Source organism: Streptomyces sp. NPDC051214, assembly GCF_040682375.1.
Classification (GTDB): domain Bacteria; phylum Actinomycetota; class Actinomycetes; order Streptomycetales; family Streptomycetaceae; genus Streptomyces.
Genome location: NZ_JBFBAT010000002.1, coordinates 220,158 through 276,303 on the forward strand (window position 1 = coordinate 220,158; position 56,146 = coordinate 276,303).

Annotated in this window: 52 protein-coding genes and 3 tRNA genes (1 of these 55 running past the window's edge); 29 read left to right on the forward strand and 26 right to left on the reverse strand. The window is 70.9% G+C overall.

The features are described 5' to 3' along the window. Positions 1-243: 243 nt before the first annotated feature. The 10 genes from AB0M70_RS05455 (at position 244) to AB0M70_RS05500 (ending at position 9,083) form a co-directional block, all read left to right on the forward strand. On the forward strand, positions 244-1,062 hold the full coding sequence (locus tag AB0M70_RS05455; protein WP_365816629.1) for a GntR family transcriptional regulator: 819 nt from the start codon (positions 244-246) through the stop codon (positions 1,060-1,062). A gap of 137 nt (positions 1,063-1,199) precedes the next feature. Then, on the forward strand, positions 1,200-2,324 hold the full coding sequence (locus tag AB0M70_RS05460; RefSeq protein ID WP_365816631.1) for a TIGR03364 family FAD-dependent oxidoreductase: 1,125 nt from the start codon (positions 1,200-1,202) through the stop codon (positions 2,322-2,324). Beyond that, positions 2,318-3,094 carry a phosphonatase-like hydrolase gene (locus AB0M70_RS05465; protein ID WP_365816633.1) on the forward strand — a complete coding sequence of 259 codons (777 nt, stop codon included), beginning with the start codon at positions 2,318-2,320 and terminating at the stop codon, positions 3,092-3,094. Before AB0M70_RS05460 ends, AB0M70_RS05465 begins: the two co-directional genes overlap by 7 nt. Beyond that, on the forward strand, positions 3,091-4,143 hold the full coding sequence (locus tag AB0M70_RS05470; RefSeq protein ID WP_365816635.1) for an ABC transporter ATP-binding protein: 1,053 nt from the start codon (positions 3,091-3,093) through the stop codon (positions 4,141-4,143). Before AB0M70_RS05465 ends, AB0M70_RS05470 begins: the two co-directional genes overlap by 4 nt. Further along, complete coding sequence (locus AB0M70_RS05475) at positions 4,136-5,008, forward strand: 2-aminoethylphosphonate ABC transporter permease subunit (protein ID WP_365816637.1); 873 nt, start codon at positions 4,136-4,138, stop codon at positions 5,006-5,008. Before AB0M70_RS05470 ends, AB0M70_RS05475 begins: the two co-directional genes overlap by 8 nt. Next, positions 4,995-5,792 carry an ABC transporter permease subunit gene (locus AB0M70_RS05480; RefSeq protein ID WP_365816639.1) on the forward strand — a complete coding sequence of 266 codons (798 nt, stop codon included), beginning with the start codon at positions 4,995-4,997 and terminating at the stop codon, positions 5,790-5,792. The genes AB0M70_RS05475 and AB0M70_RS05480 overlap by 14 nt, the downstream gene beginning before the upstream one ends. 32 nt (positions 5,793-5,824) lie before the next feature. Beyond that, positions 5,825-6,904 carry a 2-aminoethylphosphonate ABC transporter substrate-binding protein gene (locus AB0M70_RS05485; protein WP_365816641.1) on the forward strand — a complete coding sequence of 360 codons (1,080 nt, stop codon included), beginning with the start codon at positions 5,825-5,827 and terminating at the stop codon, positions 6,902-6,904. Positions 6,905-7,011: 107 nt separating this feature from the next. Then, positions 7,012-7,791, forward strand: a complete 780-nt coding sequence (locus AB0M70_RS05490; RefSeq protein WP_363211389.1) for an HAD-IIA family hydrolase — start codon at positions 7,012-7,014, stop codon at positions 7,789-7,791. 71 nt (positions 7,792-7,862) lie between these two features. Next, entirely contained in the window at positions 7,863-8,402 is a 540-nt protein-coding gene (locus tag AB0M70_RS05495) for a hypothetical protein (RefSeq protein ID WP_365816644.1), read from the forward strand. A 15-nt stretch (positions 8,403-8,417) separates the two neighbouring features. Then, entirely contained in the window at positions 8,418-9,083 is a 666-nt protein-coding gene (locus tag AB0M70_RS05500; protein WP_365816646.1) for a class F sortase, read from the forward strand. 371 nt (positions 9,084-9,454) lie between these two features. Here AB0M70_RS05500 and AB0M70_RS05505 read toward each other — a convergent pair whose 3' ends face one another. Continuing rightward, positions 9,455-10,213 carry a GAF and ANTAR domain-containing protein gene (locus AB0M70_RS05505; RefSeq protein ID WP_365816648.1) on the reverse strand — a complete coding sequence of 253 codons (759 nt, stop codon included), beginning with the start codon at positions 10,211-10,213 and terminating at the stop codon, positions 9,455-9,457. Between the two features lie 161 nt (positions 10,214-10,374). Here AB0M70_RS05505 and AB0M70_RS05510 point away from each other — a divergent pair, with 161 nt between their 5' ends. Continuing rightward, positions 10,375-11,409 (forward strand): glycoside hydrolase family 6 protein, encoded by a 1,035-nt coding sequence (locus tag AB0M70_RS05510; protein ID WP_365816650.1) that lies wholly within the window; start codon positions 10,375-10,377, stop codon positions 11,407-11,409. A 73-nt stretch (positions 11,410-11,482) separates the two neighbouring features. Here AB0M70_RS05510 and AB0M70_RS05515 read toward each other — a convergent pair whose 3' ends face one another. The 4 genes from AB0M70_RS05515 to AB0M70_RS05530 all read right to left on the reverse strand — a co-directional run bounded on the left by AB0M70_RS05515 (position 11,483) and on the right by AB0M70_RS05530 (position 16,591). Then, positions 11,483-13,423: a kelch motif-containing protein gene (locus tag AB0M70_RS05515; protein ID WP_365816652.1), complete on the reverse strand. Its 1,941-nt coding sequence runs from the start codon at positions 13,421-13,423 to the stop codon at positions 11,483-11,485. Then, positions 13,420-15,405: a glycosyltransferase family 2 protein gene (locus AB0M70_RS05520; RefSeq protein WP_365816655.1), complete on the reverse strand. Its 1,986-nt coding sequence runs from the start codon at positions 15,403-15,405 to the stop codon at positions 13,420-13,422. The genes AB0M70_RS05515 and AB0M70_RS05520 overlap by 4 nt, the downstream gene beginning before the upstream one ends. A 302-nt stretch (positions 15,406-15,707) precedes the next feature. Continuing rightward, the gene (locus AB0M70_RS05525; protein WP_365816658.1) at positions 15,708-16,439 is read right to left on the reverse strand and encodes a FadR/GntR family transcriptional regulator; all 732 of its coding nucleotides are present in this window, start codon (positions 16,437-16,439) and stop codon (positions 15,708-15,710) included. A 78-nt stretch (positions 16,440-16,517) separates the two neighbouring features. Further along, positions 16,518-16,591, reverse strand: a tRNA-Lys gene (locus AB0M70_RS05530). 233 nt (positions 16,592-16,824) lie between these two features. Between AB0M70_RS05530 and AB0M70_RS05535 the strand changes: the two genes are divergently transcribed. The 9 genes from AB0M70_RS05535 (at position 16,825) to AB0M70_RS05575 (ending at position 25,548) form a co-directional block, all read left to right on the forward strand. Beyond that, positions 16,825-18,174, forward strand: coding sequence for a peptidoglycan-binding protein (locus tag AB0M70_RS05535; RefSeq protein ID WP_365816660.1), 1,350 nt, complete (start codon positions 16,825-16,827; stop codon positions 18,172-18,174). 109 nt (positions 18,175-18,283) lie between these two features. Beyond that, positions 18,284-19,504: an SPFH domain-containing protein gene (locus tag AB0M70_RS05540; RefSeq protein WP_365816662.1), complete on the forward strand. Its 1,221-nt coding sequence runs from the start codon at positions 18,284-18,286 to the stop codon at positions 19,502-19,504. Then, positions 19,491-20,186 (forward strand): nucleoside/nucleotide kinase family protein, encoded by a 696-nt coding sequence (locus AB0M70_RS05545; RefSeq protein ID WP_365816664.1) that lies wholly within the window; start codon positions 19,491-19,493, stop codon positions 20,184-20,186. Before AB0M70_RS05540 ends, AB0M70_RS05545 begins: the two co-directional genes overlap by 14 nt. A gap of 120 nt (positions 20,187-20,306) precedes the next feature. After that, a complete protein-coding gene (locus tag AB0M70_RS05550) occupies positions 20,307-20,909 on the forward strand; it encodes a lytic polysaccharide monooxygenase (protein WP_365816666.1) in 603 nt (200 codons plus the stop codon). Positions 20,910-20,964: 55 nt separating this feature from the next. Beyond that, a complete protein-coding gene (locus AB0M70_RS05555; RefSeq protein ID WP_365816668.1) occupies positions 20,965-21,525 on the forward strand; it encodes a DUF3592 domain-containing protein in 561 nt (186 codons plus the stop codon). 42 nt (positions 21,526-21,567) lie between these two features. Then, entirely contained in the window at positions 21,568-23,232 is a 1,665-nt protein-coding gene (locus AB0M70_RS05560) for a long-chain-fatty-acid--CoA ligase (protein WP_365816670.1), read from the forward strand. Positions 23,233-23,255: 23 nt separating this feature from the next. Beyond that, a complete protein-coding gene (locus AB0M70_RS05565) occupies positions 23,256-24,551 on the forward strand; it encodes a sensor domain-containing protein (RefSeq protein ID WP_365816672.1) in 1,296 nt (431 codons plus the stop codon). Continuing rightward, complete coding sequence (locus AB0M70_RS05570; RefSeq protein ID WP_365816674.1) at positions 24,515-25,189, forward strand: response regulator transcription factor; 675 nt, start codon at positions 24,515-24,517, stop codon at positions 25,187-25,189. Before AB0M70_RS05565 ends, AB0M70_RS05570 begins: the two co-directional genes overlap by 37 nt. Positions 25,190-25,257: 68 nt before the next feature. Continuing rightward, complete coding sequence (locus AB0M70_RS05575; protein ID WP_365816676.1) at positions 25,258-25,548, forward strand: hypothetical protein; 291 nt, start codon at positions 25,258-25,260, stop codon at positions 25,546-25,548. Here AB0M70_RS05575 and AB0M70_RS05580 read toward each other — a convergent pair. The 9 genes from AB0M70_RS05580 to ehuB all read right to left on the reverse strand — a co-directional run bounded on the left by AB0M70_RS05580 (position 25,523) and on the right by ehuB (position 34,344). After that, positions 25,523-27,688 carry an MMPL family transporter gene (locus AB0M70_RS05580; protein WP_365816678.1) on the reverse strand — a complete coding sequence of 722 codons (2,166 nt, stop codon included), beginning with the start codon at positions 27,686-27,688 and terminating at the stop codon, positions 25,523-25,525. The genes AB0M70_RS05575 and AB0M70_RS05580 overlap by 26 nt on opposite strands. Positions 27,689-28,157: 469 nt before the next feature. Then, a complete protein-coding gene (locus tag AB0M70_RS05585; protein ID WP_365816680.1) occupies positions 28,158-28,829 on the reverse strand; it encodes a response regulator transcription factor in 672 nt (223 codons plus the stop codon). Beyond that, positions 28,762-30,015 carry a sensor histidine kinase gene (locus AB0M70_RS05590; protein WP_365816682.1) on the reverse strand — a complete coding sequence of 418 codons (1,254 nt, stop codon included), beginning with the start codon at positions 30,013-30,015 and terminating at the stop codon, positions 28,762-28,764. Before AB0M70_RS05590 ends, AB0M70_RS05585 begins: the two co-directional genes overlap by 68 nt. A gap of 181 nt (positions 30,016-30,196) precedes the next feature. After that, positions 30,197-30,270, reverse strand: a tRNA-Lys gene (locus tag AB0M70_RS05595). A gap of 72 nt (positions 30,271-30,342) precedes the next feature. Continuing rightward, entirely contained in the window at positions 30,343-31,101 is a 759-nt protein-coding gene (locus AB0M70_RS05600; RefSeq protein ID WP_365816684.1) for an IclR family transcriptional regulator C-terminal domain-containing protein, read from the reverse strand. A 187-nt stretch (positions 31,102-31,288) separates the two neighbouring features. Next, complete coding sequence (gene ehuA / locus AB0M70_RS05605) at positions 31,289-32,101, reverse strand: ectoine/hydroxyectoine ABC transporter ATP-binding protein EhuA (protein WP_365816686.1); 813 nt, start codon at positions 32,099-32,101, stop codon at positions 31,289-31,291. Further along, complete coding sequence (gene ehuD, locus AB0M70_RS05610) at positions 32,091-32,756, reverse strand: ectoine/hydroxyectoine ABC transporter permease subunit EhuD (protein WP_363211368.1); 666 nt, start codon at positions 32,754-32,756, stop codon at positions 32,091-32,093. The genes ehuA and ehuD overlap by 11 nt, the downstream gene beginning before the upstream one ends. Beyond that, positions 32,753-33,493: an ectoine/hydroxyectoine ABC transporter permease subunit EhuC gene (gene ehuC / locus AB0M70_RS05615; protein ID WP_365816688.1), complete on the reverse strand. Its 741-nt coding sequence runs from the start codon at positions 33,491-33,493 to the stop codon at positions 32,753-32,755. Before ehuC ends, ehuD begins: the two co-directional genes overlap by 4 nt. Further along, entirely contained in the window at positions 33,490-34,344 is an 855-nt protein-coding gene (ehuB, locus tag AB0M70_RS05620) for an ectoine/hydroxyectoine ABC transporter substrate-binding protein EhuB (RefSeq protein ID WP_365817554.1), read from the reverse strand. Before ehuB ends, ehuC begins: the two co-directional genes overlap by 4 nt. A gap of 193 nt (positions 34,345-34,537) precedes the next feature. Between ehuB and AB0M70_RS05625 the strand changes: the two genes are divergently transcribed. Beyond that, complete coding sequence (locus AB0M70_RS05625; RefSeq protein WP_365816690.1) at positions 34,538-35,038, forward strand: DUF3830 family protein; 501 nt, start codon at positions 34,538-34,540, stop codon at positions 35,036-35,038. Positions 35,039-35,055: 17 nt separating this feature from the next. Here AB0M70_RS05625 and AB0M70_RS05630 read toward each other — a convergent pair whose 3' ends face one another. Both AB0M70_RS05630 and AB0M70_RS05635 read right to left on the reverse strand, forming a co-directional pair. Continuing rightward, positions 35,056-36,459 carry an amidase gene (locus AB0M70_RS05630; protein WP_365816692.1) on the reverse strand — a complete coding sequence of 468 codons (1,404 nt, stop codon included), beginning with the start codon at positions 36,457-36,459 and terminating at the stop codon, positions 35,056-35,058. A 19-nt stretch (positions 36,460-36,478) separates the two neighbouring features. Beyond that, positions 36,479-37,435, reverse strand: coding sequence for a D-2-hydroxyacid dehydrogenase (locus tag AB0M70_RS05635; RefSeq protein ID WP_365816694.1), 957 nt, complete (start codon positions 37,433-37,435; stop codon positions 36,479-36,481). Positions 37,436-37,764: 329 nt separating this feature from the next. Between AB0M70_RS05635 and AB0M70_RS05640 the strand changes: the two genes are divergently transcribed. The 3 genes from AB0M70_RS05640 (at position 37,765) to AB0M70_RS05650 (ending at position 40,555) form a co-directional block, all read left to right on the forward strand. Further along, positions 37,765-38,601, forward strand: coding sequence for a decarboxylase (locus tag AB0M70_RS05640; protein ID WP_365816696.1), 837 nt, complete (start codon positions 37,765-37,767; stop codon positions 38,599-38,601). 12 nt (positions 38,602-38,613) lie between these two features. After that, positions 38,614-39,351, forward strand: a complete 738-nt coding sequence (locus tag AB0M70_RS05645) for a decarboxylase (protein WP_365816698.1) — start codon at positions 38,614-38,616, stop codon at positions 39,349-39,351. Between the two features lie 106 nt (positions 39,352-39,457). Next, entirely contained in the window at positions 39,458-40,555 is a 1,098-nt protein-coding gene (locus tag AB0M70_RS05650; protein ID WP_365816700.1) for an LLM class flavin-dependent oxidoreductase, read from the forward strand. Positions 40,556-40,570: 15 nt separating this feature from the next. Here the strand turns inward: AB0M70_RS05650 and AB0M70_RS05655 are convergent, their stop codons facing one another. Continuing rightward, on the reverse strand, positions 40,571-42,310 hold the full coding sequence (locus AB0M70_RS05655) for an EAL domain-containing protein (RefSeq protein ID WP_365817556.1): 1,740 nt from the start codon (positions 42,308-42,310) through the stop codon (positions 40,571-40,573). A gap of 393 nt (positions 42,311-42,703) precedes the next feature. Between AB0M70_RS05655 and AB0M70_RS05660 the strand changes: the two genes are divergently transcribed. Further along, on the forward strand, positions 42,704-43,984 hold the full coding sequence (locus tag AB0M70_RS05660) for a M6 family metalloprotease domain-containing protein (protein WP_365816702.1): 1,281 nt from the start codon (positions 42,704-42,706) through the stop codon (positions 43,982-43,984). A gap of 74 nt (positions 43,985-44,058) precedes the next feature. On the opposite strand, the gene AB0M70_RS05665 is transcribed toward AB0M70_RS05660, so the two are convergent. The 7 genes from AB0M70_RS05665 to AB0M70_RS05695 form a co-directional block, all read right to left on the reverse strand. Then, positions 44,059-44,132, reverse strand: a tRNA-Lys gene (locus AB0M70_RS05665). Next, positions 44,123-44,767: a bifunctional DNA primase/polymerase gene (locus AB0M70_RS05670; RefSeq protein WP_365816704.1), complete on the reverse strand. Its 645-nt coding sequence runs from the start codon at positions 44,765-44,767 to the stop codon at positions 44,123-44,125. The genes AB0M70_RS05665 and AB0M70_RS05670 overlap by 10 nt, the downstream gene beginning before the upstream one ends. A 127-nt stretch (positions 44,768-44,894) precedes the next feature. After that, entirely contained in the window at positions 44,895-45,260 is a 366-nt protein-coding gene (locus AB0M70_RS05675) for a hypothetical protein (RefSeq protein ID WP_365816706.1), read from the reverse strand. A gap of 220 nt (positions 45,261-45,480) precedes the next feature. Continuing rightward, on the reverse strand, positions 45,481-46,836 hold the full coding sequence (locus AB0M70_RS05680) for an AAA domain-containing protein (protein ID WP_365816708.1): 1,356 nt from the start codon (positions 46,834-46,836) through the stop codon (positions 45,481-45,483). Beyond that, positions 46,833-48,428, reverse strand: coding sequence for a hypothetical protein (locus AB0M70_RS05685; RefSeq protein ID WP_365816710.1), 1,596 nt, complete (start codon positions 48,426-48,428; stop codon positions 46,833-46,835). The genes AB0M70_RS05680 and AB0M70_RS05685 overlap by 4 nt, the downstream gene beginning before the upstream one ends. Before the next feature lie 646 nt (positions 48,429-49,074). Beyond that, positions 49,075-50,241, reverse strand: coding sequence for a hypothetical protein (locus tag AB0M70_RS05690; RefSeq protein WP_365817558.1), 1,167 nt, complete (start codon positions 50,239-50,241; stop codon positions 49,075-49,077). Continuing rightward, a complete protein-coding gene (locus AB0M70_RS05695; protein ID WP_365816712.1) occupies positions 50,192-51,199 on the reverse strand; it encodes a phosphatase PAP2 family protein in 1,008 nt (335 codons plus the stop codon). Before AB0M70_RS05695 ends, AB0M70_RS05690 begins: the two co-directional genes overlap by 50 nt. Before the next feature lie 257 nt (positions 51,200-51,456). On the opposite strand from AB0M70_RS05695, the gene AB0M70_RS05700 reads away from it, so the two are divergent. Continuing rightward, positions 51,457-52,050, forward strand: a complete 594-nt coding sequence (locus AB0M70_RS05700) for a histidine phosphatase family protein (RefSeq protein ID WP_365817560.1) — start codon at positions 51,457-51,459, stop codon at positions 52,048-52,050. 5 nt (positions 52,051-52,055) lie between these two features. Here AB0M70_RS05700 and AB0M70_RS05705 read toward each other — a convergent pair whose 3' ends face one another. Continuing rightward, a complete protein-coding gene (locus AB0M70_RS05705; RefSeq protein ID WP_365816714.1) occupies positions 52,056-53,501 on the reverse strand; it encodes a tetratricopeptide repeat protein in 1,446 nt (481 codons plus the stop codon). Positions 53,502-53,768: 267 nt separating this feature from the next. On the opposite strand from AB0M70_RS05705, the gene AB0M70_RS05710 reads away from it, so the two are divergent. Together AB0M70_RS05710 and AB0M70_RS05715 are read left to right on the forward strand one after the other, a co-directional pair. Further along, positions 53,769-54,257 carry a hypothetical protein gene (locus AB0M70_RS05710; protein WP_365816716.1) on the forward strand — a complete coding sequence of 163 codons (489 nt, stop codon included), beginning with the start codon at positions 53,769-53,771 and terminating at the stop codon, positions 54,255-54,257. A 65-nt stretch (positions 54,258-54,322) separates the two neighbouring features. After that, on the forward strand, positions 54,323-55,183 hold the full coding sequence (locus AB0M70_RS05715; protein ID WP_365816718.1) for a fused MFS/spermidine synthase: 861 nt from the start codon (positions 54,323-54,325) through the stop codon (positions 55,181-55,183). A gap of 23 nt (positions 55,184-55,206) precedes the next feature. Here the strand turns inward: AB0M70_RS05715 and AB0M70_RS05720 are convergent, their stop codons facing one another. Beyond that, a complete protein-coding gene (locus tag AB0M70_RS05720) occupies positions 55,207-55,746 on the reverse strand; it encodes a hypothetical protein (RefSeq protein WP_365816720.1) in 540 nt (179 codons plus the stop codon). Positions 55,747-55,824: 78 nt separating this feature from the next. Between AB0M70_RS05720 and AB0M70_RS05725 the strand changes: the two genes are divergently transcribed. Beyond that, on the forward strand, positions 55,825-56,146 hold the 5' end (the start) of the coding sequence (locus AB0M70_RS05725; protein ID WP_365816722.1) for a response regulator transcription factor. The gene runs 368 nt beyond the window's last position; 322 of the gene's 690 nt are visible here — the first part of the coding sequence; its start codon is at positions 55,825-55,827; the stop codon falls past the right edge of the window.

The window sequence follows — 56,146 nt, forward strand, 5'->3', positions numbered from 1 at the left end:
CCTCAGTGCCGTCGCCGGTGCGCTGTTCGCCGGGGGCTGGGCACTCGTCGTGGGCACCCGGCGCCTGCGGGCCGCCCGCAGACGCTGAGCGGACAGCAGACAGCAGACAGCAGACAGCGGACAGCGAACAGCGGACAGCGAGCAGCGAACGCCGAACAGTGAACACCCGCCCAGCGCCACACCGCACCCCCGCCTCCCCCTCCGTTCACCTCCCGGTTCACGTACGTCTGCGAACATCCCCGGGTGACCAACCCGAACCCCCCGCACCCTCCCGCGCACCTGCTCGACCAGGCCCCCGGCGCCCCCATCCGCTCCGGCATCCCCGAGCACGGGCGCATCCCGAAGTACTACGCCGTGAAGGCCCGCATCGCCGATCTGACCGAGGAGTTGGGGGACGGGCAGACGCTGCCGACCGAGCGGGATCTCGCCGTCCGGTACGAGGTAGCTCGGGAGACCGTGCGGCAGGCGCTGCGTGAGCTGTTGCTGGAGGGGCGGCTGCGCAGGCAGGGGCGCGGCACCGTCGTCGCGGGCCCGAAGCTGGAGCAGCCGCTGTCCCTCGCCAGCTACACCGAAGGCGTACGGCGACAGGGGCGTACCCCGGGGCGCAATCTCATCTCCCTCGACCGATTCCCCGCCCCCGAAGCCCTCGCCGCCGAGATCGGGGTCGGCCAAGGCGAGCCCGTCTGGCACATGGAGCGCGTCCTCCTCGCCGACGAGGAGAGGGTGGGGCTTGAGAGTACGTACGTCTCCGTGGCCCGAGCCCCCGCCCTCGACCGTGATTTCGAGCCCGACTCCTCCTTCTACGCCTACCTCCGCGACCAGCTCGGCATCTCCTTCGGCGACGCCGACGAACGCATCGAGACCGTCCTCGCCACCCCTCGCGAGGCCCTGCTCATCGGCACCCCTCCCGCGCTGCCCATGCTGCTGATCCACCGCGTCTCTCGAGACACCGCCGGCCACCCCCTGGAGCGGGTCCGCACCCTCTACCGCGGCGACCGGTTCTCCTTCACCACGCATCTGGGGAACAGCGGCACCTATAGCGGCACTCGCAGCGGCGCCTGAACTTCTTGTATGCGAACAGGGACCCGGCAAAAAAGTCACGGAAGCATAACGGGTCTGGTCCAAGCTTGGGTGCCCGTTCACCATCCCGTTGCCGCCCGGCCCTCGGCGGGTCACTCCTCCCCAGGAGCGTTGCCGCCGTGAGAGTCATCGTCGTAGGAGCCGGCGTGGTGGGAACCATGCACGCCTGGCACGCAGTGGAACGCGGCCACGAGGTCGTACAGATCGAGCGCGAGAGCGAGGCCCGCGGGGCGTCGCTGCGCAACTTCGGGCAGATATGGGTGAGCGGCCGTGCCGGGGGCGAGGAGCTGGACACCGCCCTGCGGGCCCGTGAGCTGTGGGAGGAGATAGGCGCGCGGGTGGAGGGCATCGGCTTCCGGGCCAACGGCTCCCTCACCCTCGTGCGCAACGAACGCGAGCGCGCGGTCGCCGAGGCCGCCCTCGCCCGCCCCGACGCGGCGGCCCGCGGCTACAAGCTGCTCGACGCCGACGAGGCCCGCGCCCTCAACCCGGCGCTGCGGGGTGACTTCATCGCCGGGCTGTGGTGCGAGAGGGACGCGGCGGTGGAGCCGCGGACCGCGCAACTCCGGCTGCGCGAGGCCCTTCGCGCCTCTCCCCGCTACACCTTCCTGCCCGGCCGCGAGGTCCGCGAAGTCGTCGGCGAGAACGCGGTGCGGGACGACAACGGAGACGTACACACCGGTGACGTCGTCGTGCTCGCCACCGGCGCCTGGCTCGGCGGTCTCGTACGGGAGCTGGCGGGCCCCGACCTGCCCGTGCGGCGCGTGCGGCTGCAGATGATGCAGACGGAGCCTCTCGGCGAGGCGCTCACCACCTCCGTCGCCGACGCCGACAGCTTCCGCTACTACCCCGCGTACGCCTCGGACGCCCTCGACGCGCTCAACGCCGGGCAGGCGCAGACGCCGACCGCCGCCGAGCACAAGATGCAGCTCCTCATGGTGCAGCGCGAGGACGGCGGCCTGACCATCGGCGACACCCACGAGTACGAGCACCCCTTCGCCTTCGACACCCTCGAAGACCCCTACGACCACCTGACCGAGGTCGTCGAGGGCTTCCTGGGCCGGCCGCTGCCGAAGATCAGGCGGCGCTGGGCCGGGGTGTACGCGCAGTGCGTCGACACGACCCGCGTCGTGCACCGCCAGCAGGTCCGCGACGGCGTGTGGCTGGTCACCGGGCCCGGCGGGCGCGGCATGACGTGTTCGCCCGCGATCGCCGAGAAGACCGCCGACGAGTTGGGATGGTGAGGGAGATGGTGAGGGAGTTGACCCCACGCAGCAGCATTGGCCTCGTCGTGCTCGACATGGCCGGTACGACCGTCGCGGACGGCGGGCTCGTCGAGGAGGCCTTCGCCGCCGCCGCGCTGGAACTCGGCGTCGAGCCGGGCTCGGCCGACCACACCGAGAAGCTCGACTACGTACGCGCCACCATGGGCGAGTCCAAGATCTCCGTCTTCCGGCATCTGTTCGGCGAAGAGGCTCTTGCCCAGCGGGCCAACGTCGCCTTCGAGAAGGCGTACGGGGAGCTGGTCGACGGGGGTCGCATCGCGTCGATCCCCGGCGCGCGGGAAGCCGTCGAGGAGCTCAAGTCGGCTGGTCTGGCGGTGGTGTTGAGCACCGGCTTCGCCCGCGTCACGCAGGACGCCATCCTGGACGCGCTCGGCTGGCGGGACCTGGTCGAGCTGACCCTGTGCCCCGCCGACGCGGGCGGCCGCGGGCGGCCCCACCCGGACATGGTGCTCAGCGCCTTCCTGCGGACGCGGGCCGTGGACGACGTCCGGCAGATCGCCGTCGTGGGCGACACGGCGTACGACATGCTCAGCGGCGTACGATCCGGCGCCTCGGTCGTCGCCGGGGTGCTGACGGGGGCCCACGACGACGCGACGCTGCGGGCCGCGGGGGCCACACACGTCCTGGGATCCGTCGCCGAACTGCCCGCTGTGCTCACGGGTGACGCTGCGCTCAAGGGCGCCTCCGTACTCAGGGGCGCCGCCGTACGCAGGGGTGACGAGGAATGAGCAGCGGCATCCGCTTCGATCGCGTCTCGGTCGCCTACGGAAAGAACACCGTGCTCGACTCGCTCGACCTGACCGTGCAGCCCGGCGAGGTCATGGCGCTGCTCGGCCCTTCGGGCTCGGGCAAGACGACCGCGCTGCGGGCCGTCGCCGGGTTCGTGCGGCCCGCGTCAGGGCGGGTGTTCATCGGGGAGCGCGATGTCACCGGCCTGCCGCCGCATCAGCGGGGGATCGGGATGGTCGTCCAGCAGTACGCCCTCTTCCCGCACATGCGGGTCGCGGACAACGTCGCCTTCGGCATGAAGGCGCGGAAGGTCGCCAAGTCCGAGGTTCCGGGGCGGGTCGCCGAGGCGCTGGAGATGACGGGGATGGCCGCGTACGCCAAGCGGTTCCCCCGGGAGCTTTCCGGTGGGCAGCAGCAACGCGTCGCCATCGCACGGGCGTTGGCCATCCGGCCGGGGGTGCTTCTGCTCGACGAGCCGCTCTCCGCGCTTGATGCGCAGTTGCGGTCGGGGATGCTGGGGGAACTCGCCCGTCTGCACCGTGAGTTGCCGGACGTCTCCATCCTCTACGTCACCCATGACCAGGTGGAGGCCCTGACCCTGGCGGACCGGATCGCCGTCATGGACAGCGCGCGGCTGCGGGACTGCGGGACTCCGCAAGAGCTCTACCGGGCGCCTCGGACGGAGTTCACGGCTTCGTTTGTGGGGAATGCGAATCTCCTCTCGGTACGGGTGGGTTCTGGCACCGTCTCGTTCGGGGGCGCCGACCTGAAGGTCGACACAGCTGATGCGACGCCGGGTGCCACGGCCACGTTGTGCGTGCGGCCGCATCTGGTCGGCCTCGGGGAGGGCCCCAACGCCCTCTCCGGCCGCGTCGCCGAGGTCCAGTGGCGGGGTGCCACCCATCGGCTGTACGTCGATGTCGCTGGGCAGCGGGTCAAGGCTGACCTTCGGGAGCTGCGGACCCCGCCGGGTATCGGTGACGAGGTCACCCTGCACTTCGCGCCGGAAGACGCGGTGTTGCTGTCGGGTGGTGTGACCGATGGCTAGTGCCACGCTGCCGGCGCCCCACGCGCAGAAGGACAAGCCGCCCCGGAAGGTGCCCGGGTGGGTCTGGGCCCTGCCCCCCGTCGCAGCCCTCGCCCTCTTCTTTCTCTACCCCCTCGCCCTCGTCGTCCAGCAGTCCCTTCAGCCCGACACCGGTGGGACCTCCCTGCAGCCCTACTCCGACGTCTTCGCCTCCGCAGCGTTCCGGGAGGCGCTCGGGACCACCGTGTGGCTGGCCGTCGGGTCCACCGTCGGATGTCTCGTGCTCGGGTTCGCGCTCGCGCTGGTCATCGCCTTCGTGCCGTTCCCGGGAGGGAAAGCCGTCGCCAGGTTCATCGACGTTTTCCTCTCCTTTCCGTCCTTCCTCATCACCCTCGCCCTGCTGTTCCTCTACGGCACCAAGGGGATGGCCAACGGGATATGGACGGACGCGACCGGCGCCGCCGAAGGGCCGTTCCAGTTCCTGACCACTCCGTGGGGCGTGCTCCTCGCGGAAATCACGTACTTCACGCCCTTCGTGATGCGCCCGCTGCTCGCCGCGTTCTCACAGATCGACACCGCGCAACTAGAAGTCGCGTCGAGCCTCGGGGCGAAGCCCGGCCGCATCATCCGGCGGGTCATCCTGCCCGAGGCGCTGCCCGCCCTCGCCGCGGGCGGCAGCCTCGTACTCGTCATGTGTCTGAACGAATTCGGGATCGTCCTCTTCACCGGGGCGAAAGGGGTCACGACCCTTCCCATGCTCGTCTACAGCAAGGCGATTCTCGAGTCCGACTATCCGGCGGCCTGTGTCGTCGCCGTGGTCAACATCGCGATATCCGTGGGTCTTTACAGCCTCTACCGGGTGGTGAGCCGTCGTGTTGGTGCATAGCCGCAAGGGGAAATGGGCCACCTGGGTCCTGTTCCTCGTCTTCTTTCTGCCGCTCTTCGCGCTCCCCCTGATGGTGATTCTGGCGGCGTCCTTTTCCTCGCACTGGTCCGGCGCCTTTCCGTCCGGGTTCACCACGGGGCATTACGAGGCCGCCACCCGCGGTGAATCGCTCAAGGCGCTCACCACCAGCCTGGTCACCGCCGTCGGCGCGAGCCTGCTCGCGCTGACCGTCGGGACCTGGGCCGGGCTCGCCGCCGCCTCGCTGAAGAAGGGGGGCAAGCGCCTCCTCGACACCCTCTTCATGCTGCCGGTCGCGGTGCCCTCCGTCGTCGTCGGGCTCGCGGTCCTCGTGGCGTTCAGCAAGCCGCCGATGATCCTCAACGGCACGCGCTGGATCGTGATCCTCGCGCACACCATCCTTGTCACCGCGTTCGCCTACCAGTCGGTTTCGGCTGCCATCGTGCGGCTCGACCCGGCGTACGAACAGGCCGCGGCATCGCTCGGCGCCCGGCCCTCGTACGTGCTGTGGAAGGTGCGGCTGCCGCTGCTGCTGCCGTCGCTCAACGCGGCCGCCGGCCTCTGCTTCGCGCTCTCCATGGGCGAGTTGAGCGCCACGATGATGCTCTATCCGCCGGACTGGATGCCGCTGCCCGTGCAGATCTACGCGGCCACCGACCGCGGCTCCCTCTTCACCGGTGCCGCCGTCGCGGTGGTCCTGATGGCGGCCACGCTGCTCGTCCTCTTCGCCTTCTCCCGCATCCGCACCCGCGCCTCCTACCGCTGAGGCCCGCAAGCTCTCAAGGAGCACGAAACGCCATGTCACGCCTTACCCGAGTCCGTCACGCCCGCACGCTCGCCGCCGTCTCCGGCAGCCTCGTCCTCGCCGGATCGCTCACCGCGTGCGGCGGCGAATCCTCCGCGTCCGACGCGAAGGAGGTCACCGTCTACAGCGCCGACGGCCTCAAGGGGGAGAACGGCGACGGCTGGTACGACCAGGTCTTCGAGGACTTCGAGAAGGAGACCGGCATCAAGGTGAACTACGTGGAGGGCGGCTCCGGCGAGATGGTGCAGCGCGCCGTCCGCGAGAAGTCCAACACCCAGGCGGACGTGATCATCACCCTGCCGCCGTTCATCCAGCAGGCCGACGAGAAGGGGCTGCTGCAGGCCTACAAGCCCGAGGGGTCCGACCAGGTCGACGGCGCCCTCAAGGCCACCGACGGCAAGTGGACCTCCGTGGTGAACAACTACTTCGGCTTCATCTACAACAAGAAGGAGTTGGACGGCGGCAAGGCCCCCAAGACCTGGGAAGACCTCACCGACCCCGCGTACAAGGACAAGGTCCAGTACTCCACGCCTGGCGTCGCGGGCGACGGCACCGCCGTGCTCATCAAGGCGATGCACGACTTCGGCGGCAAGAAGCCCGCCATGGCGTACTTGAAGAAGCTCCAGACCAACAACGTCGGCCCGTCCGCCTCCACCGGCAAGCTCGCGCCCAAGGTCGACAAGGGCGAACTCCTCGCCGCGAACGGCGACGTCCAGATGAACTACGCCCAGTCCAAGGACATGCCGAACCTCGGCATCTGGTTCCCCTCCAAGGAGGGCGGCAAGCGAACCACCTTCGCGCTGCCCTACGCGGCCGGCCTGGTGAACAAGGCCCCGCACTCCGCCAACGCCAAGAAATTCCTGGACCATCTGCTGAGCCAGAAGGCCCAGCAGCAGGTCAGCGCGGTCGGCGGCGGCTTCGCGGCACGCAAGGACATCAAGGCCACGGACGCCGACGCGGTCGCCCTCGACAAGATCATCGACGGGGTCGAGGTCTTCGAGCCGGACTGGGACGACATCTCCGGGAACCTCCGGACGTACGTGGAGGACTGGAAGGCGGCCACCGGCAGCTGACAGGTGATCGGCGGGGTCAAGATCACCGCTTCCTGATTAGGGTGGGGGCGTCGGCACAGCGCTGTCCCGGCGCCCCAGCCAACCCGTACACCGCAGGAGTGCACCCCATGGCAGAGCGCAAGCCCATCGAATCGTGGCTCACCGACATGGACGGCGTGCTCATCCACGAGGGCGTTCCGATCCCCGGCGCGGACGCCTTCATCAAGAGGCTCCGTGAGTCCGGCAAGCCCTTCCTGGTCCTGACGAACAACTCCATCTACACCGCGCGCGACCTCCAGGCCCGGCTGAACCGCATGGGCCTCGAAGTGCCCGTCGAGAACATCTGGACCTCGGCCCTCGCCACCGCGAAGTTCCTGGACGACCAGCGCCCCGGCGGCACGGCGTACGTCATCGGCGAGGCGGGGCTCACCACCGCCCTGCACGACATCGGGTACGTCCTGACCGACCACGCCCCGGACTACGTGGTGCTCGGCGAGACCCGTACGTACTCCTTCGAGGCCATGACCAAGGCCGTACGGCTGATCAACGGCGGGGCCCGCTTCATCTGCACGAACCCGGACGAGACCGGGCCCTCCATGGAAGGCCCCCTGCCCGCGACCGGCGCCGTCGCCGCGCTGATCACCAAGGCCACGGGCCGCAACCCCTACTTCGCGGGCAAGCCGAACCCGCTGATGATGCGGACCGGTCTCAACGCCATCGGGGCGCACTCCGAGACCAGCGCCATGATCGGCGACCGCATGGACACCGACATCCTCGCGGGTCTGGAGGCCGGGATGGAGACCTTCCTGGTCCTCACCGGCCTGACCTCGCGCAAGGACATCGACCAGCACCCCTTCCGGCCGTCCAATGTCGTGGACTCCATCGCTGACCTGGTCGAACGCGTGTGAGACCACCCGTTTGCCGCACACGGGAGGCGTGAGCCGGGAAGGGGCGTGAACCTCGATACAGGAGGTTCACGATGCGTAGAGGCTCACTCACCCTGCGTGGTATAGCCGGGGCCGCTGTCCTCGCCGCGCTCCCCCTTGCCGCCACGGCCCCCGCCCACGCCCACGAAGAGGGCAAGGTGCACGCCACGGTCACGCCGGCCAGCGCCGCGTCCGGGGCCAAGGTGGAGATCAGCGTCACGGGCTGCGAGGGGACGACCGGCTCCGCGGGGTCCGGGGCGTTCTCCGGAGACGCGAAGCTCACCGGCAGGGACGGCGGCAAATACTCGCTGAACGGTTCCGCCACGCTGCGGGACGGCGTCAGCGGCACGTACGACGTGACCGTCGTCTGCGACGGCCACCCCCACCAGGGCGTGGGCACCGTGGACGTCGTCAAGCACCGCACCGAACCCGTCGCGCCGGTCCGCGCGGGCGGCGGCGGCGCCGCGCAGCTCGCCGCGCACGCCCAGGAGGCGGGCCCCGGCACCCGGCACGCGGTGATCGGCCTGGTGCTCGCCGGGGTCGCGGCGGTGGCCGTGGCGCTGCGCAGCGTCCGCCGACGCCGCTCCGAGTGACGGGCGAGGACCGGCATGTCGGGTCATGAGGGGTCGACGGGACACGGGCGCTTCCTCACCGGGGTCGCCTGGGCGCTGGTGCTCGTCGGACTCTGGCTGTGGGGCAGCGAGATCACCGACGTACGGGGTGGTGTCTCCGAGCCCACGAACGGTGACGTGGCGGCGGTCGGCCGGCCGTTCGCCGTCGAACTCCCGGACGCGCACGAGCCGCTGGGCGCCGCAAGGCCGCAGCGCGTCGACGTCCCTTCGCTGAAGGTACGGGCACCCGTGATCACCCGGGGGCTCGACCAGGACGGTGCCATCGATCCGCCGCCCTTCGAGCAGGCGGGCTCCGTCGGCTGGTACGGCGGCGGGACGCGCCCCGGAGCGGCGGGCACGTCCCTGTTCGTGGGCCACGTCGACACCGAGACGCGCCCCGCGGTCTTCTACGACCTCAGCGCGGTGCGTCCGGGCGAGAAGATCCTGGTGTCCCGGGACGACGGCTCGGTCGCCGAGTTCACCGTGGACGACGTCCAGGTCATCAGCAGGAACCGCTTCGACGCGAAGAAGGCGTACGGCGCCCATGAGGAGGGCCGCGCCGAACTCCGTCTGATCACGTGCGGCGGCACCTTCGACCGGGCCAGCAAGACGTACTCGGCGAACGTGGTGGTGTCGGCCTATCTCACCGGAGTGGGCCCGTAGGAGGTGTGGGTGTGTTTGTAGGGGGCGTGGCGGGGCGCGAGCGCACTCCCGCCGCGCTCGCGCCGTGGTGGCGGGGGCCTGGCTTCGGTGCCTTGACAACCCGGCCCGGTCGGCGGCCCGCTCCCCCCGGAGCCGTCGACCGGGCTGGTCCTCGACCGCGCGCGCACGAGCTGCGGGAGTAACCCGGCGCCGGCGCGGGAGGTTCGGTGGCCAACCCCGCAGTGCGGGATGGACGATCAGGCCGGGGGCTTGGGCCGTCAAGACGACTCTAGAACGGATGAGCGCCGGAGCCTAGAGGTGGAATGACGCCAAGTCGTGAACCGCTTCCCCTCTGTGATCACCGCAGGTGGTGATGGTTCCGGTGATGACCTTCACGACGGGTCGGACCAACCGCCCCGCAGCGTCGTGTCGTCGAGCGATCCCTTGATCACCTCGGTGGCGACCACGTCCATGACCAGCCGTTCTCTGCGCGCGTACCGCCGCAGCGCGTCGAAGGCCTCGTCCATCCCGGTGTGCCAGCGCTCGGCAAGGATGCCTTTGGCCTGTTCGATGCGGATACGGCTGGTCAGGGCGCCCTGGAGCTGTGTGGCGAGCGTCCGATACCGCGTGTAGGCACGGTGGTTGTGCAGGCCCACGGCGGCGGCGTCGGCGATCGCCTGCGCGAGCCGCAGCTCACCGTCGGCGCACGGACTCCAGGGGGCCGCCTCGGGCACGAAGACGTTGAGCGCCCCGAGCAGCTTCTCGCGCTGCCGCACCGGAACCGCGTACGTCGCCCCGATCCCGTGGCGTCGCGCCAGCGCGGTGAACTCCGGCCAGCGCGCGGCGGGTTCGTCCTCCGTGAGGCGCACCGGAGGCACGGGACGCCCCGTGCCGAGGCTCTCCACGCAGGGCCCGCCGTTCTGCTGGGCACTGAGCAGGCCGAGCGCGAGGTCATGGGGGTGCCCGCCGACGGCGAACGAGGGGGAGCCTGCGGAGTCGAAGATGACGCCGGTGGCGGACGCGTCGAGCAGCTCCACGCAGTGACCCGCGACGCGGCCCAGGTAGTGCTCCGGGTCGAAGTCGTCGTCCAGCGTGTTCGTGGTCTCCACCAGAACTTGGGCCAGCCGTAGTTCAGAGGTGCGATCCCGCATGATCTCCTCCCCAGGAGCTCGGCCCCGCCCACTGCGCCTACCCCCGCGCGCCGAGCTGTAACAGGTCTCCAACAGGTCTCCTCGGCGGGCGGGCGGGCCTCGTGAGCCGGGAGTGCGTATGTCAGGATTGAGAATCGGACAGTGCACCCAAGGGGGAGTGGATGTACCACAAAGGCACCGGCCGCGGTCATCGGATCGCGGGCCGGGGGGTGAAGGCTGCGGCGGCGTTTGCGGGGGCTGCGCTGCTGTTGTCGGGGTGCTCCTCCGATGACGGCTCGGGCAACGAGGAGTCGTCGGGGCAACCGGTCAAGCAGCAGCCGAAGGGCACCGACCCGTACTGGGTCAACCCCGAGGGCAACGCGGCCAAGCAGGTCACCACGTACGAGAAGGACGGCAAGAAGGACGACGCCGAGCTGATCCGGAAGATCGCCGAGCAGCCGGTCGCCGAATGGATCATCCCGGAGAACGCGGAGGACCAGGCGCGCGGCTTCACCGAGGCCGCCGAGAAGGCCGACCGGGACGCCCTGTTGGTCCTCTACAACATTCCGCACCGCGACTGCGGCCAGTACTCGCAGGGCGGCGCGGCCGACGGCAACGAATACCGCGCGTTCATCGACCAGGTCGCCAAGGGCATCGGCGACCGCAGGGCCACGGTCATCCTGGAGCCGGACGCCGTGCTCCACATGGTCGACAACTGCACGCCGGAGGAGTTCCACGAGGAGCGTTACGACCTCCTCAAGGGCGCCATCGGGAAGCTCAAGTCCCTGAAGAACACCAAGGTGTACCTGGACGCGGGCAACGCGGGCTGGAAGAACCCGGACTCGCTCTGGGAGCCCCTGAAGTGGTCGGGCGTCGAGCAGGCCGACGGCTTCTCGGTCAACGTCTCGAACTTCCAGACCACGGAAGCCAGCACGGAGTTCGGCAAGAAGCTCTCGGCGAAGATCGGGAACAAGCCGTTCGTCATCGACACCGCGCGCAACGGCAACGGCCCGTACACCAAGGGCAAGGACACCTGGTGCAACCCGCCCGGCCGTGCGCTCGGCGAGGCGCCCACCACCAAGACCGGTGACCCGCTCGTCGACGCCTACCTCTGGATCAAGCGGCCCGGAGAGTCGGACGGGACCTGCCGGGGTGGCCCCAAGGCGGGGGAGTGGTGGCCGGAGTACGCGGCGGGCTTGGCGAAGGCGGCCCGATAGGGGCGCGGGGAACTGCGCGAGCAACCACAAAAGAGCCGCAGTCGACGCGACTGCGGCTCTTTTGTGCGTACTGCTAGGGAATGTGAACCCACTGAGCCTTGCTCGGAGTGCCCTGATCGTCCGTCACGAAGAGCATGTACCAGCCGGACTCGACCAGGCTCTTCTCCTTCGGGATCGTCACCGTGACGCCCCCCGCGGACTTCTTCAGGTCGAGTGCGACGGACGTCTGGTCGATGTCCGTGACGTGCGTCGACGCGCTCGGCCTGATCAGGCGGGCCGTCTTGATGGACGAGGCGTGCTGCGTCTTGAAGGTGCCGGAACCGCCCCGCCTGATCTCCTCGGGACCGCCGGTGAGCGTGGGCTGCGAGCCCTGGTACAGGTACGGCGGGGTGTAGATCTCGATGCGCTGCTCGAACTCTCCGGGCTTGGTGTTGGCCTTGTCGGAGTAGAGCGAGTCGGAGCCGAAGAACATCACGCGGCCGTCGGGCAGCAGGATCGAGCCCGAGTGGTAGTTGCGGCCGACCTCGGGGTCCGCGACCCGCCGCATGTTGCCGGTCTTGGCGTCGTAGATCCGGGCCTGCTTGATGTTCGAGTCGCTGCGGCCGCGGTAGTCCTCGGAGCCGCCGGATATCAGCACCGTGTCGTCGGGCAGGGTCGAGGCCTGCGGGTACCGCGTGCCCTTCTCCAGCTCGGGGCCGTCCTCGAACTTCGGGTTGTCCTCCAGGAGGTCGACGATGCGGGTCTTCTTGCTGGACTTCTTGGACTCGCCGACACCGCCGCCACCGATGACCATGTACTTCTGGTCCTGCGCGGGCGGCAGTTCGACCGTGTTGGAGGTCTCCAGGAGATTGGGGTCGCTCATCCCCGGGATCCCCTTCCAGCTGCCCTTCTTCTCCAGGTCCCAGGTGCCGGGCTTGCGGCCGACGTCATCGGGGCCGTAGCCCGCGTTCGAGCCGGAGTAGAAGAGCCTGCCGCTCTGCAGCTGGAACACGGCGGGGTAGGTCGGGAACTGGCGGACCTGCTTGGTGTAGGTCCACTTCTTGGTCTTGGGGTCGTAGACCTCGTTCTTGCCCGGGACCAGCTGGCCGATCTCGTCGAGGCCGGAGAGGCTGAGCACCTTGCCGTCCGAGAGCGTGGTCAGCGTGGGGTACCAGCGGGCCTCGTTCATCGGGTCGACCTTGATGTACTTCTCGGCGACCGGGTCGAACTCGAAGGAGTCCTTGATCCCCTGGAAGTCCTTCTTGTCCAGGGCGAGCTTCTGCGCGATGCCGTACGTGTTGCGGGTCGCGGCGCCCTTGAGGCCCTGCACGCGGTAGTTGTCCTGCGTGCCGGTCTCGTACTTCGTGCCGCTCTGCTGTGCCTCCACGTACACGCGGCCCAGGCCCGGTTCGTTGCGGACGAACGCGCCGGTCTGCTTGTCGAAGACCTTCTTGGCGCGCTCGACGACGACCGGGTCCTTGGAGACGAACGTCTTGCCGTTCTTCTTGCCGGTGAACTTCGTGCCCGCGGGCAGCGTGATCGGCTTGTCCGGGTCCTCGTTGTGCACCACCATCAGGCCGCCGGCCTTGGTGATGTCGCCCTTGAGCTTCTCGTAGCGCTGGGTGCCGCCTGCGATGAGCAGATTGCCGTTGGCGAGCTGGGTGTGGCCGGTGCAGAAGAGGTCGACGGGCGTCTTGATCTTCTTGATCGTGTTCTTGACCGGGTCCCACAGGCGGGTGTCGAACTTCTTGGCGTCGAAGTTCTTCTGGTTGTTGCCGGAACCGGCGACCAGAAGGATCTTGCCGGTGTGCAGGAGGGCCGCGTGGATCGTGTTCTGGCGGTACTCCTCGGGGAAGTTCACGACCTGCCAGTGGCCGTTGTCGGCCTTGTACTCCGGCTTGTTGATCTTGTAGTCGTGGTACTTCTCCGAACCCACGCGCCACAGCCACGGGCCGTTCATCCCGGCCAGCGCTATGACCACCGCCGCGCCTATCGCGATGCGGCGGGCGCGGCGGCGGCTGGAGCGGTCCTTCATTTCTTACGTCCCCCAAGGGCGATCTGCATGGTCTGGTCGTTCGCTGCCCAACTGGGCTTCTGCTGCGGCGCGTGCGGCGCGTGCGGCGGCTGGTGTGCCTGGGGCAGCTCCGCCGTGGTGTCACGCTGCTGCGGCACCGTCGGGTCCCCGCCGCCCGAAGGCGGCCCCGAAGGTCCGGCTCCGTGCCGGGACTTGCGCTTCTTCTTGTCCTGGCGCATGCCCCACCGCCAGGCGAAGATCGGCGCCGCCGTGATCAGCAGGGCGAACGTGGCCCAGATGATCATCGCCGGGTGGACGTGGTCGAACACGAACGCGGCGGCCATCGAGCCGGCGAAGACCAGGATGAAGAACAGGTGGATGCGGAACGTGCCGAACAGGGTGTCCGGGCTCGCCGAATCGCCCTTGGGGGTCACCACGAACTTGCTCTTGCGGCGCAGCACGGCGTCGAGCAGGGAGCGTGCGTAGACCGGCGCCGAGAGCGCCGACATCACCATGCCCGCGATACCGCCGGAGCCCTCGGGCTCGTGCGGCGAGACGTTGTGGCGGCGGTTCCAGATGTAGAGGCCGATCTGGAGTGCCGAGGCGTTGCCGTACAGCATCAGCCAGATCGTCGGGTCGATGTTCACGCCCGATGCGCCCATGCCGAGGAACAGCGCGCAGGAGAGCGCGGCCAGGATCCAGTTCATGGCGGACATCGGGTAGAAGATGACCATCATCGTGTAGTTGAAGAGCCGGCCGGGCGGCAGCGAGAACGGCGCCTTCCAGAACTGCTTCAGGATGGTCTCGTACGTTCCGCGCGACCACCGCAGCTGCTGCGTGAAGAAGTCCGTCCAGGCGTTGGGGCCCTCACCGACCGCGAGCACGTCCGGGGTGTAGACCGACTTCCACTTCTTGCCGGTCCTCGGGTTCGTGGCCCGGTGGATCTCGAAGCCGGTCGCCATGTCCTCGGTGATCGAGTCGTACAGACCACCGATCTGCTTCAGGGCGCTGATGCGTACGGCGTTGCTCGTGCCGACGAACATGGGGGAGCCGTACGCGTTGCCCGCGCGCTGGATCAGCGCGTGGAAGAGGAACTGCTGGGACTCGGCGGCCTTGGTGATGAAGTTGTCGTAGTTGCCGTAGACCTGCGGGCCGATGACGAAGCCGACGTTCTCGTCGCGGAAGAAGCCGAGCATCCGCTCGAGGTAGTTCGGCATCGGGATGTGGTCGGTGTCGACCGATGCGAAGTAGTCGTAGTCGTCGCCGTGCGCGTCCAGCCAGGCGTTGTAGTTGCCGTGCTTGGTCTTGGCGCGGTGCGGGCCCTTGCTCATGTTCCACTTCGCGATGCCCTTGCGGGAGAAGTGGTGCACGCCGAGCCGCTGGCAGACCTCCTTGACGGCGGGGTCGTCGCCCTCGTCGAGGAGCCAGACGTGCATCAGGCCGCGGTGGCGGATCTTGACCGCCGCCTCCAGCGTCTTCGTCACCATCTCAAGGGGCTCTTTACCGGGCACGAAGGAGGTGAGGAAGGCCACGCGGGTGCCGGTCTCGGGCACCACGGGTATCGGGTCACGTGCGACGAGCGTGGCGTGCGCGTTCGACAGCACGTTCATGCAGCGGAAGAACTCGATCAGGCCGATGGATATGAGCATGATGACGTCGAGCGTCGGCAGCCAGTCGTTGGCGACGTAGTCGCGCTTCGTCCAGTGCGTCGGCTGCAGCAGCCAGGCGAGCAGCACGAGGGAGAGCAGCGGCGCGGCTCCCAGCATCAGCGCGGCCCTGATCCGGTGCGGCTCCTGCGACAGCAGGGAGCGGTACTGCACCTTGTACGGCTTGGTCGGGTCCGGCTGCGTGAGCGGCCCCGCGAGACGGCTGTAGTGCTCGTAGTCGTATCTCGGCAGGGCCTTCTTGATACGCCTGAACCCGCCTGTGCGGTGCGATGGCACCCTCAGCTGGGTCGTCTCTGACGGGTCGTTCGGCCGGGCGCCCGTCGGCGTCGACGTCATGAGTCATCCCCCCGCACGCGGTCGCCCGCGTGTTCGTTGGTCCTTCCGTCCGGCCAGGTCCCCCGACCTTCACGGACGCATCAGTGGCAGGCCACCGTCCCCTTAGACATGGAACAGCTACCTTCCGGTTGCATGATGCCCCCCTCGGCATCCAATCGTGAAAGGGACCCCCGTCCCTCACCCCGCGGGCCTCGGTCTGCCGGACCCCCCAACTGCCCGGCACCGCCAGCCTCATGAGAGCCAATGGCTCCAGCACAAGGTTCTACGCCCCTAGCCATGATCGCAAGAGCGAAACAAGGTGTTTACCGGTCATACGAGGGATTCGAGTGACCTGTTGCGACAGGAGCGCTCAATCGCGTTCGAATATTACCGAAGTGTTCCCGTATCGCCCGCTCGGCCCGGAGCACATCGCCGGACCTGACCGCGTCGAGGATCTCCCGGTGCTGACGGCAGGTGACCTTGGGATCGTGCGGAACGTCGACCAGATCGGTGCGTACCTTGTGGAAGGCGTCCCAGAACGCCTCCAGGACCTCGCCGAGCAGCGGATTGCGCAGGCAGCGGTAGAGAGTGGCGTGAAATGCGCGGTCGGTTTCGGTGTGCACCACGCCCGGCTGACCGCTCCGGCCGTCGTTCTCCGCCGCCTCGGTGTCCATCCGGTCCACGAGGGCGTCGAGTTCGGCCAGATCCGCGGCCGGAATGCGACCCGCGAGGCGCGCGATCAGTCCGGTCTCCACGGCCTCGCGCAGCTCGAGGAGCTGGAGCAGGCTGTCCTCGCCGCGGTAGTGGCCGGCCACCGTGCGGAAGGTGAGTCCCTCGATCATCGGAGCCATCGACATGGGCCCGACATAGGTGCCGAAACCGTGCCGGATTTCCACGATGCCCATCGCCTGCAGCGCCTTGAGGGCTTCTCGCACGGAGTTCCGACTGACGCCGAGGCGTTCCATCAGTTCGGGCTCGGTGGGCAGCGAGGCGCCCGAGGGCAGCCGCTGGTCGATGATGAGCTTCTTGATCCGCTCCTGAATGTCGCGCGCCATGGCGCAACGGTAGCGGTAACCGCGCCGGTGGCGGCACGACGAAAGCCCCCCGCGTGAACGGAGGGCTTTCGCTGTCTGTGCGCCGCCAGGGACTCGAACCCCGGACCCGCTGATTAAGAGTCAGCTGCTCTAACCAACTGAGCTAGCGGCGCCTGCTGACCTGGAGAACTCTACCGGACGCCGACGGGTGCTCCGGACCATCCGGGGTCCCGCGGGCCGGGCCCAGGGGGTGCGCCGGGACGTGAATGCGGGCCCGGTGGGGACGTCAATGCGGGGTGACTCCATCATTCGGACCGTCAACATGCGATATCACCGGACAGTTGAGAAGCTGACGACTGTGCAGATGCGACGCAGGCATTCTTTCCTGGAGTGTGAGGGGAATCGCATGGAGGGAGCTCCGGTATTCGAGGAATTCGAGCCCGAGAGCGACTGCGACTGCCCCGGATGTATTCACCGGCGACGAGCCATGACCCACGCACTCCCCGTACGGCAGGGCGGCCACCCGGCGGCGCACGGCGCGCGCCGCGCCCTGGTCGTCGCCGCGGCGGCGGGCACCGTGCTCGGCGGTGGCCAGGTCCTCCCGGCGGTGGCGGCACCCGGCGCGGGCCATCACCCGGTGGGACCACCGGGCACGGCTCCGGTGCCCCCGGCCGACGAGGACCCCGGTGCCGGGCCGGGCCCCGACAGCCCGCAGGGCGACACGAGCGCGCTGCACGGGGTGCCGGGCAGGCCGGGTTCGCCGGGGCCCACCGCGTCGGCGGTGCGGAACACGACGCGGGCCCAGATCCTCGCCCGCGCCCAGAAGTGGGTCGCGGCGAAGGTGCCGTACAACATGGGCGCGTACTGGTCCGACGGCTACCGGCAGGACTGCTCGGGCTATGTCTCCATGGCCTGGAATCTCGGCCGCAACGAATGGACGGGCAGCCTCGCCCGATACGGGGTCCGTATTACCAAGAACCAGCTTCAGCCCGGCGACATCCTTCTCTTCCATAATCCCGCGAACCCCGAGAAGGGGTCGCACGTCACCCTTTTCGGCGGCTGGGCGAACGCGGCGCACACGCAATACGTCGCGTACGAGCAGACCCGCCCGCACACCCGCAAGCAAACGACCCCTTATGCCTATTGGAGCAATGCGAGCCGCTATCTGGCGTATCGCTACAAAGGGGTCACGGACGGCGCCACCCCCGGCGGTGCCGGGCCCGGCACCGCGACGCGCTACCCCGGGGCGGGGTCCTTCGGTCCGGGGGCGAACAACGAGTACGTCACCCGGCTGGGCAAGGCGCTGGTCGCCCGGGGCGGCGCCCGCTTCTACACGACGGGTCCTGGGCCGCGCTGGAGCGAGGCGGACCGCAGGGCCACGCAGGCGTTCCAGCGGGCGCAGGGCTGGACCGGCGCCGACGCGGACGGTCTGCCGGGCCCCGGGACCTGGTCGTACCTGATGACGGGCAAGGGCAGGGACATCCCGCGCGCCGCGTCGGGCGGCCCGCAGGGCGGTGCTCCGGCGTACCCCGGCCGGGGCGTGTTCCGGCCCGGCCAGTCCAGCCCCTCGGTCGAGCTGCTCGGCAGGCAGCTGGTGAAGAAGGGCTTCGGCCGGCACTACGCGCGGGGCCCGGGGCCGCAGTGGAGCGAGAGCGACCGCCGCAACGTCGAGGCGTTCCAGCGGGCGCAGGGCTGGCGGGGCGCGGCGGCGGACGGCTACCCGGGCCCCGAGACCTGGCGGCGGCTGTTCGCATGAGCCACACGAGTCCCATGAGGGCGGTCTCGGGCCCGGTCAGCCTGAGACGCGGGCAGGAATGTGACCGGGTCACGTATGAGATCGAGGCACGTATGAGCCGGAGGCAAGGATGAGTGCGACAGCGGCATCACGGTCACAGACCCCCCAGCCCGAGGAGCCGCAGACCGCCGGCGCCCCGGACACGACCGCCCGCTCCCCGCGCCTGATCCACAGCGAGGCCACCACCGAGATCCCCATCCATCTGCTCTTCCGCGACGACCCCGCCGACCCCGGCGTCCCCCTGGCGCCCGCCGTGGTGCGGCGCCGCCAGGGAACAGGGGAGCAACCGCGCGCGAACCGGCGACCCCCGGTCCCGGCATCGGCATCGGCATCGGCCTCGGCATCGGCGTCGGCCGTGCGGCCCCTGCCCGTCGTCGACCCCGACCTCGGCGAGCGGACCGCGCGCGTGCTGCCCGGCGCGGTCGGGGTGCTCGGCGGCACCGCGGGAGCCGCCGGGTGCGCGGCCGCGCTGTGGTGGGCGGGAGTGCTGCCCGAGCCGGTGGCGCAGGCGGCCGGACTGTTCGGGGTGGAGGGGATCGGCGGCCACGACGCGTACTCCGGGCTCGGCCTCGCGCAGTGGGCCTCGCTCGCCGGATCGGGCGCCCTCGCGCTGTTCGGGTTCGGCGGCCTGGCGCGGGGCCGGGTCGGTACGGCGTGGGTGCTCACCCTCTTCGGGCGGTACCGCGGCAGCGTCCGCCGCACCGGTCTGATGTGGGTCAACCCGCTCCTCCTGCGCCGCCGTGTCGACGTACGCCTGCGGCACTGGCGCAGCGAGCCGATGCCCGCGGTGGACCGGGGCGGGGTCGCGCTGCGGGTCGTCGTCCTGGTGGTGTGGCGGGTCAAGGACGCGGCGCGGGCGACGCTCGGCGTCGCCGACCACCAGGAGTATCTGCGCGAGTGCGTCGAGGCGGCGACGGCCCGCGTCCTGTCCCGGCTGCCGGCCGACGCCTTCCACGACGACACCGCGACCCTGCGCGACGCGGACGCGGTGGGCGACGCGCTGACCCGGATGCTCGTGGCGGAGGCCGAGCCGGTCGGCATCGAGATCTTCTCGGCCCAGCCGACCCGCATCGAGTACGCCCCCGAGATCGCCGACACCATGCGCCTGCGCCGGGTCGCCGCCCTGGACGCACGGCACCGCGACAGCGTGCTCACCTCGGTGGTGGACTCCGTCGAGGACACGGTGACCCGGCTGACCACCCGCGGCCTGGTCGAGCTCGACGACTACGAGCGCAAGGCCTTGGTCAAGGACCTCACGGTGGCGTTCTATACGGGGCATGGAGACCGCTGACCCCACCCCCACCGCCGGCCCCACCCCGTCCCCCGCCGCCCCCACTCTCCCGGCCTTGGCCAAGGACGCCTGGCAGCTGACCGCCGATCGGCCCCGCACCCTCCTCGGGATCGCGGGGCCGCCCGGCGCCGGCAAGTCGATGTTCGCGCGGGCGCTGGTGGCGGAGATCGGCGAGGGGGCCGCCTATCTCCCGCTGGACGGGTTCCACCTCTCGAACGACCAGCTGGAGCGCCTCTCCCTCACCTCCCGCAAGGGTTCGGAGCCGAGCTTCGACGTCCGGGGGTACGTCGCGCTCCTCACCCGGGTTCTCGACGACACGGGCCACGACATCTACGTACCCGATTACGACCGCACCCTCCACGAGCCGGTGGCCGCCCGGCACCGCGTCCCGGCGACCGCCCGGCTGGTGGTCACCGAGGGGAACTATCTGGCGTGCGATCTGCCCGGCTGGCGCGAGGCGCGGGAGCTGATGGGGGAGTGCTGGTACGTGGGCGCACCTGCGGAGGTACGCCAACAGCGCCTGATCGAGCGGCAGTTGGCGGGCGGTCGGACGGCCGACGGGGCGGCGGCGTGGGTGGCGACGAACGACGGACCCAACGGTGATCTCGTCGAGAAGTCGCGCCACCGCTGCGATCGGATCGTCTCCACTATTGGTATGGACATGTTCAACTACCGCCCATAATCTGGGCTTGGTCTAGACCGCAGTACTCACTGCATTCACTGCGCCCCGCACCCGCGGCGGTGCGGTGCCGCGGCGCGCGCACGGCTCACGGAACCCCCACGTTTCCCCTGGAGCGGCAGCATGCGAAACAAGAAGATGTACGCGGCCATGCTCGGCGCCACCACGGTCGGGGCCCTCGCGCTCTCGTCCGGTGGCGCGAGCGGTCACGGCTACACCGACCTGCCGGCCAGCCGCCAGATCAACTGTGCCAACGGCACGGTGAGCGGCTGTGGTTCCATCCAGTACGAACCCCAGAGCGTCGAGGGCCCCAAGGGCTTCCCGGCGTCCGGTCCCGCCGACGGCAAGATCTGCTCGGCGGGCGTCGGCGGCTTCGACGCGCTCAACCAGCCGAAGGCGCCGGGCGGCGGAGCCTGGCCGACGACCAGTGTCAGCGCAGGACAGAACTACAGCTTCCGCTGGCAGTTCACGGCACGCCACCGCACCACCGACTTCAAGTACTACATCACCAAGCAGGGCTGGGACGAGAGCAAGCCGGTCACGCGGGCCGCCCTCGAGACCACCCCGTTCCTCAACGTCCCCTACAACGGCCAGCAGCCGCCGGCCACGCTCTCGCACTCCGGGACGATCCCCGGCGGCAGGAGCGGACACCATGTGATCGTCGCGGTGTGGACGGTCCACGACACGGCGAACGCGTTCTACGCCTGCTCCGACGTCAAGTTCTGAGCAGGGCTTGAGGCTCCACGGCACTCCCCACGGGTAGGTTCTGCGCACACCGTCCATGACCGGGACGGTGTGCGCGGGGCAGTACCGGCAGCAACCATCGGGGGATGCAGTGGAGTTCTTCTTCTATGCCGTGCCGACATTGATCGGCGCCATCGTGATCGCCATGGCGGTCGCGGTGATCAATCGCCATCTGCGACGGCGTGAGGCATGGGCGAGTGGACTGACGGCCGAGGCGCGTTGTCTGCGCACGTACACCACGACGAGCCGCCACGGCGACGGGCACCACGTCAGCACCACGCTGCACCACGTCTACGAGTTCACCCCGCCCGCGGGCCGGCCCGTACGGTTCGAGGAGGAGAACGGCCCCGGGACGATCATCGAGGGCGACGTCGTCACCGTGTACTACGCGGCCGACCGCCCGGAGGCGGCGACGGTGCACGCGCCGGACCTCGCCAAGAGCACGGCTACCCTGATCGCCGTGCTCTGCTTCTTCGGCGTCATGCTCGCCTTCTGCGTGTTCTTCATGGTGACGGCGAACGACATGTTCGACGCCTCTGAATCGTTCGACTGGGACCCGACGGACCCCGACGTCGGGGCCGACCAGGAGTGGCCGTAACACTCTCCCCATCTGACGGTGCATCAATTATGGTGCGCGGCCATGGAGTCCACCGGGAGCACCGTCGCGGAACTCGTCCAGGCGCGCTGGGGCGACCACCGCCCCGGGCTGCGTTTCGAACAGCAGGAGCTCACCCACCACCAGGTCGCGGCGGGCGCGGCGGCGAGAGCGGCGCTCCTCGCCGACCTGCTGCCCAGAGGAGCCGAGCCGCACGTCGGCGTCCTGCTCGACAACACCCCCGAGTACCCCCTGTGGCTGAGCGCGGCGGCGCTCGCGGGCGCGGCGGTGGCGGGCATCAACCCCACGCGCAGGGGCGCGGAGCTGGCCCGCGACATCGTGCACACCGACTGCCGGGTCCTGATCACGGAACGCGCACACCTCCCCCTCCTCGACGGACTTCAACTCCCCGGCGTGCGCATCTTGGTGACGGACACGGAGGCGTACGGGGAACTGCTGGCCCCATACGCGGACGCGCGCCCGGAGGTGTCACGGGCGGCGACGCCGTCGAGCCGGATGCTGCTCTACTTCACCTCCGGGTCGACGGGCGCGCCCAAGGCCGCGATCTGCAGCCAGGGGCGCCTGGCGGCGGCGGGCCGGTCCCTCGTCGACCACTTCGGACTCGGGCCCGACGGGGTCCACTACATCTGCATGCCCATGTTCCACGGCAACGCGGTGATCGCGGACTGGGCGCCCGCGCTCGCGGGCGGGGCAGGGGTGGCGCTGCGGCGGCGCTTCTCCGCATCGGCGTTCCTGGACGACGTACGGGCGTACGGGGCGACGTACTTCACGTACGTGGGCCGGGCGGTGCAGTACCTCCTGGCGACGCCCGAGCGCCCCGACGACACGGAGAACCCCCTCCTGATGGGGTTCGGCACGGAGGCCGGGGCGGTGGACGCGGGACGCTTCGAGAAGCGGTTCGGCGTGCGGCTCGTGGAGGGCTACGGCTCCTCGGAGGGCGGCGCGGCGATCCAGCGGGTGCCGGGGACTCCGGCCGGGGCGATCGGGCGGGCGGCACCGGGGGACGAGCTCGCGGTGGTGGACGCCGGTACGCGTGCGGAGTGCCCGCCCGCCGTCTTCGCCGCGGACCGGCGGCTGCTGAACGGCCACGCGGCGATAGGGGAGCTGGTCAACAAGGGGCGCTCGCCCTTCGAGGGGTACTGGCGCAACGCGGAGGCGGACGCGGCGCGGCTCCGGGACGGCTGGTACTGGACGGGGGACCTCTTCTACCGCGACACGGAGGGCTTCCTCTACTTCGCGGGGCGTACGGACGACAGGCTCCGTGTGGACAGCGAGAACCTGGCGGCGGCGATGATCGAGAACATCCTCGCGCGCTGGGAGGCGGCTGCGGCGGTCGCCGTGTACGCCGTGCCTGATCCCGTGTCGGGGGATCAGGTGATGGCGGCGATTGCCCCACGGCCGGGCGTGGACTTCGATCCGCTGGCCTTCGCCGAGTTCCTCCTCGCGCAGGATGACCTGGGCACGAAGATGGCGCCCCGTTTCGTACGGGTGGTGGGGCGGATGCCGGTCACCGCAACCAACAAGGTGGCGCGGGCCGCCTTGCGGGGAGAGGGGTTTCGCTGCGGGGACCCTGTGTGGTGGCGGCCCGACCCCGGGGCGGGGGCCTACCGGCGCCTGGTGCCGACGGCCTTGGCCGAACTGCTCGGCCAGTACCGGGCGCAGGGCAGGGAGGGACTGCTGCCAGGTTGATCCGCAGCCCATACCGTGACCCCATGACCGGGGTGAGCGTGTGGGTGGGCGTGCAGGGGCGGGCGTATCTGAGGAGCAGTGCGCCCTGGAGAGGTGTGGCGTACCTGCTGGGAGGTGTGCTGCTCGGGGTCCTGGTCCTCCTCGGTGGCCTTCTCGGCCTCACCCTCGGCCTTGCCCTCGCCCTCGTCCTCGTGGGCATTCCCCTCCTTCCCCTCCTCGCCCTCACCGGCATCCCCATCGCCGCGCTCGAACGCCGCCGTGCCCGCCTCGTCGACCCCGCTTCCCCCACCGTGACCCCCCACCGGACTCCCGAAGCCCCCGGCATCCCCGCCTGGTTCAAGCTGCGGGTCAAGGAGCAGGCCACCTGGCGTGAGCTCGCCTACGCCGTGCTGCTCGCCCTCGTGCTGTGGCCGCTGGACCTTCTGGTGCTCGCCTGCACCATCGGCGCCCCCGCCGTCCTCGTCGCCGCCCCCGCCCAACTCGCCCTGGACGGCGGCGAGATACGTGCCGCCAAGCTCTGGTTGGTCGGCGACTACCCGCACGCCTTCGCCATAGCGCTGCTCGGGCTCGTCCTCCTCGTCCCGCTGCTCTACCCCCTCGGCGCCTACGCCTCCGCCCGCGCCGCCCTCGCCGGCCTCCTCCTCGCGCCCCGCGAGACCGAGTTGGCCACCCAACTGGAGCAAGTGACGCGTTCCCGGGCCCGCCTCGTCGACGCATTCGAGGCCGAACGGCGGCGCATCGAGCGGGACTTGCACGACGGGGCCCAGCAGCGCCTCGTCGCGCTGACCATGACCCTGGGTCTCGCCAGGCTCGACGCCACTCCCGGCAGCCCCCTCGCGGCCCAGCTCGCCACGGCCCACGACGAGGCGGGCAACGTACTCACCGAACTGCGCGAACTCATCCGCGGCATCCACCCCCAGGTCCTCGCCGACTACGGCCTCGCCGCCGCCGTCGAGGACGCCGCCGACCGCTCCCTGATCCCCGTGGACGTCGACCTGGACCTGCCCCGCCTCCCCGAACCCGTCGAATCCGCCGGGTACTTCGCCGTCCGCGAGGCCCTCACCAACATCGCCCGCCACAGCAACGCCTCCCGCGCGCAGATCAGGGCCCGGCACGAGGAGGAGGCTCTGCGCATCGACGTGCGCGACGAGGGTGACGGCGGCGCTGACCCCGCCCGAGGCACCGGCCTGACCGGCCTGGCGGACCGGATCGCGGTGCTCGATGGCACACTGACGGTCGCCAGCCCGCCGGGCGGGCCGACCGTACTGTCCGTGGAGATCCCGTGCCGAGCCCAGCACCCGACCAGCGCCCCGCACTGAGAATCGTCGTCGCCGAGGACAGCGTGCTGCTGCGCGAGGGGCTCGTCGGCCTGCTCGCCCGCTTCGGCCACGAGGTGCCCGCCGCGCTCGGGGACGCCGAAGGGCTGAGCGCCGCCGTCGACGCGCACGAGCCGGACCTCGTCCTCACCGACGTACGCATGCCGCCCGGCTTCAAGGACGAGGGGTTGCGTGCCGCCCTCGCCCTGCGCGCGCGTCGGCCGAAGCTGCCGGTGCTCGTGCTCAGCCAGTACGTGCAACGCTCGTACGCCGCCGAGCTCCTGGACACCGGGGACGGCACCGGCGTCGGCTATCTGCTCAAGGATCGGGTGGGCCAGGTCGAGCAGTTCGCCGACGCGGTGGCGCGGGTCGCGGACGGCGGCACGGTCGTGGACCCGGAGGTCGTACGGCAGCTGATCAGGCGCCGCCGCGACCCCCTCGAACAGCTCACGCCGCGCGAGCGGGAGGTGCTCGGCCTGGTGGCCGAGGGCAGGTCGAACGCGTCGATCGCCGCCGAACTCGTCGTCAGCGAGGCCGCGGTGGGCAAACACATCGGCAACATCCTCGGCAAACTGGACCTGCCCCCGGGGGACGGCACGCACCGCAGGGTCCTCGCGGTCCTGGCGTACCTGCGCTCCTGAGCGGGAAAAGCGTGCACAGCGGAAAAGCATGCACAGGCCACCGGTCGGGTCGATTACGATTCCGAACCATGAGCACGTCAGACCAGATGGGGGCAGGCCGGGCCGGCCTCACGCCGCGCCAGGCCCGGCGCATACGGATCGCCGCGGCCTCGGTGCTGATGGCCGCGGCGGCCGTAGTGCTCGCCGTACGTCTGGCGAGCCGGTCGTCCGTCCTGGTCGTGGGGGTGTACGGGCTGCTGCTCGTGCTCTGCGGCCTGGTGATCGAACTCAGCAGGCGGGGCCGGACCCGGCTCGGCAGCTATCTCCTCGGCGTGGGCCTGGTGGCCGCCCTGGTCATGGACTGGGTGGTCCTTGCCTGACCCGTTGGCCGGCGGACGGAGCCTCCTCGCGGAGCCCGTACCGCTGATGGAGCTTCCGCATCCGCCGCGGCGCCCACCAGGCTCGGCGGCCGAGCAGCGTCATCGTGGCCGGTACGAGGAACATCCGCACCAGGGTCGCGTCGATGAGCACCGCGAGCGTCAGGCCGAGCCCGATCTGCAGGATCGGTGAGAAGCCGCCGGTCATGAAGCCGCCGAAGACGATCGCGAGCAGCAGTGCCGCACAGCTGACGACACGGCCCGAGCGGCGCAGGCCCTCGACGGTGGCGGCGCGGTGGTCGCCGGTCTCCAGCCACGTCTCCCGCATCCGGGACAGAATGAACAGTTCGTAGTCCATCGCGAGTCCGAACGCGATCGCGACGATCAGCGGGGGCGCGGTCAGGCTCAGCGCCCCGAGCCCTTCCCCGCCGAGCAGCCCCGCGAAATGCCCGTCCTGGAACACCCACACCACGACGCCGAGGGCGGCGCCCAGGCTGAGGAGTGTGGTGGCGAGCGTACGCAGGGGGAGCAGCAGCGAGCCGGTGAAGGCGAAGAGCAGGCCGAACAGGGCGACCAGGACCGTGAGCACGGCCCAAGGGGCACGATCGGCGAGCATCGAACGGAAGTCGACGAGGCTCGCGGCGTTGCCGGTGACCTGGATCGGCTCGTCGCCCCGGAGGTCGCGGACCTGTTCCACGAGCCGCGTGGCGGTGGGGCCGTCGACCGATCCCGCCGGGGTCAGCTCGAGCAGGACCGTGCCGTCGGAGAGCCGCTCGCGGTCGGCTGCCCTGATGCCGGGCAGGGCACGGATCTTGTCCTCGCAGTCGGGGTCGGCGCCGGCCCCGATGAGCACCTGGACGGGGTCGGTGTCCGTCCCCGCCGGGTAGTGCTCGCGCACGGTCTCGTACAGCTGCCGGGCCTCGGTGTCGTGCGGGAGCTGCCGTGCGTCGCCGATGTTGATCCGCATGCCGAGGGCGGGCAGCGCGAGCAGGGTGAGTACGGCGACGACGGTGGCGGTCACGGCGACCGGGCGCCGGGCGGAGAAGAGGGCGAGACGGGCGAAGAAGGCACCGGGTTCGGGGGTGGCCTCTGCTTTGCTGTCACGCCGCCAAATCACGTACCAGGCGCGGGACTTAGCGTTGGTGGGGGCGATCTTTCCCCCGAAGAGGGCGAGAAGAGCGGGCAGCAGCGTCAGCGCGGCCAGCATGTCGACGACGACCACCGCGCCGGCCGCGAGGCCCATGCTGCGCAGGAACGGGCTGGGGAACCAGACGAGCCCCGACAGACAGATGGCCACCGTCAGACCGGAGAAGAGGACGGTGCGTCCGGCGCGGGCGACGGTCGCGTGCACGGCCCGCGCCACGTCATCCGTCTTCCCCCGCTCCTCGCGGAAGCGGATCACCATGAGGAGGGCGTAGTCGACGGCGAGGCCGAGGCCGAGCATGGTGACGATCTGGACGGCGTAGACGGAGATCTCCGTGAACTGGCTGAAGCCGTAGAGGGTCAGGAAGGCACCGGCCACGCCGCTCACGGTGACGAGAAGGGGGAGCCCGGCGGCCCGCAGCCCACCGAAGATGAGCAGCAGTACGACAAGGACGGCGGGCAGGGTGATCAACTCGGCTTGGGCGACGTCCTCCTGGGCCCGGCCGCCCATCTGCTCGCCGAGCAGCGGCCCGCCGCTCACCGCGACGTCACCGGCGGTGATCTCGCGGAGCCGGTCGGCCGCGTCGCCGACGGCCTCCTCCTCGGCGTCGTCGTCGAGGCCGCCCTTGAGCACGACGGGAACGATCAGGGCCTTCCCGTCCTCGGCGACGAGGCCGCGGGTGGTGTACGGATCCGGCACCTGGGCGATGCCAGGCTGCTTCCGTACGTCGGCCACCGCGTCGCCGACCTGCGCGCGGATCTGCGGGGTGGTGACGGAGGGAGCGGCCACGACGGCGTTGAAGTCGTCGCCGTCCGGGGTGAGTTCGGCGAGCCGTTCCTCCGCGACGACCGACTCGCTGCCCGGCACGTCCTCCACCGAGGAGGTCAGATCACCGAAGACCCGGGTGCCGAAACCCAGGCCGATGACGAGAAGCAGAAGCCAGACGAGGACGACGGTACGGGGGCGACGTGTCGCGGTACGGGCGAGGGCGGCCAACATGGCTCTGCCTCCTCCAAGGACGGGGTCCGGATACGCCCCTCAGAGTCGCCGCCACCCACCCGCGGCGGATCGCCGCCCCGAGCGGTCTTCCCCCCTCCCTCGCACGGGGTAGGCCTCCGCCGGACGGGGGAGAAGGCGCGGGCGCGGTCACCCCCGAGAGCGGCTCCGGCCGCCTCGCGACGCGCCGCCCGCCGACTGCTCCCAGAACGGCCATCAGACTCCTCGCGCCCGCGGGGCCACCGCGCGATGTTGGCGTGCCCGGCCGGGGTGGTTGCGGGGGCCGGTTGTCGGGCTCTCGCGCTGACAGGCCCCCGCACGCCGCGGCACCACCGTGCGGTTTGCCGTGCCCGGCCCGAGCCGACGGCAGGGCCCAGCCGTCGAGTTCCTCGCGCCCTTGGGCGCCCCGCCCCGCCGTCGTGCGCAACCGGCGCGTCCCGCCCGGATCGCGGCAGGCGCTGGCCGGAGGGCCCTATCCCCCGGGCACCACCAACCCCGTCTCGTACGCGCAGATCACCGCCTGGACCCGGTCCCGCAGGGACAGTTTTGAGAGGACGTTGCTGACGTGGGTTTTCACCGTGTGCTCGCTGACCACGAACGATGCCGCTATCTCCGCGTTGGACAGGCCCCGCGCCAGCAGTCGCAGTGTTTCCTCCTCGCGGGCCGTGAGCACCGCCAGGCGTTCGGCAGGAGAAACGGGGGGTGCGTCGGCGTCCGTGCGGCGGCGTCGGACCACGTCCGCCACCAGGCGCCGCGTCACCGACGGGGCGAGCAGGGAGTCCCCGGCCGCCACGACGCGCACCGCGTGCACCAGGTCGTCCCTGCGGACGTCCTTGAGCAGGAAGCCGCTGGCTCCGGCGTACAGCGCCTCGTACACGTACTCGTCGAGGTCGAAGGTGGTGAGCATGACGATCCGGCAGCTGGACTGCGCGCACACCTGGCGGGCCGCCTCGATGCCGTCCATCCCCGGCATCCGGATGTCCAGGAGGATGACGTCGGGGGAGTGCAGGCGCACCGCCGCCACCGCTTCCGCGCCGTCACCGGCCTCCGCCACCACCTCGATGTCGGGCTGCGCCTCAAGGATCATGGAGAAGCCGCTGCGCACCAGCTCCTGATCGTCGGCCACGGCCACCCGGATGCTCATGCCCCAAGGATGCCGTGGGCAGCCGCGCGGCGACACGGAATCCACCATCGGGCCCGTCCCCGGCCTCGGCCGTGCCCCCGCAGGCGGCGGCCCGTTCCCGGATGCCCAGGAGGCCGTGCCCCGCGCCCGCGTCCTCCGAAGCGCGGAGCCCGACCCCGTCATCCTGGATGCGCAGGATCAACTCCGCATCAGACCACTCCAGTTCTACGCCCACGACACTTGCTCCCGCGTGCTTCACGCAGTTCGTCAGCGCCTCCTGGACGATGCGGTACGCGGCCACCTCCACGTCGGGTGGCAGGGGGCTACGGGGCCCGCCGGTTTCCGTCAACTCGACGCGCAAGCCCGTGTGTTCCAGCAGCGCGGCCAGCTCCGGGAGCGCCGCGAGCGTCGGCTGCGGGACGCGCGCCCCGCCACCCGGGGCCGACGTCTCCCGCAGGACGCCCAGGATCCGCCGCAACTGCACCATCGCGTCGCGCCCCGCGCCCGCGATCGCGTCGAACGCCCCCACCGCGCGGTCCGGATCGCTGCGGACCACCACCGGCCCCGCCTCCGCCTGGACCACCATCAGGCTCACCGCGTGGGCGAGGATGTCGTGCATGTCGCGCGCGATCCTGGCCCGCTCCTGACCGACCGCCCGCGCCGTCTCGGCGGCACGCTCCCGCTCCAGACGCCGGGCCCGCTCCTCCAGGGCCGCGGTGTACGCGCGCTGCACACGGGCGAAGGACCCGAGGGCGTACGCGCTGATGAGGCTGAGCAGGTGGAAGGGGTACTCGTACGGCTCGGCGTGTTCCTTGAAGGTCATCGTGACGGCGGCCCCCGTCAGCCACCCGGCGAGCATGACGCGCCGCTGCAGCGGGGTGCTCAGGGCGGCCACGGTGTAGAGGGCGACCATGCCGCCGATGCAGACGTCGGGCGGCGGCCGGTGGTACAGCGCCATGGCGGGCGTGAAGACGGAGATCACGCTCGCGCAGATCATGGGCGCGCGACGCCGCCAGATCAGCGGCAGCGCGGTGCCCGCGCCGAGCGCGAACCCGGCCGCGCTGAGCGGATCGCCGCCCTCGTCCGGGAAGAGGAACTGGAGTGAGACGGCGAAGAGCACCAGGGCGGCGAGCGCGGTGTCCACGACGTAGGGATGGGCGGTGCGCAGCCGGGCCAGCCGGGACAGCGCGGGGAAGGGACCGTGCATGGGGCGGCTCCTCGGGGCAGGAGGGCCGTGCCAGTATCACCGGGCCCCGGGGGCGCTGTCCTCACCGGTGCGAGGGATATGCGCGGGGGCTGTCCGCCGGGAACTCGCGGGGGCTGTCCGCCAGGAACTTCCGAGAGACGAAAGAAGCCCCCCGCTTCCGCGAGGGGCTTCTCACTGTCTGTGCGCCGCCAGGGACTCGAACCCCGGACCCGCTGATTAAGAGTCAGCTGCTCTAACCAACTGAGCTAGCGGCGCCTGCTGACTCAAAAATAATACCTGGTCCCGGAGGGTGCTCAGGACCGCCCGCGTCCGACCGGCCGCCCGCCCCTAGATCGCCAGCGACAGCAGCACCGGCGCCGCCCTGCGATTGAGCGTCCGGGCCGCTTGCCGGAGCCGGTGGGCGTGCTCCACCGGCAGGGACAGCGCCAGGCAGCCGACCGCCGAGCCCGCGGTGATGGGGACGGCGGCACAGACCGTGCCGACCGCGTACTCCTGGAGGTCGAGGACCGGGACCGTGGCGGGCTGGGCGGCGAGGCGGTTCAACAGGACCCGCTCGTTCGTGATCGTCCGCGAGGTGAGGCGGGCCATCTTGTGCCGGGAGAGATGGTCCCTGCGGCCGTTCAGGTCGAGCTGGGTCAGCAGGCTCTTGCCGACCGCGCTGGCGTGCGCGGAGGAGCGGAAGTCCACCCACTCGTTGACCTTGGGGGTGCGGGGGCCGTCCGCGAAGTCGGTGATCTTGATCTCGCCGTCCTCGTACCGGCTGATGTAGACGGCGGCGCCGATCGAGTCGCGCAGCTCGTCGAGGGTGTCCTTGAGCTTGTCCCGCAGGGCCTGCTCGCGGCGGTGGGCCGAGCCGAGGCGGGCGAGGGACGCACCGGTGACGTACGCGCCGTCGGCGACCTGCTCGACGTACGCCTCGCGGCGCAGCATCCGAAGGAGGGCGGCGAGCTGGGGCGCGGGCAGTTTGGTCTGGCGGGCGAGCTCGGAGTCGGTGACGCCGGCATTGTGCCGGGCGACGATCTCGAGCACGCGCAGCGCGCTCTGCACCGAGTGCTGCGGCGTGGTCGGCTCGTGCTTCAGCGCCACGGCTTCCCCCTGCGTGCAACGGTTCCGGACAGCTGGGCTTCGTCCACGATAGCGGCCAAGGAGTGGATGGGGAGCGGCTGTTGGGGACATTGGTGGCGCGTTCCGGCACTGTCAGCAGGAACGCGCCACCCTGGCATATGCCAGCGTCATCACCCAAGGCCATAGCCTGCGCAATTGTGGTGCGGGGTCACAGCACCGCGCTGAGGAACTCCCGGGTGCGCTCGTGCTCGGGCTCGGTGAAGATCTTCTCCGGCGTCCCGGACTCGATGACCCGGCCGGAGTCGAACATCAGGACCTGGTCCGAGATGTCACGGGCGAAGTTCATCTCGTGGGTCACGCAGAGCATCGTGATGTCCGTGGTGTGCGCGATGTCCCGCAGGACGTCGAGGACGCCCGCCACCAGCTCGGGGTCGAGCGCGGACGTGACCTCGTCCAGGAGCAGCACCTGCGGACGCATGGCCAGGGCGCGCGCGATGGCGACGCGCTGCTGCTGACCGCCGGAGAGCTGGTTCGGGTACTTGTCGATGTGCTCGGTGAGCCCGACCAGCTCCAGCAGGCCGCGGGCACGCTCCTCGGCCTCGTCCTTGGACAGGCCGAGCACCTGGACCGGCGCCTCGGTGATGTTGCGCAGGACCTTCATGTTCGGGAAGAGGTTGAACTGCTGGAACACCATCCCGATGTTCTTGCGGACCTCGCGGATGTACTTCTCGCCCGCGGGCACGAGCTTGCCGTTCTTCTCCTCGTGCGTGAGGTAGCGCCCGCCGACCTTGATGGTGCCCTCCTCGGGCTTCATCAGGGTCATGAGCAGCCGCAGGATCGTGGTCTTGCCGGAGCCCGACGGCCCGATCAGCGTGACGTGCTTGCCCGAGTCCACGGAGAAGTCGAGCTCGTCCAGGACGGTGTTCGACCCGAACCTCTTGGTGACCTTGTCGAAGCGGATCAGCTCGCTGCCGTCGACCGCCGGGTTGACCGTTTCCTTGGGGGTGGTTTCAGACGACAAGACGACGCTCCAGGGCTCGGAGGAGGAGGGAGGACGGGTAGGCGATGACGATGAAGGCGATGCCGACGACGGTCAGGGCCTCGGTGTACTGGAAGGTCTCCGCAGCCTGGAGCCGCGAGCGCTGCAGCAGCTCGAGGACGCCGATGCTGGCGAGCAGCGGGGTGTCCTTCAGCATCGCGATGACGTAGTTGCCGAGCGCCGGGATCACGCGGCGGATGGCCTGCGGCAGGATCACCGCTGTCCACGTGTGGCGGTAGGGCAGGCTCAGGGCCGTGGCCGCCTCCCACTGGCCGACGGGCACGGCCTCGATGCCGGCGCGGTAGACCTGCGCGGTGTACGTCGAGTAGTGCAGGCCGATCGCGATGATGCCGGTCGTCAGCGCGGAGAACTGGATGTCCCACTCCGGCAGGACGAAGAAGAAGAAGAACAGCTGCACGAGCAACGGAGTGTTGCGGATGAACTCGGTGATGATGCCGACCGGCCACCGCACGAAACGGCTGGGCGCGCGGAACAGGAGCGCCCACACCAGGCCGAGCGAGAACGAGATCAGCGAACCCAGGGCGAGGATCTGCAGGGTGGTGAGGACACCGTCCCAGAAGTGCGGCATGAAGTCGGAGACGGCGCCCCAGTCCCACTTGTCAGCAGCGATGATCATGCGCCGGTGCCTCCGCCCTTCGGAATCTGTGCAACTTCCATCTCCTGACGCCAGTTGAGCTTGGACATCAGGCCACGGGACTCGGTCTTCTGCCCGATGCCCGCCTTGGTCTTACGCTCCAGGGAGCGCATCCCGCGGGTGAGCAGGAACGCGATCACGAAGTAGATGACCAGGGTGATCGTGTAGATCTCGGCGCTCTCCGTGGTCGCGAGGCGCACCAGGTTCGCGGCGAAGGACACGTCGCCGATGCCGAGCAGCGAGACCAGGGCGGTGCCCTTGAGCAGCTCGACGAGCAGGTTCGAGAACGGCGGGATCATCTCCGGGATGGCCTGCGGCAGCAGGATCAGCCGCATCCGCTGTGCCGGACTGAAGCTCAACGCGACCCCCGCCTCGCGCTGTGCCGGTGTCACGGAGTTGAGCGATCCGCGCACGATCTCGGCGCCGTACGCACCGTAGGAGAGCCCGAGGGCGAGCACGGCCGCCCACATCGGGACCAGCGCCCAGCCGACCAGCTGCGGCAGGACGAAGAAGATCCAGAACATCAGCACCAGCGATGAGGTGCCGCGGAAGACCTCGGTGTAGAAACCGGCCAGGAAGCGCACGGTGCGCAGCCGGTGGGTGCGCGCCATGCCGACGCCGAAGGCGACGACGGTCGCGAGAGCCGCGCTGTAGAGCGTCAGCTGGATGGTGATCCAGATACCGGGAAGAACCCAGTGTTCCCACAGTCCCGCTGTCATTTGCACAGCTCCTCTGCGGTCAGCTTGGTCATCTCGTCCTTCGTGAAGCCGAACGGCTTGAGGATCCGGAAGAGCTCACCGCTCTTCTTCATCTTGTGGATCTCCACGTTGAAGGCATCGCGCAGCTCCGTGTCGGTCGGCCGGAAGGTGAAACCGCCGCCGTCGATCTGCTTCTCGCCGTCGACGATGGGCGCGAAGGCCTCGGTCACCTCCGCCTTCGTGCTCTTGCGGACCACGCCGCGGCCGGTCAGGGCGGTGCCGGCGAAGAAGTCGATGCGGCCCGCCTCGACGGCGTTCATGCCTGCGACCGGGTCCGGGAAGATCGAGATGTCCTCCCGCTTGTAGCCCGCGGCGATGCCGTAGTCGATCTCCGCGTAGGCGGGGCCCGTGCCCATCTTCGCCTTGGCCTTGAAGGCGTCCTGGTAGTTGAAGAGCTTCTTCGGGTTGCCCTTGCGGACGATGAAGGAGTCCAGCATCTGGTACTCGGGGTCCGAGAAGATGACCTGCTGACAGCGGTCCTTGTTGATGTACATCCCGGCCGAGACCACATCGAACTGCTGGGTGTTCAGGCCAGGGATGAGCGAACCGAACTCGGTCGCGACGGGCTGCACCTTGGGCACACCCAGGCGCCCGAAGATCTCCTTCGCGAGCTCCACCGCCTCACCGGTGAACCCGCCGTCCTCATCGATGTATCCGTACGGCGCCTCTCCCGCGATCCCCAGCCGTACGGTCCCCTGCGACTTCAGCCGCGCCAGCGTGTCCCCCGTGGGCACCTTGCTGCAGCCCGCGGCGCCGAGCGCGGCCACGGCACCCGCCGCGCCCGCGCCGAACAGGAGTGATCGTCGGCGGATCCCGATGTTCCTGGGTGCCGCACTCGGTCCCGGGCCGTCGGCCCGGGAGCTCTCTGTCTCATTGCTCTCTGGGTTGTTCCAAAGTGGTGGAGCCATGGGCGCGCGGCTACCCGACTCGACGCGGAATATGCGGGCCAATTTCAGCCCCTGATGCAATCGTTGTGGTCTTGACCCAGGGAGGAGCATGGGACACATGGCAGACCGATTCATCGAAGTCTCCCTCGCCAAGCGGGGAGTTCAGTGCACCGCCAAGCTGCTCGACGACCGGGCCCCGTTGACCTGCGAGGCGGTGTGGGAGGCGCTTCCGCTCAGCGAGGACGTCTATCACGCGAAGTACGCCCGCAATGAGATCTACGCCCTCTTTCCGGCTTTCGCGGACCGCGAGCCGCCCCTGGAGAATCCGACAGTCACCCCCATTCCCGGCGACCTCTGCTATTTCTCGTTCAACGGGACGCAGTTGGGCACACAGTCCTATGGGTACGAACCGGCCGCGGACGTCAAGGCCGGCGCCACGGTCGTGGACCTCGCCCTCTTCTACGAACGCAACAACCTGCTGCTCAACGGCGACGTCGGCTGGGTCCCCGGCATCGTCTGGGGGCAGGTGGTCGACGGCCTCGACCGGATGGCCGAGGCCTGCAACGACCTGTGGCGCGCGGGCGCGCAGGGCGAGACGCTGAACTTCCGCAGAGCGTAGGCCGCGGGCTCGCAGGTTCAGTCAAGGGCGGGCGGCGCGATTCCCGCGCTGCCCGCTTCGTACAACGTGTGCGCGGCCCGCAGGACGACCGCGTCCGCGTGCCGCGCCCCCACGATCTGGACGCCGACGGGCAGTCCCTCCCTGTCCACGCCGCACGGGACGGTCGCGGCGGGCTGCTGCGTCAAGTTGAAGGGGTACGTGAAAGGGGTCCATCCGGTCCACCTGCGATGGCCGGAACCTTTCGGTACCTCCGCCCCCGCCTCGAACGCGGTGATCGGCAGCGTCGGAGTGACCAGGAGGTCGTACGTCTGGTGGAAGCGGCCCATGCGACGGCCGAGCTCCATGCGTACGTCGACTGCCGCTAGGTAGTCGAGCGCGCTGTACCGGGCGCCCTGCGCACAGATCTCGCGCAGCCCCGGATCAAGCAACTCCCGCCGGTCGGGCGGCAGATGCTGGGTCACCCGGGCGGCGCCGCTGAACCACAGCGTGTGGAAGGCCTCCACCGGGTCCGTGAAGTCGGGGTCCGTCTCCTCGACGTACGCGCCCTGGGCCGCCAGGGACTCCACCGCCCGGCGCACGGCGGCGGCGACCGCCGGCCGCACCGCGACCTGACCGCCGAGCGAGGGCGAGTACGCGATGCGCAGGCCGCGTACGCCGCCTTCGATACCCGCGCTGAAGCTGTCCGCCACCGGCCCGAGCTGCGACCAGTCGCGCGGGTCGGGGCCGCTGATGACGTCCATCAGGAGCGCCGCGTCCGCCGCGTCCCGCGTCATGGGGCCGACGTGCGCGAGCGTGCCGAACGCGGACGCGGGGTACAGCGGCACCCGTCCGTACGTCGGCTTCAGCGCGAAGATGCCGCAGAAGGCGCCCGGGATGCGCACCGAGCCACCGCCGTCCGTGCCCAGTGACACGGGCGCCGCGCCGAGAGCCACGGCCGCCGCGCTGCCGCCGCTGGAGCCGCCCGCGGTGCGCGAGGTGTCGTATGGATTGCGCGTGATCCCGCTCTGCGGGCTGTCCGTGACGCCCTTCCAGCCGAACTCGGGCGTCGTCGTCTTGCCGATGAACACCGCGCCGTGCTCGCGCAGCCGCGCCACCGAGGGCGCGTCCTCGTCCCAAGCCCTTTCCGCGCGCACGGTCTTCGAGCCCCGCAGTGTCGGCGCGCCGCGCTGCAGCAGGATGTCCTTGATCGACACCGGCACCCCGTCGAGGAGGCCCCGCGGCTCACCGCGACGCCACCGCCCGGCGCTCTCCTCGGCCTGCGCCAGGGCCTGTTCGCCGTCCACGCGCACGAAGGCGTTCACCGCGGGCTGCACTTCTTCGGCCCTGCGCAGCGCCGCCCGTGTCGCGTCGACCGGACTCAAGTCGCCCTTGCGATAGGCCTCGACGAGTTGTACCGCGGTGAGATCCGTGAGCTCGGTCATGCACGCTCCTCAAGGGTGATCAATTCCCGGGTACATACCCACGTTTTTTGTCGACCACGTTGGAGAGGGGCCGCCCGGCCGCCCACTCCTCGTACAACTCCACGAACTGCGCGCCCAGTTCATCGCGCCAGCCCACCGTGTCGCCGCTCATGTGCGGGGACACCAGGAGCCCCGGTGCCGTCCACAGCGGGCTGTCCGCGGGCAGCGGCTCGTGCTCGAAGACGTCCAGGGCGGCGCCCGCGATCCACCGCTTCGTCAGGGCGGCCGCGAGATCGTCCTCGACGACCAGCGCGCCGCGCCCGATGTTGATGAAGCGGGCCGACGGCTGCATCATCCCGAAGCGCCGCGCGTCGAACATGCCGCGCGTGTCGTCCGTGAGCGGCGCCGCGCACACCACCCAGTCGGCGCGCGCCATCAGCCGGTCGAGCTCGTCCGGTCCGTGCACGCCGTTCCGCGCGCTGCGCCCCACCAGGGCGGTGATGATCCCCAGGCCCTTGAGCATCCGGACGATGGCGTGTCCGATCGGCCCGGAGCCCACGACGCAGGCGCGCGTCCGCGCGACACGCTGGGTCTCGCGGTGCTGCCAGGTGCGCTCGTCCTGGAGCCGGAGGGTGCGCGGCAGGTCCTTGGCCATGGCGAGGACGAGCGCCGCCACGTACTCGGCGATGGGCTGGTCGAAGACGCCGCGGGCGTTGGTGACCAGCGTGTCGGACGCGGCGAGCTCCGGGCACATGAGGCGGTCCACGCCGGCGCTCGCGGTGTGCACCCAGCGCGGCCGCGGGCCCGCGCCCGGCCACGCGAGCCGTACCGCGTCCGAGAGGAAGTCCCACACCAGCAGCACGTCGGCGTGGGGAAGTTGCTCCGCCAGGGTGTCGGCGTCCGCGTGCAGGATGCGGGCGCGGCCCGTGAGGCTGCCGAGGCGGGGCGGCGGGGCGGGAGAGGGGGCGTCGAGGACCAGAACGGTTGTTTCGGACATCGGATCAGACGCTGAATCGGACGTTGATTCGGACATCGAGGAGAAACCGTTTCGCAATGAGAGTCCGCTTCCCTGAGTGGTGTCGGCCAGAGCCGTCTGAGATGCGCGGATTGACCACGCTCGCACCTGAAACTACCTTCGTCAACAGAGGTGCTCTATCACAAGCACCCCACGACTGAGTACGCTCCGTATGAGGTCATAGCACGCTCTGTAGCGCATTCTTCGCGCCTTCTGCCCCATCCCGACGTCCCGGCGCGTCGCCGGTTCCGCATCTCCCGGCCCCCGGCCGGTCCCTCCATTGCACGCACGCACGAACTTGGGGCCTGCTCATGGACGTCTCCTTCCTCGGCGGACCACACCCTCAACGCGGTGTAGGTGTCGTCGCCCCTTTCGACTTCGCCCTCGACCGGGAGCTCTGGCGCTGGGTGCCGGACGAGGTCTCCCTCCATCTGACCCGCACTCCGTACGTGCCCGTCGAGGTAAGCCTTGACCTGGCACGACTCGTCAGCGAGCACGAGACGCTCGGCGAGGCGGTGCGGGCGCTGAGCGCCGCCGAACCCGAAGTCCTCGCGTACGCCTGCACGTCGGGCAGCTTCGTCGGCGGCATCGCCGGCGAGCGCGCGATGTGCGAGGCCATGACCCGCGAGGGCGCGGTCTCCTCCGTCACGACCTCCGGCGCGCTGCTCGAAGCGCTGGCCGACCTGGGCGCGCGGCGCATCGCGCTCGTCACGCCCTACACCTGGTCGGTGACGCAGTCCCTCGAGCACTATCTGGCCGAATCCGGTGTGTCCGTCACCGGCCGCGCCTACCTGGGCCTGACCCGGCACATCTGGAAGGTGCCGTACAAGGACGTGGCGGACATGGCGCGCCGGGCGGTGCTCGGCGGGGCCGACGCGCTCTTCATCAGCTGCACCAACCTCGCGACGTACGACGTCATCCCGCAACTGGAGGCCGAGCTGCGGATGCCGGTGATCTCCGCGAACCAGGTGACGATGTGGTCCGCGCTGCGCCGTCTGGGTACGCATGCGGTAGGGCCCTACCAGGCGCTGATCAATCCGAGCGCGAGGCCGGGCGCGGGCCCGGTCTCGGCACCGGGCGAACTGCCAGGTGTACTACCGCTCGATCCGGGTCAGGGTCTGCCCGAAGGACCACCAACGCTGCCTTGAAGGAGGCTGGAAGTGACCGCACTTGGTTTCCTCTATCCGGGTCACTCGGCTGAGGACGACTACCCCCGCATGGAGCAGATGCTGGGGAGCGATGTCCGGCTCCAGGTCGTCCACACCGACATCGGCGAGGACGCGCACCGGGTCGACGCCCTCCTGGAGATGGGGTCGCCGAAACGGCTCGCCGCCGGGGTCGAGGAGTTGCGCCTCTCCGGGGCGGAGGCGGTGGTGTGGGCCTGCACCAGCGCGAGCTTCGTCTTCGGCTGGGAGGGCGCGCACGACCAGGTGCGCACCCTGGCCCGGTCGGCGGGTCTCCCGGCGTCCAGCACGTCCTTCGCGTTCGCCCACGCGGTACGAGAGGTGGGGGCGGGGCGGGTCGCTGTCGCGGCGACGTATCCCGAGGACGTGGCCGGGCTCTTCGCCTCGTTCCTCAAGGCGTCCGGCGTGGAGGTCGTGTCCACGCAGGGCAACGGCATCATCACGGCGGCGGAGGTCGGCACGTGGGGTTGGGACGAGGTGCGAGCCATGGCCCGCGCGGGCGACCACCCCGACGCGGAGGCGCTCCTCCTGCCCGATACGGCCCTGCACACGGCGGCGTACATCCATGACCTGGAGCAGGACCTCGGCAAGCCGGTCCTGACGGCGAACCAGGTGACGGTCTGGGAGGCCCTGCGCCTGGCCACCCGCAGGGTGAACGCCCCGAGCCTGGGCGCACTGTTCACGAAGGAGCCGGTGGTGCAGGTGAAGGGGTAAGCGAAACCCGCCCGGCGGCCCGGGGAATAAAGCGGAGTCCACCTCCTGTTAAGTCTGCGAAGCAGTACGCACCGGACAAGCACGCGCAGCAGGAGGCAGGACCCCCGTGACAGTGGACCCGAGCGACGACATCCGCGGCGAGCGGCACGGCAGCGCGCCGGCACCGCTCTCCGTGCTCGACCTGGTGACCGTGGGGGCGGGACGGACCGCCACCGACGCCCTGCGCAAGAGCGTGGACATCGCCAGGCTGGCGGAGGGCCGCGGCTACCACCGCTACTGGGTGGCCGAGCACCACTCCATGCCGGGCGTGGCCTCCTCGTCCCCGGCGGTCATCCTCGCCCACCTCGCCGCCCACACCGAGCGGATCCGCCTGGGCTCGGGCGGCGTCATGCTGCCCAACCACGCCCCCCTCGTCATCGCGGAGCAGTTCGGCACCCTGGAGGCCATGGCCCCGGGCCGGATCGACCTGGGCCTGGGGCGGGCCCCGGGCACGGACGGCGCGACCGCCGCCGCACTGCGCAGGACGGATCGCCTGAACGAAGGCGCCGACGACTTCCCGCAGCAGCTCGCCGAGCTCACCCGTTTCCTGGACGACGACTTCCCCGACGGCCACCCGTACAGCCGTATCCACGCCGTCCCCGGCCCTGTCCAGGCCACCTCACCCGGCGGCGTCCAGTCCCCGCACCGTCCGCCCCTGTGGCTGCTGGGCTCCTCCGGGTTCAGCGCACGCCTCGCCGGGGTCCTCGGCCTGCCCTTCGCCTTCGCGCACCACTTCTCCGCGCAGAACACCATCCCGGCGCTCGACCTCTACCGGGAGTCGTTCAAGCCGTCCGCGGTGCTCGACGCCCCGTACGCCCTGATCGGCGTGTCGGCGCTCGCGACCGACCACGAGAAGGAGGCTCAGCGGCAGGTCCTCGCGGCCGCGCTGAACATGGTCCGCCTCCGGACCGGGAAGCCGGGGCTCGTCCCGACCCCCGAGGAGGCCGAGGCGTACGAGTTCAACGAGATGGAGCGGGACTTCATCAACAGCTGGAACTCCAACGTCATCCACGGCACCGCCGACCAGGTCCGCACCGGCCTCGACGACCTCGCCAAGCGCACCGGCGCCGACGAGCTGATGATCACCGCCAACGCCCACAGCGGCGAAGTGCGCCTGCGCTCGTACGAGTTGATCGCGGACGCCTACGGACTGCCCACCGTCTGACCGGCGGAGCAGCCCTCAACCCGCCGCCAGCAAGGCGGAGATACGATCCGGCGCCACCGGGCGGGAGTACAGCCACCCCTGCCCGGTGTCGCAGCCGATCCGCCGCAGCCGCGCCGCCTGTGACGTGGTCTCCACGCACTCCGCGGTGACGGTCAGGCCCAGCCGGTGGGCGAGTTGCACCAAGGCCTCGACGATGACCTCGTCCGCGGGGTTGATGTGCGCCTCGCCCGCTTCGGCGTCGTACTGGAAGCCGCGCACGAAGGAGCCGTCCAGTTTGAGGACGGACACCGGGAGCCGGCTCAGATACGCCAGGTTCGAGTAGCCCGTGCCGAAGTCGTCGATGGCGATGCGCACCCCCATGTCGCTGAGCGACTGCAGAGCCTGCAGCGGGCGGCCCGTCGAGCCCATCACCGCCGACTCGGTGAGCTCCAACTGGAGCAGTTCGGGGGCCAGTCCGGTCTCGGCGAGGATCTCCGCGACATCGGCCACCAGATCCGAGTCCCACACCTGGCGCACCGCGACATTGACGCTCACGAAGACCGGCGGCCGCTCCGGGTGGTCCAGCTGCCACTGGCGGGCCTGACGGCACGCCGTCCGCAGCACCCAGCGGCCCAGCTGCACGATCGAACCGTCCTCCTCGGCCAGTCCGATGAACCGATTCGGCGTAAGGAGTCCGAAGCGCGGATGCTGCCACCGCACCAGCGCCTCGACCCCGCGCACACCGCCGTCCTCCAGGCGCACCAACGGCTGGTAGTCGAGCAGGAATTCACCGCGCTCGACGGCCGGACGCAGTGAACTCGACAGGGTCTGGCGGGTCATGCGGTGGGCGTTGCGCTCGGGGTCGAAGAGCGTCCAGCGTGCCTTGCCGTCCGACTTCGCCCAGTAGAGCGTCGTGTCGGCCGCCTGCATCAGACAGGTCGCCGTGGTCCCCGCGGCGCGCCGCTCCACGACCCCGATCGAGGCGGAGACGGAGAGCCGTTGGCCGGCCAGGTCGAAGGGCTCCTGCAGCGCCTTGAGCGCCGTCCCGGCGAGATCGGCCAACTGGTCCGTGCCCGTGGAGTCCTCCACGAGCAGCGCGAACTCGTCGCCCCCGAGCCGCGCCACCAGCGGCGGCGCCGTCCGGCCGTGGCCCGCCTCGTCGGCGCACCGCGTGAGCCGCTCCGCGACGGCGGCGAGCAGCCGGTCGCCCACCCGGTGGCCGAGCGTGTCGTTGACCGCCTTGAACCCGTCGAGGTCCAGGTAGCAGAGACCGATCCGGCCGGTGCCCGTGTCGTCGTACGCACCCGCTTCGAGCGCGGCGGCGAGCCGCTCGAAGAACAGGCTGCGGTTGGGCAGCCGGGTCACCGGGTCGTGCATCTGCAGATGCCGGAGGCGGGCCTGGAGCTCGCGGCGCGCGCTGATGTCGGTGGCGGCGAGCAGCACCGTACGCCCGCCGGGCATCGGCGAGACCGTGACCTGGACCCACAGCGAGTGCCCGTCGGGGTGTTTCAGGCGCCGGGTACAGCGCAGCTTCGCCTGGCGGCCGCGGAGCACCTCGCGGTACGCGTGCCAGGTGCGGGCGTCCGACGCCAGGTCCACCAGATCGGCGGCCAGACGTCCCGCGAGTTGGTCGGGGGACGCGCCGAGCAGCTCGGCGAGCGCGTCGTTGGCATCGATGACGAGACCGTCGCCGTCCACGACGCCGAGGGCGAGCGGGGCGGCGGCGAAAGCTGCTCGGTGGTCGGGCCGCGGCCCTGGATGGCGACGCTCCGTGATGGGCGCCCAGGCGAGGTCGGGTGCTGTGACCGCTGGGGGCGCTTGGCCTTCAGACGTTCCGTTCACCACTTGCTCCCGCAGTGCAGTTGTTCGGCGAGGCCGGGCCCGCGCAGGAAAGTGTGCCGATCATAGGGGCTGGCCCGAGGGCGCATCCAGCCACGGAGCGGTGCCGCGTGGCGGCCGCGCAGGGCATAGGACAGGCGCATGCCCGGCGCGGATGTGGCACCTGCCCGGCGACAGATCGTTTCTGCTCGCCCGTGTACTGCTTCCTTTACGCCTCCATCAGCCCGCCGACAACTTGTGACGTTCCGTGAGCGCTCCGGGAGTGGCGCGTCACCCGGCTGGCCCAGACAAACAGGGCACACCAGAAAAAAGCTGCACAGGGTGGGTGGGATGCCCCGTAACCCGCATCCGGAGGTGGACGTGCCGCGTCAGCTACCCCCCTGGGGACTCACCCGTGGAGGGGAGAGACCCCGGTTGCGCAGCACGGCCGCCGTCCTTACGTCCCTGACCGCACTGGCCGCCACGGGGCTCGTCGCGGGCCCCGCGAGCGCCCGGACCTCGGCGGTCCCCTGTGCGCTGCAGCGCACCCCGGCGCATCACTCGGAGGGCCTCGACACCTGGAACGGCGCCTATACGCGCCCCGACCGGGCCCTCGACGCCGTGATGGTCTTCCTCTCCTTCCCCGACTCCCCGCCCCAGCTCGCCACCGAAGACCTGACGGCCGACTATTTCCCCGCCACCAGCCAGTTCTTCGAGCGCGCCTCCTACGGCAAGTTCGCCCTGCGCCCGCACCCGCGGCGCGAGTGGGTGGAGATGCCGGACGCCTCCACCTCGTACGCCATACAGCGCGACTGGAACGCCTCCCGGCGCAGCGCCTATCTGCGGGACGCGGTGGCCGCCTCCGATCCGCACGTCGACTTCTCGCGGTACGACGTCGTCTACTTCGTCGCCGACCCGGACGCCCCCGGCGTCGACTCGGACGCGACGAAGGTCGTCAACTTCGACCAGCCCATGCGGGCCGACGGCGCCGACATCAAGCGCATCGTCACGGTCTTCGAGCGCCATCCGCCGGACCGCAACGTCCTCGCCCACGAGACCGGCCACGTCTTCGACCTGCCCGACCTCTACCACCGGCCGACGGACGGCGGCGGCGACTGGGACACGCATGTCGGCGACTGGGACGTCATGGGTAGCCAGTTCGGGCTCTCTCCCGACCTCTTCGCCTGGCACAAGTGGAAGCTCGGCTGGCTGGACCGGCGCCAGGTGGAGTGCGTGGAGGGCGAGGGCCGGCGGCTGACCCTGGAGCCGCTGTCGACGCGGCCCACACGCGGGGGCATCGGCGGCACCAAGCTGGCGGTCGTCCGCACGGGCCGCGGCAGCGCGATCGCCTTCGAGGCACGGGACGCGGCGGGCAACGACAGCGCCACGTGCAGCGAGGGGGTGCTTGTCTACCGCGTACGCAACGAGGCGCCGTCCGGCGGCGGCCCGGTCGAGGTGCTCGACGCCCACCCGGACTCGGAGGCCTGCTGGAACGACTCGGTGTACCCGCCGCTCGCGGACGCGCCGGTGTCGACGGGGGAGAGCTTCACGGTGCCGGACGAGGGGGTGCGCATCGAGGTGGAGGGGCGTACGGCGTCGGGGGCGTGGAACGTGAAGGTGTCGGTGGGCTGAGGGGCGCTGACCCCATGGTTCGTACCGGGCATGAAAGAAGCCCCCCGCTTGCGCGAGGGGCTTCTTTCTGTCTGTGCGCCGCCAGGGACTCGAACCCCGGACCCGCTGATTAAGAGTCAGCTGCTCTAACCAACTGAGCTAGCGGCGCCTGCTGACGTCGTAGACCTTAGCACCCTGATCGCCGCCAGGAAAAATCGATATACGGACCGCGGAGCCGGCCGCCGCGCGTGCCGCGCGGACGCACGCCCAGAGCATGACCTCGGGGCCGGGAAGCCAGGGGTGGCGGGCGTCGGGGGCCACCAGCCAGCGCGATTCGAGGTGCCCCTCGAGGCGGCCGGACGGCGGGCCGGAGGGCGCCGTGGCCCGGGTCTCCGGGGTGACCGGCGGCACCGTCACCGCGTCCCCCATGCCGTGGCAGAGGATGCCGGGCACGGCGCGGCCCCACTCCTCCCACTCCAGGAGCGAGGGCAGCCGCTGGGCGGTGCCCGGGGCGGCGAAGAGCAGCATGCGGCCGCGGTGCGCGGCGACGGGGCCCGAGCCGGGGCCGTCCTCCCACAAGCGGTCGAGCATGCGCCTGCCGAAGACGGCGGGAACGCTCACCACGTCGAAGACGGTGCCGCAGGGGAGGACCGCGGGGGCGGCGGGGCGGCTGCGCCAGTGGGCGAGCGCGCTGCGCGGATACGTTTCCGCGGAGGCGAGCCAGGCGGCTCCCTCGGTCGTGACGTCGGAGCTGTCCTGGACGCGGGCGGGGTCGGGGCCCGGGTGGAGACGTGTGCTGCTCATGGCAACTACATCTACCGGTAGTGAGTGTTCCGATTCCGGGAGTTACCAGAAATGGGGACAGCGGCGGGTGCGGAGGAGTACCTTGCCCCCCTCTTGGCATATGCCCGTGATCTTTTGAGCGTCGCTTTCAGGCCTCCGGGCCGCCGCCGCCCGGACCGGCCGCGCGCAGCAGATCCCGGCCGAACTCGACCATCTTCTTCGCGTAGTCCTCGGTCCACTGGGCGCGCTCGGCGATCGCGGCGGGCGTCAGCCGGTCGAAGCGCCGGGGGTCGGCGAGCTGGGCCGCGGCGATGGCCTGGAACTCCACCGAGCGGTCCGTCGCGGCACGGAAGGCGTGCGTCAGCTCGGTGGCACGGGCCAGCAGCTCCCGGGGGTCCTCCATCGACTCCAGGTCGAAGAAGTGCTCCGGGTCGGCGGTGGCTTCCGCGGGCTCGAAGAGCAGGGGCCCGGGTCGAAGTCGCTGCTCGGTCCGGGGCCGCTCGGGCTCCGCCATGGTTCTCCTCCTCGTACGGTTTCCGGCCGTGGGGCCACCTCCCATTCTCCCTTGCCGCGCAAGGGGGCCCTGGGGGCTGGGGTCAGGGCTGCCGCCATGGCACGCGGTGTTCTGCCAGGCGGGCGAGTACCGCGTGGTTCGCCTCCCAGCCGTCCGGGGCTGTTTCCTTTGGCCGCCTGCGGCGGCGTGCCGGACTCCGTCCGGCGAGTAGGGGGCGTCTTCATGGTCGCCATGGGACGCGGTGTTCTGCCAGGCGGGCGAGTACCGCGTGGTTCGCTTCCCAGCCGTCCGGGAACTTCACCGTGACGCCCAGTTGGACCGGTTCCGTGGACGGGTGGTCGTCGAGCAGTTCGCTGACGCCCGCGCGGCAGATCACGATGCAGGCGTGCCGGTGGCGGGAGGCGAGGACGCACAGGCGGCCCGTCTCCAGGTGGAACGCGGTGGCGTCCGGGCGGCCGGAGAGCGGGTGCAGGACCACCGTCACGTCGTACTCGCGGCCCTGGAGACGGTTCGCGGTGTCCACCGTGACGTCCGCGACGCCGAGCTCCGCGAGGGCCGCGCGTACCGCCGCCGCCTGGTCGCGGTGGGCGGTGCCGACGGCGATCCGGTCGGCCGTCAGGGGCGTGGGGTCGGGGCCGCGCTCCGAGGTGGCCGCGCCGCCGCGGTCCAGGAGGCGCCGGACGACCTGAGCCACCGCGCGTACGGCCTCGGGGTCGGTGCGCGGCGTGTTCCGCGCGGGCAGTTCGAGCAGGCCCCAGCCCGACTCGGCGGCCTCGTCGATCACCCGGTCGGGGGCCGAACCGTCCGACGGCACACCGAAGGTGAGCGCCCTGTCGCCGTGGTCGGTCCCGCTGCGGAAGGGCGTGTACGGGTAGAACGCCGCCGAGACCAGCGGAGCCGCCGACGCCGGGAGCCGCCAGGACACCGGGAGGCGGTGCTGCGGCAGCTCGGGGTTGTGCGCGAGCAGCGTCGTCACCGCGCTTGCCGAAGGGTCGTACGCGAGGCCTGCCCACTGCTCGGCGCCCACGATCGAGAACGGGTCGAGCTGCCCGGGATCACCCACGAACAGGGCCCGCTCGAAGAGCCCGGCCACGGCGAGCAGCGCGTCCGACCGCATCTGATACGCCTCGTCCACGATCGCGTGCCGCCAGGGCTCCACGTCCTTGACGTGCGCCCACTTCGCGGCGGTCGACACCACGACGTCGAGCCCGGCGAGGTCGGCGGCCTTCGTCGACGTACGGACGAAGGGCAGGTCGTCCAGCGCCTTGTCGTACGCGTCCGGGTCGCTGCTGTGCAGACGGCCGACCGGCAGCTCCGGGTCCTTCTCGGCGAGGCGCAGGACCAGGTCGTCGACCTGCGCGTTCGTCTGTGCGATCACCATCAAGGGGCGGCCCGCCGCGGCCAGTTCGCGGGCCGCGCGCACGACCAGGGTCGACTTGCCCGCGCCGGGCGGCGAGTCGACGACGACGCCGCGGTGCGCGCCGTGCAGCGTGTCGTGCAGGATCGCGTCCGTGGCGCGGCCGGCCGCGGCGCCGGGGTCGAAGGAGGCGCGGTCGAAGGGGGCGGTCGGACTCACAGGGTGTCCTCCGGCGTCACGGGGTCAGGGCGCTCGGCGGCCTCGCCCGGCGGGCCGCCGTGGGTCCAGGGAGTCGCCTCGGGGTCGGGGAGCTTGGGTCCGCCACGCTGCTCGTGCTCGAAGAGCGTCCAGCAGATCCGGTCACCCTTCTCCGGCACGGAGCCCGGCTCGGGCTCCTTGCCGCGGCCCATCTTGTCGGTGATGCGCAGCACGACGGAAGCGGCGCCGCCCTCGCTCTCGTACGTCACGAACTCGGCCGACTGCGGCTTGCCCTGGAGCGAGCGGTACACCTTCGCGCGCTCGGCCAGGTGCGGGCGGTCGTCCGTGCGGACGGTGACCAGGGGGCGCGGGCTCGGGCGCTTGCTCTCGCTGTACGCCATGACCACCTCGGTCACCTCACCGGCGAACGCCTCGCCCGCGAGTCGGCGGCCCGCCATCACCAGGGGGTCGTCCAACGCTTCCTGCGCCTCTAGCCTGGCCTGCTCGCGCTCGCGCGTGGCGAGCTTGTTCGCCGCCGTCACCGCGTCGTCGACGCGCGGCTGCGGGGGTTCGCCCGCCGTCACGCGGTCCCGGTGGCCCGTGAACGACCAGCGGTCGCGGGTCCAGCGGTCGGCGGCGTGCGGGGCCTCGGGCAGTGTGCAGAGCGCGTCGAGTCCGCGCCACACCGCGTCCCAGGTGGGGCGGGTCCTGCTCTCGATCAGGGAGCGGATCTCCCGCTCGGCCGCGGTCAGTTCGGCGAGGCGGGCGTCCGCCTGGACGCCGTCCTGCGCGGTGGCGAGGACGCCACGCGCGCGGTCGTACCGCTCGATGGCCGGGGCGAGCAGGCGGTTGTCGAACGCCGGGTCCGTGGCGGGGCCCGCGGGCGGGCAGAGCAACTGGCCGTCCTTGTCCCGCGCCAGCTCGGCGCGGAGCGCGGCGTCGGCGCCCGAGGTGCCTTCCGGGGCCTCGATCCAGGCGAGCAGGGCGCCCAGATGCTGGTCTTCGAGACTGCTCTGCCCGGTGGCCCAGTGCCGGGAGAGCAGGTCGGTCATGGCGACGAGGAGGGAGGAGCCCGGCACGCGGGCGCGCTCCCCGAAGTGGGTCAGCCAGCGGCCGAGGAGGGGGACGCGGGGCGGCGCGGGATACGGGGTCTCCGGGTCCTGCTCGGCGGTGCGGCGGAAGCGGGTTGAGCGGCCGATGAGCCGTACGAAGTCGATGCCGGCGCGGCTCGGGACGATCAACTGCGGTGCGTCCGTGCAGAGTTCGACCTCCACCTTGACGCGCTTGCCGGTCTCGGGGTCCGTCTCGCTGCGTTCCGCCGCTTCGACGTCGTCCGTGAACGAGTCGACGTAGTCCAGGACGGTGTCGGCGAGTTGGGCCAGGAAGGTGAAGCGCAGGTCGCGGTCGCGGGGCTGGGGCACGACGAGGACGCGGGGCGAGGTGCGCTCCGTCCCGACGAGCGCGCCGAGCGGGGCGCCGGCCTCACCGGCGGTGATGAGGGGGACGAGGACGAGGGGGCGCTGGGTGAGGTGGCGGTGCCGTACGGTCGCGCGTGGCTGGGCGCGGCCGCTGGTGACAGCCTCCAACCGGGCGAGGTCATCGATGAGCGACATCAGGCCGTCCCCCCTTGCGGGTCCGCTGCGCGGGGCTCTGACGGCGCACTGTCCGCCGTCGCCTGCGGGCCACCCTGCACTACCCCGCCGCTGCGCGGCGAGCTTCCCCCACCCACCCACCCGATCACCCGGCGACCTCCACCAACCGAAGGACCGATCGACGAGCGGCCGGACCGGATATGAACTGCCGCCACACGAAGCCGACACACGCCGCGCGAGCAGTGCGCGGTCACCGGGTGGTTCCGGAGGGTGGGGGTGAGTGGGGAAGTCTCGCCCGCCGCGGAGCGCCGTGCCGGGGCGGGCCGGGGCTGGCGGGCCTGTGTCTCTGCCGTGTGGCTGTACATGCGGTGTGTGGGCGCTGGGAAGTTCCGGAGCGCGTGGGTGGTCAGGGAAGTACCGTCCTCTGCGGGGCGTCGCGCCGGTCCAGGCCGAGTCCGGCGGGCCCGTGCTTCTGCCGTGCAGCCGTGCACGCGGTGTGCGGGCGCCGGAATGTTTCGGAGCGAGCGGGTGGTCAGGGAAACGCCACTCGCCGCGGGGTGCCGTGCCGGGGCGGGCTGTGGGCTGTGGGTTCGGGGCTTTGCCTTGTGGTCGTGCAGGTCGTGCAGGTCGGCGGGGTGTGCGTCGTGTCGCAGGGCTGCGTAGGGGGTCAGCACTTCTGACCCCCCGTCCCGCCCGAGGCGCCCACGCCAGACGACGCGCCCGCGCCAGAAAGCGCCTCCGACCGCAGCGCCGCCGCTCTCCGCAGCGCCGCCACCGTCGGGTCCGTCGGGTCGCCCGAGGTTCCGTCGGCCGCGGAGAGGACGGCGCCGATCGTCGTCAGGCCGCCCAACTCCCCCCGCAGCGAGCGGCCCAGGGCCGTCACCTCGCCCTCGTCGCGGGAGCGCTCGCGGCAGTGGAAGGCCAGCTCGCAGGCGGCCAGGCACTCGGGGGCGTACGTCGCCGGGACCGATTCGACCGCTGCCGTCAGGTCGGCAGCGGGGCGGTTCACGTCGAAGGTGGTGCCCTCGGGGAGCGCGTCCGCGATGTCCTCGATGCGGGTCAGGCGCGCCAACTGGCGCCGGGTCACGGAGATCTGCTTGCGCACGTCGATCGCCGACGCCGTGGGGAGGTTCGAGAAGTCCTTGGGGCAGACCAGGAGCACGTGGTGGCGGACGCGGGGCGCGGGGTCCATGCGGTCCGCCACCCGCTCCAGGGCGAGCGCGTACACCGCGGACTGGCGGGCCGCCGCGCCCACCTTCGCGGCGTCCGCCGAGCCGTCGATCATCGGGAAGGACTTGATCTCGACGACCGTCCAGCTGCCGTCCGGATGGACCACCACCGCGTCCGGTTCGAGGAAGGCGGGCGTCCCCGCGACGTCGAGGGCGAGCATGGGGTGGTCCAGGAGGGTCCAGCCCTCCGTCGCCGTGGCCTCGCGCAGCGCGAGCGAGGTACGGGCCGCGCGTCCCTCGGGACCCACCGCGGCGAGGTCGGGGACCGATGATTCGCCCGGCACCGGTTCCGGGCCGCCACCGAGCCTGCCGTGCACAAGCCGCAACAGCTCCGCGCCGCCGTCCGCCTTGACCTTCGCCTCGAAGGCGTTGCCCCGCATGAACGCGAACTGCGACTGACCGAAGGGTGCGGGGGAGCCGAGGGACTGCGCGAGCGTCGCCTTGTTCACGCCCGCGCCGTCGAGCAGCGCACGCCGTCGGCAGCCCGGGTTCGCGGCGAGGGCCGCGAGCGCGCGGGCGTCGAGCGGCGACGCGGGGACGTCAGGACCGCGCAGCTCAGCGAGCCGCTGTCGGAGTGCTGTCCCCCGCTTCGGCGGGTCGGGCACTGGGCTCGGCGCCTGGCTCGGCAGGCCGCTTGCGCGGCCGGGGAATTCGCTCACCCACGGAAGTCTGGCACCCGCCACTGACAATCGAGGACTCTGGGGCGGACGAGACGGACGACGAGCCCGCACGGGACCCCGCACCGGCCCCGCCCACGACCCCCGGAGAAGGCCGCGCGGCATCGAACGGCAGTTTGACCCTGGCCTTCACGCGGTCCGCGATCCGCAGCACGGGCCGGGCGAGCAGCAGCCCGAGGCCCATCACCGCGGCGCCCGCGACCGCGTCGAGGAAGTAGTGGTTGGCGGTGCCCATCACGACGATCGTGGTGATCAGCGGGTAGGCCACCGCCGCGGTCTTGACCAGCGGCGAACGGCCCTGCCGCCACAGCACGACCCCGCACCACAGCGCCCACCCCACGTGCAGGCTGGGCATCGCCGCGTACTGGTTGGTCATGCCGCCGAGCCCGCGCGGCGCACTCGCCTCGCCGCCCCACCAGCCGAAGTCGCTGTACTGCGCCATGGTGTCGACGAAGCCGTACCCCTCGCTCAGCAGGCGGGGCGGGCAGGTCGGCAGGAGCGTGAAGCCGACCAGGCCGATCATGGTGGAGGTCATCAGCCACGCGCGCGCCGCGCGGTAGTGGACCGCGCGGCTGCGGAAGAGCCAGACGAGGACCAGGGGCGTGACCAGGTAGTGCAGGGACGCGTACCAGAAGTCGGCGGGGACACCTATCCAGGAATGGTCGGTGAAGAGACGGTTCAGCGGGTGCTCGGCGTTGAGATGAAGGAACTGCTCGACGCGCAGGATGCTCAGGCCGTTGTCGACCGCGCCCGCCACATCGCCGCGGGCCAGCAGGCGTCCCGCCGAGTACGCGGCGTACACCAGCACGATCAGCGGCAACTCCGTCCACCAGCGGAGCCGAAGCCCGCTGATGCCCCCGGTGCCCGGAGCGTCAGTCTGCGGCATCCGGTAGGTCCCCCATCTGTCTTTGGTCATGCGGTGTTCAACGGCGCCTCACCTTACGGCGTACGCGAAAGGACGCTGCGGCGGTCCCCGGTCGTCTTAGACGCAGAGATCGACGACCGGGTTGCTCCTCACGGGCAGGAGTGATCGCGACATGGCACGTGAGTGATGATGGAGGGTACGGACAGCTGTCTGTCCACAGAATTCGCTCGATGACAGCTGATGGTCCACCGTCGGCCGTCGGCTCGGAAAGGCTCGACATGGCACCGCGCATCCTGCTGGCCCGGCACGGACAGACGGAGTGGTCCCTGTCCGGGAAGCACACCGGCAGGACGGACGTCCCGCTCCTGGAAGAGGGCCGCGACGGCGCGAAGCTCCTGGGCGAGCGGCTGCACCGCGCGCCCTTCGACGGCCTCAAGGACGTCGAGGTGCGCACCAGCCCCCTCGCGCGGGCGCGCGAGACGTGCGAGATCGCCGGCTTCGGGGACCGCGCCACCACCTGGGACACCCTCATGGAGTGGGACTACGGCTCCTACGAGGGGATGACCCCGGCCGACATCCAGGGCGTGCGCCCCGGCTGGTTCATCTGGCGCGACGGCGTCCCCCGGGGCGAGACCCTGGAGCAGATCACCGCCCGCGCGGACGAGGTGGTGGCCTGGGCGCGCGGCGCGGACCGTGACGTCCTGGTCTTCGCGCACGGGCACATCCTGCGCTCCATCGGCGCGCGCTGGCTCGGTCTCGGCATCGACTTCGCCGCCCGCATCCGCCTCAACCCGACCTCGATCTCCACCCTGGGCTGGGCCTACGGCGAACCGGCCATCGAGTCGTGGAACGACACCGGACACCTGGCCTAGGCCGGCTACACGGCCCGCGGCAGTGACGCGTGCCGCTCCAGGAAGCCGCACACCCCCGAGGCCCGCCGGTGCGGAAGCAGCACCCGGGCCGTCGTGGCGAGCATCGCCTGGATGCGCGACGACTGCACCTCGTCGAGGAGCCCGAGCACCCGCATGCCCGCCGTCGCGGCCTCGTCGGGACGGCCCGCGCGGGCCAGGTCGTCGGCGAGCTCCGCGGTGTAGAGGGCGATGTTGCGGGTGAACTGCGGGGTCTGCGCCGACGCGATGCCCGCCGCGCGCCGCGCGTGCCGGGCCGCCCGCTCCCAGTCGCCGAGCGCCGACCAGCACTGCGCCTCAAGAACCTCCAGCTCGGCGGGCCCGTAGAAGGTCATCCACTCCGGGTCGCAGTCCGAGGGGCCCCGGTCGAACAGGGCGTGGGCGCGGACCAGCGACCGCTCGCAGCCGGCCCGGTCCCCGAGCCCCGCCCAGCCGCCGCCCTCCCGCAGCGCCAGGAGCGAGAGCAGCCGCGGTGACGCGAGCTGTCGGGCGGCCCGCGTCGCCGCCTGGGACGCCCGCACCGCCTCCCGGGGCCGCCCCGCATCGCGCGCGAGGAAGGCCGTGTTGCAGAAGGCGTGCGCCTCCAGGGCCGGGTCGCCGGCCATGCGGGCCGTCGCGAGCGCCTCCGCGTAGTGCGAGCGGGCGTCGTCGAAGCGGCCCGAGTCGTGCGCCAACCACCCCACGGAGATGGACAGTTCCCCCGCCCCCGTGTAGAGCCGGTCGGCCATCGTCTGGCGGGTCGTGCCCGCGTCGAGGAGGGCGTACGCGGTCCGCAGCGGGGCGGCGGCGCGTCGGTAGAGGCCGTCGGCGCCGTGCCGGTCGTCGAGCAGCCGGATCCTGCGCACGGCCTCCTCGACCGCGGTCGCCTCGGCCTCGCCGGGCCGGCCGCCGCGCTGTGCGGTGGCCTGGGCCGGACTCGGGTCGGTGAGCCCGAAGGGCCCCAGTGAGGCGGCGGCCACCGTGGCCGTACCGCTCATGAATGCGCGACGCCGCACGTCGATCTCCTCGTGACTCTGGATCTCGTACGGGTCGCACTCGTGCAGTTCGGGGCTCAGCGGCCCGGACGGGGGAGACTCATACAGCTGGATCGTGGTGTGTGATGCGGGCGCCCCGGACTTGGCGCGCGCCCCCCGCCCGCGCACGGTGGAGCGGGGTGCGAACCCCAGATCCGTCAGTGTCCGGCCGGGGAACATGTGCAGGAACACCCGCTCGTAGGCGTAGTTGGGACAGCGGATCTCGCCTGCCTCGACGCGTCCGATGTAACGGGCGTCGCAGCTGACCCGCTCACCGATCTCGCGAGCGGCACGCCTGATCAAGGCGGCGAACTCGCCCGGAGAGCGCTGTCCGCGCAGCTGCCTGAAGCGAAGATTCGGTCGTGGGGACGGAGTTGACGATGCCATCGGTGACGACGCCATGGCCTGACCCTCTCGTACGGATCGTGCCGGATTGTGCCGAATCCCGCGGATTCAGCAATACTGCCCCTGTTCCGGCGGAGCACGAACGTACCCGCTGTCATGGGCCCGGCACGCAGAGTTTGGCTACAAACCGGATATCTCACCCACGATCCGCCATGAAGTGCCATCCTTTGCGGCGGCATTGCGCCGTAGCCGTTGACGTCCTCCCGCGTTGAACCATGCGGAGAGGGAGCGACGCGGCTTCCGCCCTTGCGAGGAGGGGTCCCCTTGTTGGAGATCGGCGTGCAGAACGGCGAATCGAGGGCGTCGCTGACCACGGCGCGGCATCTGCCCTCCCAGGAGCGCAGCGCACCACCGCAGCAAGGCGCACGACCCCCCGAGCCCGCCGACTTCTGCGATCTCGTCACCGTGCCGGCCCGCCAGGGCCTCGAAGCGGTCGACATCCTGCGCCGCGGGGCGGGCGACGACGCGGTCGGCCCCGTCCTGCACGACGGGAGCTGCGACACCCTCGGCTTCCTGGTGCCGCCCGGCACCGCCGAGTGCTGGGACCTGCCGGGCAGCGCGTGTACGCAGACCTTCGGCCGCGGCATCCGCGCGCACGCCGAGCCGGCGCCCGTCCCCCCGCCGCCCCCGGTCGCGGGCACCGGCTGGCTGCTGCCCCCCGACGAGACCGACCCCGTCACCGACCCCGCCGTCCTGCGCGAGGCGCTCGGCAAGGCGGCCCGCACCATCGAAGCCGCCGACAACTGCCGCTGAGCCCGGAAGAAGCGGTTCTCCAAGGTCATCGGGCCGCGCACGGGGCGTACGCCGATAATGGTCCGATGGCAAGGAACAGGCGGACCCGGGAAGAGGCGCAAGCCGTCGTCGAGGAGGTGGACGGGGGGCTCGCCGAGCTGATGCCCGACCGGGACAGGCCGCGCGCGTGGACGCTGCTCGTGGACGGCGCCCCGCAGTCCCATGTCGACCTCGACGACCCGGCGTATCTCGACTTCGAGTACCAGCGCAGGCTCGGTCACGTCGCCGACCTGGTCGCGCCGCCCGGCAAGCCGATCCAGGCCCTGCACCTCGGCGGCGGCGCCTTCACCCTCGCCCGCTACATAGCCGCGACCCGCCCCCGCTCCACCCAGCAGATCATCGAGCGTGACACGGCCCTCATCCAACTCGTGCGCCGCGAGCTGCCGTTGGACCCGCAGGCCCGGGTCAGGGTGCGCGGCACCGACGCCCGCGAAGGGCTCGCGAAGATCGCGGACGGCTGGGCGGACCTCGTCATCGCCGACGTCTTCAGCGGCGCCCGCACCCCCGCCCACCTCACCAGCGCCGAGTTCCTCGGTGACGTACGCAGGGTCCTGAAGCCCGGCGGGTTCTACGCGGCGAACCTCGCCGACGGCCCGCCGCTGGCGCATCTGCGCGGCCAGCTCGCCACCGCCGCCACCCTCTTCCCGGAACTCGCGCTCATCGCCGACCCGGCTGTGCTGCGCGGCAAGCGCTTCGGCAACGCGGTGCTCGTCGCGTCCGACCGGCCGCTGCCGATCGCCGAGCTGACCCGGCGCAGCGCGGGGGACTCCCATCCGGCCCGGGTCGAGCACGGCAGGGCGCTCATCGACTTCAGCGGGGGAGCGGCGGCGGTCACGGACGCGAGCGCGGTGGCGTCACCGGCGCCGCCGCCCTCGGTGTTCCGCTGAGGCCGCGGCGGTGAACCGGCCGGTCAGTACTCGTTGATCTCGACCGCCGGGGCATGGTCGTGCCACGTGCAGAACACCGAGACCTTGTCGGCGCCCGACGTGAACTCCACCCGGATCCAGGTGTCCTGCTTCCACACCTGCACCGACCAGCCCGCCGCCGGGGTCGCCGACACCAGCGTCGCCGAGTCCGTGCCGAGGTCGAAGACGACCCGGCCGCCCTCGGAGGAGTAGCTCTTCACGTTGCCCGGTGCGGCGGTGGGGGTGGAGGGGGTGCTCGGCTTGCTCGACCTCGTCTTCGACGGCTTGCTCTCGGGGGGCTTCGACGACTTCGAGGACTGCGGGGGCTTCTTCGACTTCGAGGGCGACGGGGTCGGAGCCGGGTCAGGGCGGTGCGTGGAGGAGGAGAGCGGCTCGGCGCGGTCGCCGTCGGCGGCCAGCGGCACGGCACGCGGCGGGTCGTAGGCGGTGCCCGCCATGACCGTGTGGACACCCCACCAGGAGAGCGTGACCGCCGCGCCCGTGGCGAGCGACCAAGCCATTGCGTGTATGAGTCCTCTGCGCATCGCGAGCCATACTGCACCACCGGGCGCCTCGGCGTCCCAGGAGGACCGGGGTCACTCATATGGCGTACGGTGCCGCCCATGGCAAGTGTGCTCGTCGTCGAGGATGACCAGTTCGTACGCTCCGCTCTCATCCGGCATCTGACCGAGGCATCGCACACCGTGCGCAGCGTCGGCACGGCCCTCGAGGCGCTGCGCGAGGTGGCCCATTTCCGGTTCGACGTGGTGATCCTGGACCTCGGACTGCCCGATCTGGACGGTTCCGAGGCATTGAAGATGCTGCGGGGGATCACCGACGTCCCCGTGATCATCGCGACCGCGCGCGACGACGAGACCGAGATCGTCAGGCTCCTGAACGACGGCGCCGACGACTACCTGACCAAGCCGTTCTCCGTCGAGCACC

Coding starts and splice junctions, on each gene's coding strand:
- AB0M70_RS05465 (WP_365816633.1), top strand. CDS start 2,318: ATGGTGAGGGAGATGGTGAGGGAGTTGACCCCACGCAGCAGCATTGGC.
- AB0M70_RS05470 (WP_365816635.1), top strand. CDS start 3,091: ATGAGCAGCGGCATCCGCTTCGATCGCGTCTCGGTCGCCTACGGAAAG.
- AB0M70_RS05475 (WP_365816637.1), top strand. CDS start 4,136: ATGGCTAGTGCCACGCTGCCGGCGCCCCACGCGCAGAAGGACAAGCCG.
- AB0M70_RS05485 (WP_365816641.1), top strand. CDS start 5,825: ATGTCACGCCTTACCCGAGTCCGTCACGCCCGCACGCTCGCCGCCGTC.
- AB0M70_RS05490 (WP_363211389.1), top strand. CDS start 7,012: ATGGCAGAGCGCAAGCCCATCGAATCGTGGCTCACCGACATGGACGGC.
- AB0M70_RS05495 (WP_365816644.1), top strand. CDS start 7,863: ATGCGTAGAGGCTCACTCACCCTGCGTGGTATAGCCGGGGCCGCTGTC.
- AB0M70_RS05500 (WP_365816646.1), top strand. CDS start 8,418: ATGTCGGGTCATGAGGGGTCGACGGGACACGGGCGCTTCCTCACCGGG.
- AB0M70_RS05505 (WP_365816648.1), bottom strand. CDS start 10,213: ATGCGGGATCGCACCTCTGAACTACGGCTGGCCCAAGTTCTGGTGGAG.
- AB0M70_RS05510 (WP_365816650.1), top strand. CDS start 10,375: ATGTACCACAAAGGCACCGGCCGCGGTCATCGGATCGCGGGCCGGGGG.
- AB0M70_RS05515 (WP_365816652.1), bottom strand. CDS start 13,423: ATGAAGGACCGCTCCAGCCGCCGCCGCGCCCGCCGCATCGCGATAGGC.
- AB0M70_RS05520 (WP_365816655.1), bottom strand. CDS start 15,405: ATGACGTCGACGCCGACGGGCGCCCGGCCGAACGACCCGTCAGAGACG.
- AB0M70_RS05525 (WP_365816658.1), bottom strand. CDS start 16,439: ATGGCGCGCGACATTCAGGAGCGGATCAAGAAGCTCATCATCGACCAG.
- AB0M70_RS05535 (WP_365816660.1), top strand. CDS start 16,825: ATGGAGGGAGCTCCGGTATTCGAGGAATTCGAGCCCGAGAGCGACTGC.
- AB0M70_RS05540 (WP_365816662.1), top strand. CDS start 18,284: ATGAGTGCGACAGCGGCATCACGGTCACAGACCCCCCAGCCCGAGGAG.
- AB0M70_RS05545 (WP_365816664.1), top strand. CDS start 19,491: ATGGAGACCGCTGACCCCACCCCCACCGCCGGCCCCACCCCGTCCCCC.
- AB0M70_RS05550 (WP_365816666.1), top strand. CDS start 20,307: ATGCGAAACAAGAAGATGTACGCGGCCATGCTCGGCGCCACCACGGTC.
- AB0M70_RS05555 (WP_365816668.1), top strand. CDS start 20,965: ATGACCGGGACGGTGTGCGCGGGGCAGTACCGGCAGCAACCATCGGGG.
- AB0M70_RS05560 (WP_365816670.1), top strand. CDS start 21,568: ATGGAGTCCACCGGGAGCACCGTCGCGGAACTCGTCCAGGCGCGCTGG.
- AB0M70_RS05565 (WP_365816672.1), top strand. CDS start 23,256: ATGACCGGGGTGAGCGTGTGGGTGGGCGTGCAGGGGCGGGCGTATCTG.
- AB0M70_RS05575 (WP_365816676.1), top strand. CDS start 25,258: ATGAGCACGTCAGACCAGATGGGGGCAGGCCGGGCCGGCCTCACGCCG.
- AB0M70_RS05580 (WP_365816678.1), bottom strand. CDS start 27,688: ATGTTGGCCGCCCTCGCCCGTACCGCGACACGTCGCCCCCGTACCGTC.
- AB0M70_RS05585 (WP_365816680.1), bottom strand. CDS start 28,829: ATGAGCATCCGGGTGGCCGTGGCCGACGATCAGGAGCTGGTGCGCAGC.
- AB0M70_RS05590 (WP_365816682.1), bottom strand. CDS start 30,015: ATGCACGGTCCCTTCCCCGCGCTGTCCCGGCTGGCCCGGCTGCGCACC.
- ehuD (WP_363211368.1), bottom strand. CDS start 32,756: ATGATCATCGCTGCTGACAAGTGGGACTGGGGCGCCGTCTCCGACTTC.
- ehuC (WP_365816688.1), bottom strand. CDS start 33,493: ATGACAGCGGGACTGTGGGAACACTGGGTTCTTCCCGGTATCTGGATC.
- AB0M70_RS05625 (WP_365816690.1), top strand. CDS start 34,538: ATGGCAGACCGATTCATCGAAGTCTCCCTCGCCAAGCGGGGAGTTCAG.
- AB0M70_RS05630 (WP_365816692.1), bottom strand. CDS start 36,459: ATGACCGAGCTCACGGATCTCACCGCGGTACAACTCGTCGAGGCCTAT.
- AB0M70_RS05635 (WP_365816694.1), bottom strand. CDS start 37,435: ATGTCCGAAACAACCGTTCTGGTCCTCGACGCCCCCTCTCCCGCCCCG.
- AB0M70_RS05640 (WP_365816696.1), top strand. CDS start 37,765: ATGGACGTCTCCTTCCTCGGCGGACCACACCCTCAACGCGGTGTAGGT.
- AB0M70_RS05660 (WP_365816702.1), top strand. CDS start 42,704: ATGCCCCGTAACCCGCATCCGGAGGTGGACGTGCCGCGTCAGCTACCC.
- AB0M70_RS05670 (WP_365816704.1), bottom strand. CDS start 44,767: ATGAGCAGCACACGTCTCCACCCGGGCCCCGACCCCGCCCGCGTCCAG.
- AB0M70_RS05675 (WP_365816706.1), bottom strand. CDS start 45,260: ATGGCGGAGCCCGAGCGGCCCCGGACCGAGCAGCGACTTCGACCCGGG.
- AB0M70_RS05685 (WP_365816710.1), bottom strand. CDS start 48,428: ATGTCGCTCATCGATGACCTCGCCCGGTTGGAGGCTGTCACCAGCGGC.
- AB0M70_RS05695 (WP_365816712.1), bottom strand. CDS start 51,199: ATGCCGCAGACTGACGCTCCGGGCACCGGGGGCATCAGCGGGCTTCGG.
- AB0M70_RS05700 (WP_365817560.1), top strand. CDS start 51,457: ATGGCACCGCGCATCCTGCTGGCCCGGCACGGACAGACGGAGTGGTCC.
- AB0M70_RS05705 (WP_365816714.1), bottom strand. CDS start 53,501: ATGGCGTCGTCACCGATGGCATCGTCAACTCCGTCCCCACGACCGAAT.
- AB0M70_RS05715 (WP_365816718.1), top strand. CDS start 54,323: ATGGCAAGGAACAGGCGGACCCGGGAAGAGGCGCAAGCCGTCGTCGAG.
- AB0M70_RS05720 (WP_365816720.1), bottom strand. CDS start 55,746: ATGCGCAGAGGACTCATACACGCAATGGCTTGGTCGCTCGCCACGGGC.